We start from the raw sequence: 57,105 nt of genomic DNA on the forward strand, positions 1-57,105 counted from the left end.
CGGGGTCTCCTCGGTCAGGTCGAATCCCCGGTCGGCCTCGGCGGCCAGCGCGGTGTCGAGCTGGTCGGAGAAGACGGAGACCGTCCTGAGGTCCGGCGCCGCGGCGGCGGCGTCCAGGACGCGCGGCGCCGGCACCCCGTCCTGCTCGGGGATCACGGTCCGCAGCACCTCGTGGCGTTCCACGAGATCGGCCAGGGCCGCCCGCAGGGCGTCCGCGTCGAGCCTGCCGGTGAACCGGAAGGCCATGGCGCTGTTGTACGAGCCGTCGGCGCGGCCCTGGCGCCGGTTGAGGAACCACTGGCGCTGCTGGCTGAAGGAGAGCGGGCGCTCCCCTCCCGGGGCGGCCGGTGCCAGCGCGGGCCGGGCCTGCGCGGCCCGGCCGACCTCCGTGGCGAGGGCCACCACGGACCGCGCCTCGAACAGGGCGCGGATGGGGAGTTCGACGCGCAGGGTGCTGCGGACGCGGCTGACGAGGCGGGTGGCGAGCAGGGAGTGCCCGCCGATCTCGAAGAAGTCGTCGTCGATGGAGACCTGCTCCAGGCCGAGGACGTCCGCGAACAGGCCGCACAGGACACCCTCCAGGGGGGTCCGGGGGGCCCGGCCGCGGGAGGCGGCGCCCAGGTCCGGGTCGGGCAGGGCCTTGCGGTCCAGCTTGCCCTGGGCGGTGAGCGGCAGCTCCTCCAGCGCCACCACGGCCGAGGGGACCATGTAGTCGGGGAGCTCCGCGGCGAGCCGCTCGCGCAGGACGGCGGTGTCCTCGGGGGCGGCGGCCGAACCGGCGACGACGTAGGCGACCAGACGGCGTTCGCCGGCCTCGTCCTCGCGCATGACCACGACGGCCTGTTCGACTCCGGGCTGTGCGAGCAGGGCGGCGGATATCTCGCCGAGCTCGATGCGGATTCCGCGCAGCTGGACCTGGTCGTCGACGCGGTCCAGGTAGTCGAGGTCGCCGTCGGGCAGCCAGGTCACGAGGTCTCCGGTGCGGTACATCCGGGATCCGGCAGGGCCGTACGGGTCGGCGACGAACCGGGACGCGGTCAGCCCGGGCCGCGCCAGGTAGCCGCGGGCGAGGCCGCCCGCGACGTACAGCTCGCCGGTGACCCCGGGGGCGACGGGCCGCAGGTTGCGGTCGAGCACGTACACCCGGTGGGCGTTGGTGGGCTTCCCGATCGGGGGCCGGCCGGCCCGGGGGGCCAGCGGGCCGGCGACGGTGCAGCCGACGACGGCCTCGGTGGGACCGTAGCCGTTGAACAGCCGGACGGAGCCGCCCCAGCGTTCGACGACCCCGGCCGGGACCGCCTCGCCGGTGACCACCAGCCGCAGGTCGCTGGGGAGGGTGGCGTCGGCCGGCAGCCCCCCGACGACGACGGGCGGCAGCGCGACCAGGTTGATCCGGGCGTCGTTGATCAGGTCGACGAGCGGCCGGCCCGGTGTACGGGCCTCCTCGTCGGCGATGACCAGGGTGCCGCCGTTGAGCAGCGCCAGCATGATGCCGAAGACCGAGGCGTCGAAGCTGAACGAGGCGAACTGCAGGACCCGCACGTCATGGTCGAGCCAGAACCGGTCGGACAGGCTGGAGACCATCGACATCAGTCCGGTGTGCGCCACGGTGACGCCCTTGGGGCGGCCGGTGGAGCCGGACGTGTAGATGATGTAGGCCGTGTTCTCCGGGTGCAGCGGTGCCACGCGTTCCGCGTCGGTGAGGTCGTGTCCGCCGAGCGCCGCGAGCCGGGCGGCCGTCTCGGGCGCGTCCAGCAGCACCGGGGTGACCCCGAGCGCGGCCAGGTCGGGCAGGCCCGCCGGGCGGGACCGCGTCGCCGTGTCGGTCAGCAGGACCGGCGGCCGGGCGTCCTCCAGCATGTAGCCGATGCGGTCGGCCGGATAGTCGGCGTCCACGGGCAGGAACACCGCGCCGGCCTTGAGGGCGGCGAGCGCCGCGACGACCAGCTCCGGGGAGCGCGGCAGCATCACGGCGACCGGCTGCTCCGGTCCGGCGCCCCGCTCGGCCAGCAGCCGGGCCAGCCGGTTCGCGCGGTCGTTCAGCGTGGCGTAGTCGAGCTCCTCGGCGCCCAGCGAGACGGCCGGCTTGGCGGGCGAGAGCCCGGCCCACCGCTCGAAGACCGTGGTGGCGAGGGTGGCGACGGCCGGGCGGGCCGCGGCCGCCCCCGACCAGGTGCCGAGGACCTGCTCCCGCTCGTCGGCGGTGAGCGCGTCGATCCGGCCCAGCGGGGTGTCCGGGGCCGCGGCGAGCTGCTCCAGCACACGGGCGAACCGGCTGACGAAGACCTCGGTCCGGGCGGCGTCGAAGACGTCCGGCCGGTACTGGGCCTCCACGCGCAGGCCCTGCCCCCCGGTGGGGAACACGCCCACCGCGAGCGGGTACTCGGCGATGACCCGGGCCTTCCAGTCCAGCATCGAGAGGCCGGGCACGTAGGAGCCGATCGCGTCCAGCGCGCCCGCCGGGTAGTTGTGGAAGCTGACCACGGTGTCGAAGAGCTCACCGATGCCGACGCCCTGCTGCACCTCGGCCAGGCCCAGGTGGTGGTGCTCCTCCAGGCCGAGCTGGCGGTCCTGGAGGCCGGCCAGCATCTCCTCGAACGGCACGGCCGGGTCCAGGTGGGCCCGTACCGGCAGGGTGTGCAGGAACGCGCCGACCATCTGCTCGACCCCGGGCAGGTCCGCGGGCCGGCCGGAGACGACCGCGCCGAAGGTGACGTCGCCGCGGCCGGTGAGGCTGCCCAGTACGACGGCCCAGGCGCCCTGGACGACGGTGTTCATCGTCAGGCCGCGCCGGTGCGCCCAGGGGGTGAGGGCCGCGGTCAGCCGCTCGGGCAGCTCCACGGTGTACGTCTCGGGCAGTACGGAGACCCGCGCCCGGTCGGCGGGGCCGAGCCGGGTGGCCTCCTCGATGCCGCCGAGCTCCTGCTCCCACGCCTTGCGGGCGGCCGGCTTGTCCTGGGCGGCGGACCACTCCAGGTAGGCGCGGCCGGGTGCGACGGGGCGCAGGGCGCTGAGGTCGGCGCCGTTGCCCCAGAGGGTGACGAGCTCCTCGGCGAGGACGGCGGACAGCGACCAGCCGTCCACCAGGATGTGGTGGGTGGTCCATACGACGCGGTGGCGCTCGGCGCCCAGCCGGTAGACGGTGAACCGGGTCAGCGGGCCACCGGTCACGTCGAACCGGTCCAGCCACTCCTCGTCGGTGCGGCGGACGGCCTCGGCGCCGGGGTCGGCGGCCGACGTCAGGTCGTGTTCGCTCCACGGCAGCTCGACGGCCGCTGGGATCAGCTGTACCGGATCGCCCTGCTCGCGTTCGCGGAACCGGGCGCGCAGCGCCGGGTTGCGGTCCAGCAGCGCGGTGGCCGCGGCGCGCAGCGCGGCCACGTCCAGCTCGCCGCCGATGTCCATGACGACCTGGAGGGTGTAGGCGTCCATGCCCTGGCGGTCGAACTCGGCCTGGAAGAACAGGCCGCGCTGGAGCGGGGAGAGCGGCAGGACGTCGGTGAGCCCGTCGAGCTCCTGCTCCCAAGCGTCGATCTCCCGCTGCTCGACGTCGACGAGGGGGAACTCGGCGGCGATCCGCCCGCCGGATCCGGGTGCACCGGAGTGCGCGGCGAGGGCGCCGAGCGCGGCGAACCACGCCTCGGCCGTCTCGCGTACGACGGCCTCGTCGACGGCTCCGGACGGCCAGGTCCACTCGGCCACGAGCACCGGTCCCCCGGGGCGGTCCTCGGTCAGCGCGACGACGTCGAGGGGCTGGCGCAGCGGGGTGGTGGGGGAGGCGGTGAGTCCGGCGCCCCCGGGCTCGATGGCCCAGGCGCCGTCGCCGGCCGCGAACCGGCCCAGGTAGTTGAAGCCGATCTGGGGTACGGCGGCGCGGCCGAGGACGAGCGCCGTCTGGGGGTTGAGGTGGCGCAGCAGGCCGTAGCCGATGCCGTGGTCGGGCAGGGCGCGCAGGGCGGCCTTGACCCGCTTCAGGGCGGTGGCGACGGCGGGGCCGCCGGCCGCGATCTCGGTCCGGTCCAGTTCGCCGACGTCCAGCCCGACGGGGAAGGCGCTGGTGAACCAGCCGACCGTACGGGAGGTGTCGAGGCCGTCGCCGATCTGTTCGCGGCCGTGGCCCTCCAGCTCGACGACGGTACGGGTGCCCCCGGCCCCGGAGCGGCTGGTGACGGCCAGCGCGAGGCCGGTGAGCAGCACCTCGTTGATCTCGGCGTGCAGGGCGGCGGGCACCCGGGTCAGGACGTCGGCGGTGAGCGCGGCGGGGAGCTCCAGGCGGAGCCGGCCCGCGGTGGCCCAGGTGTCGGCGGACGGGTCCAGCGGCCGGTCGGTGAAGGTCTCGGCCGCTCCGGCCGACTGGGCGTCCCACAGCGGGAGTTCGGCCACCCGGCGGGAGGTGCGGGCCTCGGCGGACAGGGCCTTGGCCCAGCTCCGGAAGGAGGTCGGGACGGGGTCGAGGGCAGGGGTGCGGCCCTCGGTCACGGCCTGCCGGGCGGATTCCAGGTCGGGCAGCAGGACGCGCCAGGACACGCCGTCCACGGCGAGGTGGTGGACGACGAGCAGCAGACGGCCGCCCGCGCCGGGGGTCTCCTCCAGCAGCACCGCCTGGACGACCAGGCCGGTCTCGGGGCGCAGTCGGGCCCGGGCGGCGGCGGTCTGCTCGGCGAGCACGGCCGCGCGGTCGGCGCCGGCGGGCACGGTGACCCGGGTGACCACGTCGGCGGCGGCGACGGAGCCCGCCGGGAGGACCTCCTGCGCCCACAGGCCCGGTACCGGGGAGGTGAGCTTCAGGCGCAGCGTGTCGTGGTGGTCCAGGACGGCCTGGAGGGCGGGCTCCAGGACGGCGGGGGTGAGCCCGGCGGGGGCATTGACGGCCACGTACTGGGCGAACTCACGTGTCGCTTCCGGGAGTTCGGAGATCTGCTCGCGCAGCCGGTCGAAGATGGGGGTCGGTTCGACCTCGCCCGTGCCGTCGTCCCGGGCGTCCGCCGGGGCGCCCGCGCCGGTCGCGGCGTCCGTGGGCACGGGACGGGCCGCAGCGGCGATGGCCGCCGGGGTCCGGTGCTTGAAGACGTCGCGGGCGGTGACGATCAGTCCCGCCCTGCGGGCCCGCCCGACGACCTGGATGGAGCTGATGCTGTCGCCGCCGAGGGCGAAGAAGCTGTCGTCGACGGCCACTTCGGGCAGGCCCAGCACCTCGGCCAGCACCGCGCAGATGATGCCCTCCGCAGGGGTGCGGGCGGCCCGTGCGGCGGTCCGGGGGCCGGCCGGGTCGGGCGTGGGCAGTGCCTTGCGGTCCACCTTGCCGTGCGGGGTCAGCGGCAGTGCGTCCAGGATGATCAGTACGGTCGGTACGAGGGCCTCGGGCAGCCGGCCGGCGAGCAGGGTCCGCAGCTCGCCGGTGTCGGGTGCGGCGCCGGTCTCCGGTTCCAGGTAGCCGACCAGGCGCTTGTGCCCGGACGGGTCGGTGACGGCGGCGGCGACCGCGTCGGCGACGCCCGGCAGGGCGCGCAGCGCCGTCTCGACCTCGCCGAGCTCGATGCGCTGGCCGCGGATCTTGACCTGGTGGTCGCGGCGGCCGACGAAGGCGAGCTGCCCGTCGGGGCGCAGTTCGACGAGGTCGCCGGTGCGGTACATGCGCGAGCCGTCGGCCGCGAAGGGGTCGGGCAGGAAGGTGACGGCGGTGCGGCGGGGGTCGCCGAGGTAGCCGCGGCCCACGCCGTCGCCGGCGATGTAGAGCTCGCCGCGCACACCGTGCGGGACGGGCCTGAGGTCGTCGCCCAGGATGTGCAGGCGGGTGTTGCGCAGCGGCCGGCCGATGGGGACGATCGCGGCGCCCATCGCGTCGAGCGCCCCGAGGTCCCGGGCGTAGGCGTGGGTGACGTCGTCCGAGCACTCGGTGGGGCCGTACAGGTTGGCCAGCGCGATGGCGGGGTAGCGGGCGAACCAGCGGCTGCACAGCTCGGCCGGCAGGGCCTCCCCGTTGGAGATCATCCAGCGCAGGGCGGGCAGTGCGGGGGCGTCGCCGGCCGCGTCCCACACGTCGAGGGTGGCGCGCAGCAGGGAGGGGACGACCTCCAGCACGGTGAGGCCCTCGGCGCCGATGGCCGTGAACAGGGCGTCGGGGTCGGACGCCTCGGCGCGGCTGAAGGCACGGACCCGGCCGCCGACGAGCAGCGTCGTCAGGGTCTGCCAGACGGTGACGTCGAAGGTGACCGGGGCGTTGTGGACGAGTGCGTCACCGCGGTCCAGGGACAGTTCCTCGATCTTGGCGAGCAGGTGGTTGACCATGCCGCCGCGCTGCACCATCGCGCCCTTGGGCCTGCCGGTGGAGCCGGAGGTGTAGATGACGTACGCGAGGTCCTGCGGCCCGCCGAGCACGGGGGGCAGCGCGTCCGCGGGGTCCTGCTCGGTGCCGATCTCGCGGACGGGCAGCGGCGCGCCGTCGCCGGCGGCCGAGGCGGCCCGCTCGGCGAGGTCCCGGTGGGCGGCGTCGGTGAGGACGAAGCCGGCCCCGCTGTCGCGCAGCAGCGCGGTCAGGCGGGGCAGCGGCGCCCCGGGATCGAGCGGTACGAAGGCCCGCCCGGCGCCGAGGACGGCCACCTCCGCGGTGACGAAGTCCCGGCCGGGCTCGCTGAGGATGGCGACGGGGCCGCCGGAGGCGGTCAGGCGGCGGGAGAGTGCGCCGGCGCGGCCGACGAGCCCGGCGTAGTCGAGGGTGCCGGTGTCGTCGGTGACGGCCGGGGCGTCGGGGGTGGCCAGGGCGTGGGCCCGTATCCGCTCGACGACGCCCAGGTAAGGGGTCGGGCGGACGGGGCCGGTCAGCGCGGCGGCCACGTCGGCGGCCTCGCCGGGGGAGAGGAGGTCCAGGGCGGCCAGCGGCTCGTCCGCGCCGGAGGCCAGGAACCGGTCGAGGTAGGAGACGAAGCGGTCGAGGTGGGCACGGACCTCGGCGCGCGTGTAGCGGGCCTCGTTGCCGTTCAGGTCGATGCCGATGCCGGCGTCGCCCTTGTCGGCGACGGTGAACTCCAGGTCGTCGACCAGTCCGGTGGAGGGGCTGTGGATGGTGGCCGCGCACGGGCCGATGGCCAGCTTCTCCACCTGCGGCATCATGTTGAGGAACGGCCCGAACGGGCGGCGGTCGTCGCTCGGCAGGCCCATGGAGCGGCGGATGCTGCTGACGCGGTGGCGCTGGTGCTTGAGTGCCTGCGAGAAGGCCCGGTAGGAACCGGCGAGCAGGTCGGTACGGGTGGTGGCGGTGTCCACGGAGAGCCGCAGCGGCAGGTAGTTGACCACCATGCCGGGGACCTTCTGGGTGTCGCCGCCGACGCGGGCGGTGACGGGCACGGACAGCAGCACGTCCTCGGTGCCGGCCATCCGCCCGGTGTAGGCGCCCAGGGCCGCGACCAGCACGGTCTGCCAGGTGACGCGGGACTCCCAGGCGGTGGCGCGCAGCCGCTCGGCGACGGCGTCGGGAAGGACGCCCTGCTCCTGGAGGAAGGTCTGGGCGGGTTCCGCGTCCCCGGTGGAGAGGCTGATCAGCTCGGGCCGGTCGGTGAAACGCTGCGCCCAGTAGGCCCGGTCGCGCTCGGCGCGGGCCGAGCCGGCGTAGGCGGCCTCGGCGTCGAGCAGGGTGGTCAGGGCGGGGAAGCGGCCCTCGTCGAGGTCGGAGCCGGCCAGCAGGGCCTCGTAGATCGCGCCGAGGCGCTGCCAGTAGATGACGTAGCTGAAGCCGTCGGAGACCAGGTGGTGGTTCAGGAGGCAGAAGAAGGTGCGGTCGGGGCCGAGGGTGAAGACGCTCAGCCGGAAGAGCGGCTCGAACGCGTCGCCGTCGGTGGCGCCGGTGCCGGGGGTGTCACCGGCGGCCGCGCGGTCCTCGGCGGTGAGGGCGAACGGTACGCGCAGGTCGGCGCGGATCGCCGCGTGCGCGGCAGCGGCCGGGTCGGCGGCGCCGCTCACGTCGGTCTCGGTCAGCGGGAGCGTCGTCAGCGGTTCGATGAACTGCCTCGGCTCGCCGTCCACTTCGGTGAATCTGGTCCGCAGGCACTCGGACTCCTCGACCAGCCGCTCCAGCGCGGTGCGCAAGAGGTCCCGGTCGAGCGGCCCGTTGATGTCCCAGTAGATGGCGGTGTTGTAGGTGGCTCCCCCGCCAGAGAGTTTCGCGTCGAACCAGATGTCCTTCTGGCCGGCGGTGAGCGGAAGGCCGCCGACCGTCTGAACATGCGTCATGGCTATCCCCTAGCGAAGGTTTCCGTATGCGGCCCTGTCACGGGCCCGATCGTTGCCGCAGGCACTGACGGCGGACTGAAAGCGGACTGACGGCGCCCCGAGGAGCCCGGCCGGATCCGGACGGGGCGGTTCAGCCGCAGCCGCCCGCGTGCGCGTCGTCGGTCGCGCGGCCCATGCCGATCGCCGCCAGCGGCTCCGGGACGGAGGCGGCCGGTACCTCCCGGTCGCGCAGGTGGGCGATGAAGTCGTCGAGCCGGTCGATGCCCCAGAACCGGCTGAAGCCGTGGACGAAGAAGGGCACGCCGAACACCCCGTCCCGGCACACGTCGAGCAGCATGCGGATGCCCTCGGCGCGGACCTCCGGCACGGTGCTGGCCCGGGCCAGTTCGCGCGGGTCGAGCCCGATCTCGAAGGCGATGTCCTCGATGGTGGCCGGATCGCAGATGTCCCGGCCGCGCCCGAACCGGGCCCGGTACACGGCATCGATGAAGGCATGGCCGCGTCCGTACCGGGCCGCGACCAGATAGGCCAGGTGCGGGACCTCCCACACCGGGTCGCGGTCCACGGGCCAGGTGACGGTCAGCCCGCGCGCCTTGGTGAGGCGGCCGACGTCCTGGAGCACGTACCGGTTCTTCTCGCGGGACATGTCCGAGTACGGGAAGCGGCCGCCCTGTTCCTCCAGCAGCCGGGCGCTCAGTTCGTCGGGTTCGAAGAACGGCACCCACTCCAGGCTCTCGGCGAGGTCCGGGTGGAAGGTCATGATCTCGCGGTAGGCCAGCCAGGAGTACGGGCTGCGCAGCGAGAAGTAGAAGCGGGGCGTCTTGTTCTTGGGCATGGTGAACCCTTCGGTCGGTCGGTGGTGTCCCGGCGCGGGCGGGGGTGCGTGTCAGACGACGAGGCCGCCGTCGATCCCGAAGACCTGTCCGGTGATGTACGAGGCGCGGTCGGAGGCGAGGAAGGAGACCAGGTCGGCGACCTCCTCGGGGCGGCCGAACCGCCCGAGCGGGATGCGCTCGGTCATCTTCTTCACGTGCTCCGGGGCGAGCCCGGAGAGCATGTCGGTCTCGATGAAGCCGGGGGCGACGGCGTTGGCGCGGATGCCGTAGCGGCCGCTCTCCTTGGCGAGCGCCTTGGTGAAGCCGATGATCCCGGCCTTGGTCGCGGAGTAGTTGGTCTGGGTGGCGTTGCCGTACACGCCCGCCACCGAGGAGAGGGTGATCACGGAGCCCGCGCGGCGCTTCATCATGGCGAAGACGGCGGCCTTGCAGAGGTTGTAGGTGCCGTCCAGGTTGACCCGCAGGACCGCGTCCCAGTCGTCGGGCGCCAGCATCACGAGCGGGTTGTCGCGGACGATGCCCGCGCAGGACACGACGGTGTGCAGCGGGCCGAGTTCCTTCTCGGCGGCGCGGACGAAGTCCCGTACGGCGTCGTGGTCGCGGACGTCGGTGCGCGCGGTGTGGACGCGGGCGCCGGCCGCGGTGGCCTCGGCGGCCACCGTGTCGGCGGCCTCCTTGTCGGACTGGTAGCAGAAGGCGACGTCGTAGCCGTCGCGCGCGAGGCGGGACACGACGTGCCGCCCGATTCCCCGGGAGCCTCCGGTCACCAGTGCGACACGGCGTTCAGTTGCGGACATGTGCGTGCTTCTCCTCGGTGAGGGCGGATGCCGGGGCCTGCGGGGGCGTGCAGGGCGTGCAGGACCGGTGGGAGGGAAGGGGAGGGGCCGGCGGCCGGCCGGACACGGGGGCATGGTCCGGCCGGCCGCCGGGGTGTGGGGGGTCAGCCGCCGGTGAGGACCGCGCAGCCGACCAGACCGTCCCGTTCGATGCCGGTGATCAGTGCGGCCTCCCCGGGGGCCAGGCCGCCCTCGCCGGCGGCGGCGAGCACCCCGGCCATCTGGAGCGCGGCCGAGGCCGCGGAGGTGTCGCCGACCAGCGGCCGGATACGGATCCACCGCGGGTCCGCGTCGTCGCCGAGCACGTCGGCGACGGCGGCCTCCTCCTGTGCGACGAGCGGGCCGCCGGCGCCGAGCGGCGCCACCGTCCGTACGTCGCGAGGCGCGACCCCGGCCTTGGCCAGGGCGTCGCGCACGCAGGACGCGAGCGCCTCGCGGGCACCGTCCGGTTCGTGGAAGGCCCGGAAGCCGGTGGAGCCGATCCGGGCCAGCGCACCGCGCCCGGCCGACGCCGCGTCGTCCGCGGTCTCCAGCAGGAAGACGGCGCTGCCCTCGCCGAGCGGGGTGTCCCTCTCGGCGTCGGCGCGGCCGTGCCATTCCAGCCAGGAGCGCTGGGTGGAGTACTCCTCGGCCGCGCCCACCAGCACCCGGGAGCAGTGGCCGCCGCGGTGCAGCCGCAGCGCGTAGCCCAGGGCGAGCAGGCCGGTCAGGGAGCCGCCCGCGACAGTGGTGTTGGGGCCCTTGATGCCGTGCCAGATGGCGCTCTGCCCGGCGGCCCGGTTCATCACGGTGTTCGGGAAGCGGGCCGGGTCCACGTGGTACGGGCGCTCCCCGGCCAGCGCGTCCCGGGTGAAGTCCATGATGCTCTGCACGCTGCCGGAGCCGGTGCCGAGGACCAGCGCGGTCTGCTCGGGGCGGGCGGTCAGCTCGTCGCGGAATCCGTCGATCAGCCCGCCGACCGCGGTGACCGCGATGGCGGTGACCCGGTCCATGGTCCGGGTCCCCTTCTTGCCGACGTACTTGGCGGCGGTGAAGTCGGGGACGACGGCGCCTTCGGCGAACGGGCCGGGGAAGGTCTCGCGGTCGACGGCGCCGACCGCCGTGCGGCCGGCGCGGATTCCGCCGCGGAAGGCTTCGCTGCCGACGCCGAACGGCGAGACGGCCGACCAGCCCGAGACGACCAGGGGGGTCGGGGACATCAGACGGCCTCCTCGTACCGGCCCAGGATCAGCACGGCGTTGTTGCCCGCGAAGGCCAGAGCGTTGTTCTGCACGACGTTCAGCCGGGCGGGGCGGGCCTCGTTGGGCACGCAGTCCAGGCCGCACTCGGGGTCGGTCTCGCGGTGGTTGATGGTGGGCGGGATGAAGTCCTCGGTGATGGCCAGCGCACAGGCGGCGGAGGCCAGCGCGCTCGCCGCCCCCATGGAGTGGCCGATCATGGACTTGATGGAGACGGTCGGCGGCGGAACGTCGAAGACCTGGCGGATGGCGCCGGCCTCCGTCACGTCGTTGGCGTGGGTGCCGGTGCCGTGGGCCGAGATGAAGTCGATGTCCCGGGCCTTCACCCCGGCGTTGGCGTGCGCCACCTCGATGCACCGGGCCAGGCCGTCCTGGTCGGGGGCGACGGGGTGGTGGGCGTCGCAGCTGAGGCCGTAGCCGAGGACCTCGGCGTAGATCCGGGCGCCGCGGGCCAGCGCCGACTCCAGGCTCTCCATGAGGAGGATTCCGGCGCCCTCGCCGGTGAGGATGCCCTTGCGGTCCTTGTCGAACGGCTGGCAGACCTCGGGGGCGATGGTGCCGAGCCGGTAGAAGCCGGTGAAGGTCTTGCGGCAGACCGCGTCGGCTCCGCCGCACAGTGCGGCCTCGACGTCTCCGTCGCGGATGGCGTCGAAGCCGCTGCCGATGGCGTAGTTCCCGGCCGCGCAGGCCGTCGGGATGGTGAGGGCCTCCACGTCGACGAGGCCGAGCTCGCGGACGATGCCGCTGGAGAGCCGTCCGGCCTGGGCGCGGCGCACCACGCGCGGGTCGAACTGCTCGGGGCCGTCCTCCAGCTGCTGTGCGACGAGCAGGTCGAGATCCCGGGACTCGGCGTCGGTGGTACCGACCGAGATCAGGACCTTGCGCTCCCGGAGGTCCTCCGGGGTCAGGCCGGCGTCCTCGACGGCCATCCGGGCTGCGGCGATCGAGAACTGGGTGGCCCGGCCCAGTTCGGCCGGGTCGGTGCGGTGGATCCAGTCCGCGGGGTCGAAGTCGTCCACCTCGCAGCCGTTGGCGTGGGCGAAGCCCGTCGTGTCGAATGCGGTGATCGGCTTGACCCCGCTGCGTCCGGACCGCAGTCCGTCCAGGAAGGCCGTGACCCCGAGGCCGATGCTGGTGACCGTGCCGAGGCCCGTGATCACCACGCGGCGCGGCGCCCGCTCGTCGTCGTACACCCTGCGCTCCCGTCGTCGTGTGCGCCGTGGCCTAGTTGGCCGGGTCGGACTTGGCGGCTATGGCTTCCTCGACGACCGTCACGACGGCGGCGAGGTTGACCATGCGGGAGAGTTCGGCCTGGTCGATGTCGGTGCCGAAGACGCGCTCCAGCTGCGAGAGGATCTCGATGGCGCCCATGGAGTCCGCCTCGTGGTCCTCCTTGAAGCGGCTCGTGTCGGTCATCTCCTCGGGCTCGATCTCGAGGATGTCGCAGATGATCTCCTTGATCCGGTCGCGGGCTTCGATGTCGAGGTGGTTCGCTGCGGTTGTCATGCCGCTGATGCTGGCGGACGCCCCTGACGCCCCCCTGACCTGAAGCTGACCGGTGCCTGAGCCCCTGCTGACCCGCCGCTGACCGGGCACTGACCCGCCGCTGACGATCCGCTGACCGCGTCCTGAAGGGCGGCTGAGGCCGGGCGGGGCTCAGGCTGCGACGGGCGAGGGGAGGTGGCGACGCAGCTCCGGGAACTCGGCGGGGTGGCGCCGCATCCAGGTCCAGTAGGCGGGCCGCGAGCGGGCGTACGCGCAGTAGTACGCGCGCAGGGCGTCGACCAGCGCGTGCAGGGTCTCGTGGGAGACGGCGCTGCCCCGCCACCTGAGCACCAGCTCGACCCGTGCGGTTCCGGTCACCGGTACGAGGGCCACACCGGGCAGCGCCCCGGACGGCGTGGTCAGCGCGGCCACGCCCTGGTCGCGCACCCAGTGCATGGCCTCCTGGTGGCTGTCGACGTGGTGCAGCACGCGGTCGGGGCCGCGGCCGCCGGCCTCGAGCACGCGCCGCTCGACGGTGTGGAACCAGTGGTCCGGGGAGGAGCGCACCCAGGCCAGCCCGCAGCGGTCGGCGAGCTCCACGAGCCCGGCCGGGTCCACCGGTCCGCCGGTGGTGAGGGGATGGCCGTGCGGGACGGCGAGCCAGACCGGTTCGCGGACGATCAGGCTCCGCGCGAGGGCGGGTTCGTCGTCGCCCCCGCCGTCGCCGAGGGCGCCGCCGAAGGCCGGCCCGGGCACCTGCGGCACCAGGGCCGCGGCGAGCGTGCCGCGTCGTACGGCGTCCAGGGCGGCCGCGGGGTTCAGCGTGCGGGTCTGCACGACGGCGTCCGGCAGCGCGGCCTGGAGGGCTTCGCGCAGGGTCGGCGGTGTCCATTCGGTGCTGCCCAGACGCAGCGGGCCGGCGGAGCCGGCCAGCGCCTCGGCCATCACCTCGTCCGCCTGCCGGACCAGGTCGGCCAGGCGCGGTACGAGCCGCGCGCCCAGCTCGGTCGGGGTGACCCCGGACCGGGAGCGCACGAAGAGGTCTCCGCCGACGGCTCTTTCGATACGGCGCAGTTGTGCGGTGAGGCTCGGTTGTGGAAGCCCCAGTTCCTGGGCTCCGGCGGAAATGCTGCCGGAGTTGCTGATCGTGACGACAATACGAGCGTGACGCAATTCGAGTTCCATGTCCTGCCCCTGTCGGCGGTTCCGGAAATGGCAATTCCGTCCGCGTGGTCCGGGCCGGCCGGACGGTCCGTTCCGGATTTCCCGGAACGGGCCGTCCGGGCAGCGGGGGCTGCGCGGACGGAACCCGTTCTTTCACGGTATAGGCGTTCCGCTTCGGGGCAAGGGAATTCAGCGGAACGTCAGCGGGAGGACAGTGGCGCATCAGCGGGACGACAGCGGGAACGCGCCCCGCCGCCGGGGTCAGTTCCGCCCGGCGTAGACGAGGGCCTGGCGGGGCTCCCCCAGCACGTCGTCCTGTTCGAGGATCGCCTGGTACGCCCGGTTCAGGGCGCGGCCGGGCTCCAGCCCGAGGTCGCCCGCGAGCCGGCGGCGCGCGCCGTGGAAGACCTCCAGCGCCTCGGCCTGCCTGCCCTCCCGGTACAGGGCCAGCATCAGCAGTTCGCTCAGCCGCTCCCGCTCGGGGTGCTCCTGGGCGAGCTGGCGCAGCTCCGGCACCGAGATGCGGTGGGCGGCGACGGTGAGCATGGCCGTGATGAGGTCCTCGTAGGCGGTGATCCGGCGTTCTTCCAGGTGGGAGGCGGCGAGCCGGATGCGTACCCCGTCCACCGAATCCATCAGGGCCGGCCCGCGCCACAGTGCGAGCGCCCGTTCCAGCTCGAGGATGGCGTGCGCCGGGTCGTCGTGGACCAGGGCGGCGCCGGTCTCGGCCTGCCGCAGGAAGCGGTGGGCGTCGACGCGTTCGGGAGCCAGGTCGAGCAGGTAGCCGCTGCCGACGGTGCGGATCAGCTCCGTCCCCTTGATCCCGGTCAGGGCTTCCAGGTACTTGCGCAGCCGGAGCACGTTGGCCTGGAGGGCGTTGCGTGCGTTCGTCATCCGCTGATGGCCCCAGAGCTCGTCCTCGATCTGGTCGGACGAGACCGTGGTGCGCGGTGAGAGGGCGAGGAACGTCAGGAGCGAGGTGACCCGCTTCGAGGCCATGGCATAGGTGCGGTCTCCCCAGGAAAGGGAGACGGAACCGAGTATGTTGATTTCCATTTCTGTAAACCCCCGTTGTCGTCGGCAGGCCCTCATGCTGTACCGGGGGGGCCGGGCGGGGGAAATACCATCCGGGCAGCCAAAAAGCGGCCACGTGGTATGGCCGGTCCGGTGCTCTTGTGGCGGTGGTGTCCTGTCGGCATACTGCCCGCCTCGCCTGACATTGCGCTGACGGTTCGAAGGCTGTCCGGAATTCGCCCCCCGCCAGCGACATTAGCCGAGCACTTAAAGGTCTGTGCCGGCCCGCTCCCCGTTCCTAGGCTCCGATCATCCGCGATCGGCAATCGAATGGGAGTCAACGGCATGCTCAACAAGATCGTGATTGTGGGCGGCGGCACCGCCGGCTGGATGACGGCCTCGTACTTCAAGGCCGCGTTCGGGGACCGCATCGACATCACGCTGGTCGAGTCCGGTCACGTCGGCGCGGTCGGCGTGGGCGAGGCGACGTTCAGCGACATCCGCCACTTCTTCGAGTTCCTCGGACTCAAGGAGAAGGACTGGATGCCCGCCTGCAACGCCACGTACAAACTCGCCGTCAAGTTCGAGAACTGGCGGGAGGAGGGCCACTACTTCTACCACCCGTTCGAGCAGATGCGGTCGGTCAACGGCTTCCCGCTCACGGACTGGTGGCTGAACAACGGTCCGACGGACCGCTTCGACAAGGACTGCTTCGTCATGGCCTCGGTCATCGACGCCGGCCTCAGCCCGCGCCAGGAGGACGGCACGCTCATCGACTCGCCGTTCGTCGAGGGCGCGGACGAGATGGCCGGACTGACGATGGTCGAGCACCAGGGCAAGACGCAGTTCCCCTACGCCTACCAGTTCGAGGCCGCACTGCTGGCCAAATACCTCACGAAGTACTCGGTCGAGCGCGGGGTCAAGCACATCGTCGACCACGTCGAGGAGGTCAAGCTCGACGAGCGCGGCTGGATCTCCGGGGTCACCACCACCGACCACGGCGACATCACCGGCGACCTGTACATCGACTGCACCGGCTTCCGCGGCCTGCTCCTCAACAAGGCCCTGGAGACTCCGTTCATCTCCTACAAGGACACGCTGCCCAACGACAGTGCCGTCGCCCTCCAGGTCCCGATGGACATGGAGCGCCGGGGCATCCTGCCGTGCACCACGGCCACCGCCCAGGACGCCGGCTGGATCTGGACGATCCCGCTGATGGGCCGCGTCGGCACGGGCTACGTCTACGCCAAGGACTACATCTCCCCGGAGGAGGCCGAGCGGACGCTGCGCGAGTTCGTCGGCCCGGCCGCCGCGGACGTTCCCGCCAACCACATCAACATGCGGATCGGCCGCAGCGAGAACTCCTGGGTCAAGAACTGCGTCGGCATCGGCCTGTCCAGCGGCTTCGTCGAGCCCCTGGAGTCCACCGGCATCTTCTTCATCCACCACGCGATCGAGCAGCTCGCCAAGAACTTCCCCGGGGACGACTGGAACCCGGTCCAGCGCGAGCTCTACAACGACTCCATAGCCCATGTCATGGACGGGGTGCGCGAGTTCCTCGTACTCCACTACGTCGCGGCCAAGCGCAACGACACCCAGTACTGGCGCGACGCGAAGACCCGCGCGATCCCCGAGTCGCTGGCCGCCCGCATCGAGAAGTGGAAGACGCAGCTCCCGGACTCCGAGACGGTCTTCCCCTACTACCACGGCCTGCCGCCGTACTCCTACATGTGCATCCTCCTGGGCATGGGCGGCATCGAGCTGAAGCCCTCCCCGGCCCTGGCCCTGTCCGACCCGGGCGCCGCCGAGCGCGAGTTCGAGGCGATCCGCGAGAAGACCCGCCAGCTCACCGAGGTCCTGCCCAAGGCCTACGACTACTTCGCCAGGATGCGCGCCTGAAGGCCGTCCCGCGGCCGGAAAGGGCTCTGAAGCCATGGAAGTTATCGACATCCTGACCCGCACCGCCCACGTCCTGGCCGTTCTCGCCGCGATCCTGCTGCTGGCCTGGGCGGGGCGGGCGGCAGCCCGTCTGCTGCGTCAGCCGGAGGTGATCGGCGAGATCACCACGGGCCTGCTGGCCGGTCCGGCCGCCCTCTACCTGATGGGCCCCGCGTCCTTCGACGCCGTGCTCCCCGTTCCGGTCCTGGACACCCTGAGGCTCATCTCCAAGGCGGCGCTCGCGCTGTTCCTGGTCGGCCTGGCCCACAAGCTGCAGACCGGCCCGGGGAAGCAGCCGCGCCGCACCACCGCCTGGGTCGCGGCGGGCTCGCTGGTCCCGCCGCTGGTCAGCGGCCTGCTCCTGGCGGCTCTGATCGTGGTGACCGACGACGCCGCAGCCCGCGGCGACGCCCCGTTCGCCGCCTTCGTGCTGATGATCGCCGTGAGCATGTCCATCACCGCGGTACCCGTGATGGCCCGCATCCTCACCGACCGGGGCATGAGCGAGTCCTCCGCGGGCCGGGTCGCGCTCGGCGCGGCCATCACGGTGGACGCCGTCGGCTGGCTCCTGTGCATGCTCGCCATCAGCCTCGGCGAGGGCAGCCTCGCCGGCTTCCTCCGCTCGACGCTGGCCCTGGCGGCCGGCGCCGCCTGCGCGCTGGCGATCCGCTTCGCGCTGCGCACCCCCCTCGCCCGGAAGGCGTACGGGAGGACCCCGCGCACGGTGGCCGTCGTCCTGGCGGTGGCCACCCTCGCGGTGGCGATCGCCATGGAGAAGATGGGCATGACCGCCATCGTCGGGGCCGCCCTGGTGGGCTTCGCGATCCCCCGCGACGAGCACGCCCCGTGGGCGCCCGCCGTCGACGGCATCGCCCGCTCCGGGCGTCTCCTGGTGCCCGCCTTCTTCGTGGTCACCGGCATCACGGTGCTGAACGGCAGCTTCTCGCAGGCGTCCTGGCTGCTGATCGCGGCCACGTTCCTGCTGGCCTGCGCGGGCAAGGGCGTCGGCGGATACCTCGGCGCCCGGCTCGGGGGCCGGCCGCCGGCCGACGCCCGGCGCGTGGCCGTCCTCATGAACACCCGCGGACTGACCGAACTGATCGTGCTCCAGGCCGGTTTCAGCGCCGGAATCCTCACGGGGCCCATGGTCCTGGCCCTGGTCGTGATGGCGTTGGCCACCACCGCCCTGACCGGGCCGCTCCTCGGCCTCCTCGACCACCGGGAGCGCCGCGTGCCCGGTCCGGCCGTGCAGGCCGGCTCCGCCGAACCCGAGCTCGCCCTGGCGATGGAAGGCAGCACCAGATGACCACTCAACCCACCACGGCGACCGCAGCCCAGGCGTCGGCCGACGCCTTCCGCTCGCTCATGAGCGAGTTCCCCACGGGAGTCTGCGCCGTCACCGCCCGCGACCTCGACGGCGAGCCGTGGGGCATGACCTGCTCCTCGGTCACCAGCGTCGCGCTCGCCCCGCCGACCCTGCTCGTCAACCTCAGGGTGGGCAGCCCCACCCTGAGATCCCTTCTCAACTCCGGTTCGTTCTCCGTCAACTTCCTGCACGCGGAGGCCCAGGAGACCGCCGAGCTGTTCGCCTCCGGCAATCCGGACCGGTTCGCGCTGACCCCCTGGGAGCAGCCGCCCGGCCCGGGCGGCCCGCACCTGGTCCGCGACGCCCACACCGTCGCGGACTGCGAGGTCGTCCTCACCCAGCGGATGGGCGACCACGTCACGGTCTACGGCGAAGTCCGCCGGATATCCCGGCAGCACAGCCTCCCGCCGCTCCTCTACGGGCAGCGGCAGTTCCGCTCCTGGTCGCAGACCTGACCCGTCCCGACCTGACCCCTCCCCCAAGCCGGCCCGCCCGGGACGGCTTCCAGCAGAAGGAAAAGCCATGACAGGGACACCGGACCCGCAGGGTCGGCACGTCGTCCGCCTGGAATCCGTACGGAAGACCTACGGCGGCTCGAAGAACGAGGTCACCGCTCTCGACAACGTGAGCATCGGCCTGGACCGGGGCACCTTCACCGCGGTGATGGGACCCTCCGGCTCCGGCAAGAGCACCTTCCTGCACTGCGCTGCGGGTCTGGACCGTCCCACCTCCGGCTCCGTGCTGCTGGACGGGGTGGACCTGTCGCGGCTGGGGGAACGGGAGCTCACGCAGTTCCGGCGCCGGCGGATCGGCTTCATCTTCCAGGCGTTCAACCTGCTCCCCGCGCTGTCCGTCCTGGACAACGTGACCCTGCCGCTGCGGCTGGCCGGCAAGCGGCCCCAGAAGGGCGCGGTCGCCGAGGTGCTGGAGCGGGTCGGGCTGGGCGGCCGGGAGAACCGCCGCCCGGGCGAGCTCTCCGGCGGCCAGCAGCAGCGCGTCGCCATCGCCCGGGCACTGATCACCAAGCCGGCGGTCATCTTCGGCGACGAGCCGACCGGCGCCCTGGACACCTACACGGCACGCGAGGTGCTGACCCTGCTCCGCGAGGCGGTCGAGCAGGCCGGCCAGACCATCGTGATGGTCACGCACGACCCGGTCGCCGCCTCCCACGCCGACCGGGTGCTGTTCCTCGCGGACGGCCGGATCGTGGATCACCTCGACCGGCCCACCGCCGACCAGGTCGCCGAGCGCATGACGCACCTGGGTGCCTGGGGCACCCGCCCGTCGGCCGTGGCCGCGGCGGCACAGGGGACCCTGCTGTGATCAGGATCGCGCTGCGCACCCTGCGCCACCACAAGGGCGGATTCATCGCCTCGTTCATCGCGCTGTTCTTCGGCGCGACCATCGTCGTGGCCTGCGGCGGTCTGCTGGAGACGGGCATCCACAACGCCGCCCCGCCCCAGCGGCTGGCCGCGGCCCCCGTCGTCGTGACCGGGGAGCAGCGCTACCTCGGGACCTCCAGCGAGATGGTCTTCCCCGAGAGGGTCCGCTTCGACGCGGCTCTCGCCGCGAAGATCGAGGCGGTCCCCGGGGTGGAGCGCACCGCCGCCGACGTCTCCTTCCCCGCCTCCCTGGCACCGGCCGGCGGCAAGGGCCCGGCCGCACAGGTCACCGGCCACGGCTGGGCCTCCGCCGCCCTCACCCCGTACCGCATCACCCAGGGCTCCGCGCCCGCGGACACCGGTCACGTCGTCCTGGACACCCGGCTCGCGCAGCGGGCGGGCCTGACCCCCGGCTCCCGGGTCGAGATCCGCTCCGGCGGCGCTTCCCGGACGTACGAGGTATCCGGCCTGGCGGAGGGCGACGGCGAGGCCGGCGGGGTCTTCCTGTCCGATGCCGCCGCCCTCGCCGCACGGGCCGCCGCCGGACTGCCCGGCACCGTCGACAACATCGGCGTCTTCCCGGCCTCCGGCGCGGACACGGCCGCGGTGGCCGACGCCGTCCGCAAGGCGGTCGCCGGAGCGCAGGTGTCGGTACTGACCGGTGACGAGCGGGGCCGCGCCGAGAACCCGGGCGTGATCGACGACGGCAGCGACCTGATCCCGCTGGCCGCCGCGTTCGGCGGACTGTCCGCCATGGTCACCGTCTTCGTCGCCTCCTCCACCCTCGGCCTGTCCATCCAGCAGCGGCAGCGCGAGATGGCCCTGCTGCGGGCCATCGGCACCACCCCCGGCCAGCTGCGCCGGCTGATCCTGGGCGAGACCGTCCTGCTGGCGGCCATCGCCACGGCGCTGGCGTGCATTCCCGGGCCACGCGTCGGACGCTGGCTGCTGAGCGCCTTCGCCGACGCGGGCGTGGTCCCCGAGACGATCGTCTTCCGCGCCGGATCCGTCCCGCTGATCGTCGGCGTGGGCACCGCGTTCGTCACCGCCGTCGGCGCCGCGTTCATCGCGGCCAACAGCGCGGCCCGGACCCGGCCCACCGAGGCGCTCGCCGAAGCGGGCCTCCAGCGCCGGTGGTTCAGCGGCTTCCGCTCGGTCCTGGGGCTGTTCTGCCTGATCGGCGGAGCCGCCCTGGCCGTCGGCACGGCCGGTACGGACGGCCCGGACGCCGGGAGCGTCGCCACCCCGGCGGCGATGGTGTGGACGATCGGCTTCGGTCTCCTCGGCCCGGTCCTGGCCCGGGGCATCACGGCCTCGCTGCGCCGCCCGGTGCGCGCGCTGTCCGGGCTCTCCGGACACCTCGCCACCCGCAACGCCAAGGCCCGTACGGCCCGGCTCGCGGCGGCGGTGATGCCGGTGATGCTCGCCACCGGTCTGGCCGTCGGCCTGATCTACATGCAGACCACTCAGGCCGACGGCGCCGACCGGGCGTTCGACGAGAGCCTGCGGGCCGACGCGGTGGTGACCTCCGTGTCCGGCGGCATGCCGCTGGAGACCGTGGACGCGATCCGCGGCCTGCCCGGGGTCGAGGCGGCCTCCGCCCAGGTCCCCAGCCTCGGCTTCATCGAGCCCGACGTACCGGTCGACCCGACCGCGAACGGCGGTGACGGGGAGTCGAGCGCCCCGCAGCCCACCGAGGTGTCGATGCAGGGCGTCACCCCCGAGGGGGTCGCGCGGACGACCTCCTTCCGGGCCGCCTCCGGCAGCCTGGACCGGCTGCGCGGTGACACCGTCGCCCTGCCGGCCCGGTACGCCGGCGACCGGAAGATCGGCGACACCGTGCCGATGCGCCTGGGCGACGGCACTCGCGTGGACCTCGAACTGGTCGCCACCGTCGACGGCAAGCGCGGCTACGAGACCGCCCTGGTCCCGGCATCCGTACTGGTGGGGCACACCGACGCGGGACTCGTCCCGCAGATCATGGTGAGCGCCGCGCCGGGCACCGACCGGGCCGCCCTGGAGGCGTCGCTGCGCACCCTCGCCGACCGGCAGCCCGGCCTGCGGGTCACCGACCGGCAGGCGCTGACGGCGGTCGCCGCGGACAACAGCGACACCCAGTCCTGGATGGCCTACCTGGTCCTGGCCGTGGTCGTCGGCTACGCGGCGATCGCCCTGGTCAACACCCAGGTGCTGGCCACCACCGAGCGCCGGCGCGAGTTCATGCTCCAGCGGCTGATCGGCGCCACCCGCCGGCAGGTGATGCAGATGATGGCGATGGAGGCGGTCCTGGTCTCCGTGGCGGGCATCGTCCTCGGCCTGCTGGTGGCGCTGCTGACCCTGGTGCCCTTCAGCATGAGCGTGCTGGGCACGACGCTCCCGACGGGCTCCCCGTGGATCCTCGTCACGGTGGTCGGCGGCGCCCTGGGCCTGACCCTGGCCACGACCCTGCTGTCGGCGGGCGCGGTTCTGCGCGGCAGGCCCGGCGACCTGGCGGGCATCAAGGAGTGACCCCGCGCGTACGAACGGCCGCCCCCCGCACGGAGATTCCGTGCGGGGGGCGGCCGTGTGCGCCGGGCGCGAGCGCTGCCGTCCGCGTACGTCAGGACGCGTGCTGCAGGACGCCGGCGGGCGGGAGAACCGCGGCCGGCGGCCTGTGCCGGCTTCCTGCGGCGGACTGCACGGCCATGCCCTTGAGCAGAGCGGCGCCGAGTGGGGTCAGGGTGTGCAGCACGGTGTTGCGTACGCGGCGCGTCGTGATCAGGCCCGTCCGGCGCAGCACGGCCGTGTGCTGGCTGGCGCCGGCTGCCGAGATGCCGAGCCGGTCGGCGAGCTGGGTCGTGGTGCAGCTGGCCCGCAGCACGTGCAGCGCGGCCGCCCGGGTCTGGCCGACCAGGGCGCCCAGCGACTGCCCGCTGTCGTCCGGCTTGTCCCACAGCGCGGTCGCCTGGTGGCTGTCCGGCGGCGCGGCGAACGCCAGCACCACCGGCGCGGACGGGTCCAGGCTGCGGGTGACGCGGCCGGCCCGGTGGGCCAGGAACACCGATGGCGCCAGCACCAGGCCGCGTCCGTCCAGGTGGATGTCCGTGTCGGGCCCGTCGTGGATCTCCAGCACCGGCGCCCGCCAGGTGATGCGGGAGTGCAGCGTGGTCAGCAGCAGTTCGGCCCCGCCGCCCATCAGCACCCGGCCCCGGGCCTCGCACTCGACCTCCAGGAACGCCAGCAGGTGGTCCCAGTACGGGGCCACCGCGGTCTGCCACACCCGGGTGAGGTCGCCCCCCGCCGCGCCCTGCTCGATGATCCGCAGCAGGGCGCCGAGGGCGGCCTCGCCGTCCGTACCGGGGCCGGCCGGAGCGGCGGGGCCGCCGGCCAGGGGCCGGAGCCGGTCCCCGACCTGGCTGCGCCAGCGCGCGAACGGGGCGCTGACGCCCCGTCCGAGGAGTCCGTGGGCGAAGGCCGACTCGACCAGCGGTCCCGCCGTGATCTTCAGGCGGGTGCGGGCGACGTCAGCAGCGGTGAAATGGATCCTTTGCACAGTGAAGCCCCCGTGGTACCGCTAGGTGTCGTCGAAAATGGGGCGGCCGGGCACCCGCGTCCGCGGACGGGCCCGTTGCCGGGCCGCGGTCCGCCGCGCGTGTGCCCGGCCGGGTCAGGCCGGAGTACCGGTGAGCGTGACGAAGACGTCGTCGAGGGTGGGCCTGCGGAGGGCGAAGTCACTGACCTCCACACCCTCCAGCCGCAGGGTCCCCGCGGCCGACGCGATCGTGCCCAGGCCGTCGCCGACCGGGATGGAGACCACGCCGCGCACGGCGTCCACGGACGGTTCCGCCGCCGTGATCCGGCGCAGCGCGGTCACCGCGTCCTGCAGGCGGTCCGGCACGGCCACGGTCACCTCCAGCCGCTCCTCGCCGACCTTGCGCTTGAGTTCGTCCGGGGTGCCCTCCGCGATGACGCGGCCGGAGTCGATGACCGCGATGCGGTCGGCGAGGAAGTCGGCCTCCTCCAGGTACTGGGTGGTCAGCAGCACGGTGACCCCGTCCTCGACCAGGTCCCGTACGACCGTCCACAGGCCCATCCGGCTCACCGGGTCCAGCCCCGTGGTCGGCTCGTCCAGGAACAGCACCGACGGAGTCGCGACCAGGGAGGCCGCCAGGTCCAGCCGGCGGCGCATACCGCCCGAGTAGGTGCGGGCCAGCCGGTCTCCGGCCGCGGTCAGGTCGAAGCGCTCCAGCAGCTCCTGGGCCCGCACGCGGGTGGCGGCGCGTCCCAGATGGACGAGCGTGCCGATGAGTTCGAGGTTCTCGCGGCCGGTGAGCATCTCGTCGACGGCCGCGTACTGGCCGGCCAGGCCGATCCGGCGGCGCACCTCGTGCGGCTCGCGCACGATGTCGTAGCCGGCGACCGTGGCGTGGCCGCCGTCCGGTTCGAGCAGCGTCGCGAGCATGCGTACGGTGGTGGTCTTGCCCGCACCGTTGGGGCCGAGCAGGCCCAGTACCGTGCCGGCGGGGACCTCCAGGTCCACACCGCCGAGCGCCTCGTGGCTGTCGTAGCTCTTGCGCAGTCCCTCCGCGCGAATGGCCATGTCCACGTCCACAGTTGTCTCCTCCGCCCCGGACCCGTGCCCGATCAGGCGGACGACTCGGCGCCGGCGGCCGCACGGAGCCCCGCCGGACGCATGTCCGTCCAGGTCTCCTCCACGTAGGCGAGGGCCGCGTCGCGCGGGCCCTCGCCCAGGGCGACGGTCCAGCCCTCGGGGCGCGGGGCGAAGGCGGGCCAGAGGGAGTGCTGGCCCTCGTCGTTCAGCAGCACCAGAAAGGTTCCGTCTTGGTCGTCAAAGGGGTTCGACACGTCGCTCACTCCGTCATCCGGGTCGTCAGGGACGGGCCGTGGCCCGCCCTGTGAGAATCCTGGACGGCGCTGACGGGTCGCTGAGCTGCGTCTGACGACTGCGGGTGATTTGCTAACCCCTCCGGTATGAAGCGTTCCGGTGAGAGGCCGGTGCGACCGAGGTGCGATCCCGGTGCGAGGCGTTCCGGCTATCCGCGGTCCGCCCGCGCCCGGGTCGCGGCGATGTCCGTCTTGCCGTTGGCGTTCACCACGATCTCGTCCACCAGGTGCACCGCACCCGGTACGAGCGCCGAGGGGAGCGCGGCGGCCAGGGTCCCCCGCACCACCTTCGAGAACTCCTCCGCGCCCGGCCGCGGACCCCGGCCGCCGAGCCGGACGTACAGCTCCAGGGTGTCCACCGGCCCGCGCACGATGTCGAAGGCGGCGTCCGCCACCCCCGGGACGCCCAGGACGTGGTGGCGCAGCTCGCCCAGCTCCACCCGGTGGCCGTTGACCTTCAACTGGTCGTCACCCCGGCCGAGATAGAGCAGCTCGCCGTCCGCGAGCAGTTCCACGGTGTCCCCGGTGCGGTAGGCGCGTCCCGGGCCCGGTCCGCCCAGTTCGCCCTCGTCGAGGAACTTCCCGGAGTCCGCGCCGCCGAGGTACCCGGCGGCGACCGCCCGCCCGGCGATGACCAGCTCGCCGGGCGTGCCCGGCGCCACGGGACGCAGACCCTCGTCGACCACGTACGCCCGGGTGTTCCAGGCGGGCCGGCCGATCGGCACGGTGGGGGTCGAGGGAACGCTGTCGCGGTCGAAGCGGTAGGCGCAGCACCCGATGGTGGTCTCCGTCGGGCCGTAGTGGTTGACGAGCAGCACGCCGTCCAGCCGGGACCGGAGCGAGGCGATGAGGGCGGGGTCCAGGCCCTCGCCGCCGAACATCAGCAGGCGCGTGACGCGGTCGTAGCGCGGCGGCTCGGCCAGCACGTCGAAGAAGCGGGCGTGCGACGGGGTCATCTTCACGAAGGTGTACGGGTCCCCGCCCTCCCCGAACAGGGTCTCCTGGTCCCAGATCCCGGCGACGGTGGTGACGGTGCGACCCTGCGCGAGGGGCACCCACAGGGAGGTCATCGCCAGGTCGAAGCCGAGGCTGCCGAAGAGCGGGCTGCCGCTTCCGCTGTCCGCTCCGCCCACGAGATCGCCGCACCAGGCGACGTAGTTGGTGAGCGAACCGTGCGGGACCATGACGCCCTTGGGGGTGCCGGTGGAGCCGGAGGTGAACACCACGTACGCGATGTCGTGCGGCCCCGGGAGCGCCGGTTCCGGCAGCCCGGCGGCCTCGGGCAGCTCCCGTACGTCGATGACGGGCACGCTCAGGGCGGGCAGCGTCCCGCCGCCCCGGGCGCCGTCGTGGAGCAGGGCCGTCGGGGCCGCTCCCGCCAGGACGGACGCGGTCCGCTCGCCGGGGTGGGTCGGGTCGATCGGCACGTAGGCCGCGCCGAGGGCCATCACCCCGAGCGCCCCGGCCACCGTGCCGGCGGTGCGGTCGGCCCATACTGCGACGCGGTCACCGGGGCCGGTACCGGCCTCGCGGAGGGCGGCTGCGACGGCGAGGGAGCGCTGCCACACCTGCCGGTAGGTGATGCGCTCCCGGCCCGAGCGGATGGCGACGGCGTCCGGGCGGGTCCGGGCGTGCCCGCGCACCAGGTGCACGAACGACTCGGCCGTGACGGGCCGGACCTCGCCGGCGATCGAGCTGGGGTGGGGTGCTGAGAGCATCGCTCCTCCTGTGTTCGCCCGGGCGGCCCTCCGCGGTACGGGGCGGGCTCGGTGCAGCCTGTCCCGTGCGGGCCGCTGCGGGACAGGCTGTTAAGCGCCTGCCAAATGTCCGCCCGCGGGCCCGCGTCCGGGCCCGCCCGTCACGTGGCGGGCGGGCACCGCCACGACCGCGAGCAGCAGCCCGTTCCCCGCGGCCCAGCGGCCGCCCAGCAGCTCTTCGGACCCGTGCCGGATCCGTGCGCGGAACCGGCCGTCCGCGGGCGGCCCGCAGAAGGCCACCTCCACGTCGCGGAACCCGAGCCGGACCCGGGCCTGCGGGAACCAGGCCTTGTACGCCGCCTCCTTGGCGCAGAACAGCAGCCGGTCCCAGCACACGCCCGCGCCGGAAGGCCCCGGCAGCGCGGCCCGCTCGGCGGGCAGGGCGATCGTCTCCAGGACCCCCGCGCGCAGCGGCCGGTCCGGTTCCGCGTCGATGCCGAGCCGGGCCACGTCCGCGGCCAGGGCGACGGCCGCGGCCCGGTACCCCCGGGTGTGGGTCAGGCTCCCCACCACCCCGGCGGGCCAGCGGGGCACCCCGTCCCCGTCCGGGAGCAGCGCCACCGGGGCGGCCGGCCGGCCGCTGCCGCCGAGCTCCCGCAGGGCCCGTCGGGCGCAGTGCCGCACGGTGGCGAACTCGCGCCGGCGGCCCGCCGCGACGTCGGCCACCACGGCCTCCTCGGCCGGCAGCAGCACCCCCTCGGGGGCGTCGCCGAAGGCGTCGGCGCCGGTGGCGCGGCCGGGCAGCAGGGCCCGGATCACCTCCGGATCACCTCTGGAACCGGGCGGCCCGGGCGACGGCCGCGCCGAGCACGGTGTCCGGCCGTCCGAGGTCGAAGGGCAGGTCGAAGTGGTGCCGTCCGGCCACCACCAGCTCGTTCACGTCCGCGGCCGGGCCCACGGCCGCCCGTACGGCCCCGGCGAACGCCGCCTGCTGCCGGCCGAAGGCATCCGTCTCGTGCATCCCGCGGGCGATGACCAGCGGCGGCAGCGCTCCCGGCCCCGGCACCGGCCCCGGCTCCGACCCGGCCCCGGCGGTCAGGCGGTGCAGCGGACTCACCTCGCGGGCCTCCTGCGCGTCCATGCCGAGCGCGTCGTTGACGTATGTACGGGTAAGCGGCTCCAGCTCGTAGACGCCGCTGATCAGCGTCGCGGACGCGATCTCGGCCGCCGCGTCCGTCCCGGCGGCCCGCCAGCCGGCGGTGTCCAGGAGTGCCGATGCCACCAGGTGGGCGCCGGCGGAGTGCCCGGCGAGGTGCACGGCCGAGGGCGCGCCGGGCAGTTCGGCCCGGCCCGCGCAGATCCGGCGTACGGAGTCGGCGGCCATGGCGGTGATCGCGCGCATCCGGTACCGGGGCGCCAGGCCGTAGCCGAGCGCCGCGAAGGAGATGCCCGCCGCCACGAAGTCCGCTGCCGCGAAGGCAGCTTCGGACCTGCTGAGTTCCTGCCAGTAGCCGCCGTGCACGAAGACCATCAGCGGCGCTCCCGGCTCGGCGGCGGGAAACAGGTCGAGCCGCTGCTCCGGCAGCGGCCCGCACGGCAGGCCGCGGTGCACCCGCAGGGTGTCGCGGGCCCGCGCGCTGTCGTCCGCGTAGCGCGCCAGGTACCGGTCGAGGTCGGCTACGAGCGAGCTGGGGGAATAGTCGAGGTCGAGTGCGGTCGTGGTCACGCCAGTTCCGCCCACACCTCGGGCAGTACCCGTCGGCGGGCCGCCGTCCACAGGTACGAGGCCCCGTCGGAGCCGGCCGTACCGGTGCTGCCGCCCAGGAACCGCTCGGCGAGGACGGCGTGCCGGGCCCGCCACATCGCCATCGCCTCGTCGAAGTCGAGCAGCGTCCGCCGCACCGCGTCGGCGGCCTCGCGGTCCGGGCCGCCGGCCGTGTAGTCGTGGTACGCCTCCTGGACGGACCGCTCCTCCAGCCTGGCGCGCAGCCGCTGCCGCTCGGTCGGGCTGAACCCGGCGGTGTTCAGGAAGCGGGTGTCGCGCAGCCCGCAGAGGTACTCGATCTCACGGAACTGCGCGGACTGGAAGCCGCTGGCCTCGCCCAGGGCGGTGCGGATCACCTCGAAGGCCGCCGGGGTGAGGGTGGCGAGCGCGTCGAACTGGCCCACGAGCGTGCGGAAGACGTGGGGGAGCGGAGCCGCGCGGCGGGCCGCGAGGAAGCCGTCGCCCGCGTCCAGGGCGGCGCGCACGTCCTCGAGGTGGCGCAGCGCGACGGCGAAGGAGATCTCGCAGCACTGGTGGGTGGCCAGGAACAGCACCCGCTCCACGTCGTCCTCGCGGACGCAGGCGGCCTCCAGGAGCTCTTCGAGCCGCAGGATCCGGCCGTACGGCGGGGCCTCGGGGGTGGCGTTCACGTGGACCTTCTTCCTCGCAGGGGCGAGCGCCGCTGCGGGTGCGGGGAAAGGGAGACGGGGAGGAGGCGGGAAGGGCCCCAACGGGAATGTGAGCGTAGTGAGGGGGGCCGCGGGCAACAGCGTCTTCAAGTGCTCGCTTAAAGGTCGCGGGGCCATGTGAGATCTTCATCTCACGGTGGTGAGCCCGGCACTGTCAGTGCTCAGCGGTTCCTCGCAGAATCATCAACGAACGGACAGGTACCGCTCGACTTCGAACAGAGGGAACCCACCCGCCATGACCAGCATTTCGGCCGGCACCAACGCCTTCTCGGGCGAATCCGCCGCTGCGCCCGCCCGCTCCTTCCGCCGCGGCCTGGTGATCCAGAACCTGGAGGCGGTGCCCGAGAACGCGTTGGCCGACTCGTGCATCATCTTCTGCACATCGGGTGTCCCCTGGGGCGTCCAGGCCGCGGCCTCCGGGCGGCTGGCGGCATGATCGATGCATGGAGCGCGCGCGTCGCTGCGCCGCTTACGGGGGATGACGTACTGGTGGGTTTCAAGACCCACTTGTGGCCGACGGTCGTACCGGACGACGCGGCCTACCTGGTGTCCCGGCGCGGGGTGACCGCGCTGCACGGCATCGAGGCCGAGGTGCTGGTCCCGCTGCTGGACGGCACCCGCACCGTGGCCGCCGTCCGCCGGGAGGCGGGGCGGACCCTGGACGCCGAGGACGTGGAGGCGGCCCTGTCGGCGCTGGCCGACGCCGGGCTGATCCGCTTCACGGCCGAGCCGCCCGCCGCACACCCGCCCGCCGCGCGGCAGGCGTCGGCCGCACCGCAGGCGTCCGCCCGGCTCGGCCGGGTGCCGGCGCAACGCGGACGCGGGACCGAAGCCGAGGCGTACTGGGACCTGGCCGGGCTGGACGGGCGCCGCTCGGCCGCCGAACTGGCCGCGGCCAGCGTCGCGATCGAGGCGCTGCCCGGCACCGACCCGGAGTCCGTCGCCGAGGCCTGCCGCGCCTCCGGCATCACCGTGGCCGACGATCCGCGCGCCGCCGCGCTGACGCTCGTACTGTGCGACGACTACCTCGCGCCCGGGCTGGCCGCCGTGGACGCGGCCCACCGCGCCGACGGCCGGCCGTGGCTGCTGGTCAAGACGTGCGGTACGGACCCCTGGATCGGCCCGTTCATGCGCCCCGGCGACGGACCCTGCTGGCACTGCCTGGCCGTACGGGTGCGCGGGCACCGCCATTCGGAGCTGCCGCTGCGCCGCGCCCTCGGTCTGGACGGTCCCGTGCCGCGGCCCCCGGCCGGGCTGGCCGCCGGCCGCGCGCTGGCGGCGCACCTCGCCGTCCTGGAAGCCGCGAAATGGCTCGCCGGGATGCGCACCGCCGAGCAGGACAGCATCCAGACCCTCGACACACTGCGGCTGCGCACCGCCGCGCATCCGGTCACCCGGCTCCCGCAGTGCGCGGGTTGCGGGGATCCGGGCCTGGTGGCCCGCCGGGTGCTGGCGCCGTTCGTACCGGCTCCGCGGCCGAAGGCCGTCGGGGCCGGCGGTGGCGACCGGGCGCTGACCCCCGCTCAGATGCTCAGCGCCTACGGACACCTGGTGGACCCCGTGACCGGGGTGGTGAAGGAGATCCGGCGGATCCCGGGCACCCCCGACTTCGTCCACTCGTACGTCTCCGGGCAGAACCTGGCCATGCGGGCGGCCACCTTCGCCGGGGTGAGCTCCGGGCTGCGCGCGCTCAACGGCGGCAAGGGCCGCACGGAGGAAGAGGCGCGCACCAGCGCGCTGTGCGAGGCGGTGGAGCGCTACAGCGGTACGCGGCACGGGGACGAGCCGGTGGTCCGGGACACCCTGCGCGGCCTGGGCACCGCCGCCCTGCACCCCAACTCCGTCCAGCTGTACGACCGGCGCCAGTACACGGAGCGGGAGTACTGGAACGCGCAGCACTCGCGCTTCCACTACGTCTCGGCCCCGTTCGAGGAGGACCGGCCGACGGAGTGGACCCCGGTGTGGTCGCTCACCGGTGGTGTCCAGCGGCTGCTGCCCACCTCGATGCTGTACTTCGGCCTCGGGGAGGACGGTCAGGCGGCCCGGGCGGGGTCCGCGACCCGGTCGGTGGCCGGAGCCGGAGCCGGAGCCGGGGCCGCGGCCGCGGCCGGGGACGGTCTGTGGGCCGACTCCAACGGCAACGCGGCGGGCAGCAGTCCCGAGGACGCGCTGGTGCAGGGGTTCCTGGAACTGGTGGAGCGGGACGCGGTGGCCCTGTGGTGGTACAACCGCACCCGTCAGCCGGAGGTGGACCTCGATGCCTTCGACGAGGAGTGGGTCGGCCGGGTCCGGGACGGGTACCGCCGGGCGCACCGCGAGCTGTGGGTGCTCGACCTGACCTCGGACATGGGAATACCGGTGATGGCGGCGCTCTCCCGCCGGACCGACAAGCCCGAACAGGACGTGATCTTCGGATTCGGAGCGCATTTCGATCCCCGCGTCGCGCTGCGCAGGGCGCTCTCGGAGATGGGCCAACTGCTGCCGGCGGTTTCCGGTGTACGGCCGGACGGTACGGGATACCGGGTCACCGATCCGGAGCCGCTCTCCTGGTGGCATCTGGCGACCGTCGGAAATCAGCCATACCTCATTCCTGATCCGGCCATTCCGGCTCGAACTCCCGGGTGCTGGCCGCATTACCGCACCGGCGACCTGCTCGAAGATGTTCACAATATTGTCGAGCTGGTGGGGAACAAGGGGATGGAACTCCTGGTCCTGGACCAGACGCGGCCGGATTTGGGTCTTCCAGTTGTGAAAGTAATCGTTCCGGGGCTGCGGCACTTCTGGGCCAGATATGCGCCGGGCCGCCTATTCGACGTACCGGTCGCCCTGGGCAGACTGGTCGAACCCACTCCATATGACCAGCTCAATCCCATTCCGTTGTTCGTCTGAGCCCCCTTCCCGTCCTTCTCCGCCTTCACTCGCCTATGCTCGCGAAGCAATTGCATCGGGACGGTCGAAGGGGGATCGACATGGCACTCCGCCACAGCTCAGAGGGTGAAGTGGCGGAGGCGGTGAGGGCGGAGGGGATTCTGCGCCGCAGCAGGGACCTGCCCCCGCCGCGGATGGCGCAGGTGATCCTCATCGTGGCGATCAGCTGCTACGTCGGCATCACCATGATCAACATCCTGCGGGCCGGTGTCGCCGGCCTGGACCTCGTCCTCGCGATGGGCTCGCTGGCGGCGATCTTCGCCCTCCAGCTCCTCCACTCGCGGCCGGGCGCCGGGCGCAAGCCCGTCGCGCGCAAGGTGCTGACGCTCGGGGTCCAGGCCGCCCTCACCTACCTGCCGCTCATCATGCTCAAGACCCAGTGGGGGGCGATGGCCGGCTTCCTCGCCGGGTCCGTGCTCCTGCTCCTGCCCCCGCGGCTGGGCTGGACGCTGTACGGGCTGGTGGGCGTCACCATGCTCGTCCCCCCGGTGCTGGAAGGCTGGCCGTTGATCGACTGTGTCTACGTCGTCCAGTCCACCCTGCTCACCGGGCTGGTCACCTTCGGGCTGACCCGCCTGTCGGAGCTGGTGCAGGTGCTCCACGAGAGCCGGGACGAGCTGACCCGGGCGGCCGTCACCCGGGAACGACTGCGGTTCGCCCGGGACCTGCACGACCTGCTCGGCTACAGCCTCTCCGCGATCACCCTCAAGGGAGAGCTGATCCACCGTCTGATCCCGGTCCAGCCGGCCAGGGCCAAGGAGGAGATCGAGGACGTCCTCGCCATCTCCCGGCAGTCGCTGGCCGACGTACGGCGGGTGGCCAGCGGCTACCGGGACATGTCCCTGGAGGAGGAGATCCGTTCGGCCGAATCGGTGTTGAGCGCCGCCGAGGTCGAGGCCGTGAGCGACATCCGGATGGGTCCGGTCAGTTCACCGGTGGACACGGTCCTGGCGACCGTGCTGAGGGAGGCCGTCACCAACGTGCTGCGCCACAGCCAGGCCGCACAGTGCGAGATCAAGGCCGTCGAGGAGGATGGCTTGATGACGCTGTCGGTCACCAACGACGGTGTCACCAAGGGGTATCGGGACAGCTCCCCGCACAGTGGCAGCGGTCTGGGCAATCTGGAACTCCGACTCCGCGCGGTGGGCGGGGAGCTGGAGGTGGACCGCGGCTCCGGCGACGTGTTCCGGCTGGTCGCGCGGGTGCCCGCACAGGGCGGGCCCGCCCGCGACCCCGAGGGAGCGACGGAGGACGAAGGTGCCGGGTTCGCCGCCTGAGTTGGCCCCTCTTTCCTGTCCGGAGCTGCCTTAAACCGGCCACGTTGATATGATCGACGTCACAAGATCGGCCGCGCGGACGGGGGAGCTCGCAAAGGTGATCAGAATCCTGCTGGCCGAAGACATGAACATGGTGCGCGGGGCGCTCGTGGCCCTGCTCAACCTGGAGGACGACCTGGAGGTCGTCAGCGAGCTGGAGCGCGGTGACGAGATCCTCGCCGCAGCCCTCGAGGTCAAGCCGGACATCGCGGTCATCGACATCGACCTGCCGGGTCTCGACGGGCTGAGCGCCGCCGTACAGATCCACGAGCACCTGCCCGAGTGCCGGACGCTGATGCTCACCAGCCTCGGCCGCCCGGGGACCCTGCGCCGGGCCCTGGCGGCCCAGGTCTCCGGCTACCTGCTCAAGGACGACTCACCGAAGGAACTGGCCAGCGCCATCCGCCGGGTGGTGGCCGGCCAGCGCGTCATCGACTCCAAGCTGGCCCTGGCCGCGTGGAGCGGGCTCGAAAGCCCGCTGACGGACCGCGAGACCGAGGTCCTGCGGATGGCCGCGCAGGGAGCCGAGGCATCGGAGATCGCCGGGGAACTGCACCTGTCCATCGGGACGGTGCGCAACTACCTGACGACCGTGGTGGCGAAGCTGAACGCCCGCAACCGCGTCGACGCCATCCGCATTGCCCGCGACGCGGGCTGGCTGGTCTAGGGGGTGTGCTGGGTCCTGTCGTCAAAGTCCCGCCCGGCCGGAGCTACTTTGACGACAGGACCTAGGCCGACTCGTCGGCGGGCGCGACCATCCCGGCGGCGCACAGGTAGCCGAAGATGTCCTTGGTCACGTTCCGCGGCAGCGGCAGCGCCGCCGAGGCCGCGGCCAGGGTGGTCGGCCAGGCCAGCATCATCGCCACCCAGGCCGCCTCGGGCCGGTGCAGTACCACCCGGTGCGGTGAGTCGACGGACTCCAGCACGCACTCGGCCCCCGATTCCGGCACGCTGAACGCCACGTGCCGGGGAAGCCGTACGCGGCGCTCGCCGGGCTGGCGGATCAGGACGAACGGGGCCACCGGCGACAGCGGGAAGACCGACAGCAGCGGCCCCTTGAGGTCCTCCACGCCGAGCGTGCGCACCACGAGGTGCGAGAGCTGCCGGAGCGCCGGCAGGGTGACGAGGGACAGGTCCTCCGACCCGCTCACGGCATTGCCCAGCAGCACCGGCCCGAGTTCCATCCGGCGGAGCGCCTCGCGCACCGCGGGACTGGGCCGGTCGAGCCGGTCCTCGCCCCAGCGGCTCGTGAGCAGCAGCGCGTCGCCGCCCGTGCCCTGGTCGACGACCACGTCCTCGGACAGCGACCAGAGATGGACGGTTGGGGCATCCCCAGTCGTGCGCCGCATATCGCACCTCTCTTGCCGGGCGGCGGGATTCGTCGAGTATGGCGCCGGGCCCAGGCCTCGGGACAGCCACTGAGTCATGTGGTGACCGTGAAGATTTCACGTCGTCCTTACACCGCGATCAGGTCCGCAACCGGCGGGTCCAGGGTCGGATCGCAGCCCAGTACCGCCCGGTGCAGTTCCTGCAGCCGCCGCGACGGCTCGATCCCCAGCTCGCTGACGTACGTCGAGCGCAGCCGCCGGAAGACCTCCAGTGCCCGCGAGGCCCTGCCGCTGCGGTACAGCGCGAGGATCAGCTGCGCGTGCAGGTTCTCCTGCAACGGATACAGCGAGGTCAGCGCCGTCAGCTCGCTCACCAGCCGGGTGTGCGCGCCGAGCCGCAGCTCCGCCCCGATCCGGGCCTCCAGCGCGGCCAGCCGGACCTCGTCCAGCCGCAGCGCCTCGGCCCGCAGCACGCCGCCCTGCTGGACGTCGCACAGGGCGGGGCCCCGCCACGCGGCGAGCCCGGAGGCCAGCAGGCCGGCACCCCGCTCGTCGTCCCCGGCCGCCAGCGCCCGGTTGGCCTCCGCCACGGTCGCCTCGAACTCCCGGGTGTCGACGCGGGCCGCGGCCGACCCGAGCCGGTAGCCCCCGTAGCCGGTGGCCACGATCTCCTTGGGGTCGGTGCCGGTGACGCCCGCGATCCGCTGGCGCAGGTGCTTCACGTACGTCTGCACGGCGGCGGTCGGCCCGCTGGGCGGGCAGCCGCCCCACAGCTCCTCGACGATCGTCCCCATGCTCACCTCGCGCCCCAGGTTCACGGCCAGCAGCGTGAGCAGCCTGCGCTGCTTCGCGGCGCTGGGTACGACGGACCTGCCGCCGACCGTGACGACGAGGGGTCCCAGCAATCCGATCTCCACGCGTTCCATGCCCGCTCCCTTCGGTGAGGCCCTCAGGCTCGCACCCGCACCCCTGGCCGGGACAGTTACCCAGACACCACTTGGCTGTGAACCGCCGCCTCCCGCCGTATGAGAACTTCACACTCCGGGCGCGGTGACGACTTTCGTCGTACGGGGCGCGACGAAAGAGGGCGGACGGGGTGGCGTGCGGGTGTTTAGGGTCGGGCGGGTGGATGCGAAGGCGAAGACGCGTGCCGGCTGGGACTGGCTGAAGGGCCCGGAGCCGTGGACCCGGCGGATGCTGGCGGGGGACCTGGCGGTTGCCGTGGTGCTGGGCATCCTCGGCCTGGGCGTCGCGGAGCTCGACCGCGTTTCCTGGCAGCGCATGCTGGGCGGCGGCGTGGCGGTGATCGCGCTGACGCTGCTGCGCCGCAGGCTGCCGGGAACCACCCTCGTGCTCGGCTCGGCCGCGATCACGGCCCTGCCGGGGGCGTTCTTCGTCCTGCCGCTGATGGGCTGGTCGGCAGGGCGGCGGATCGTCGGGGTGGGCCGCGCGCTGGCCGCCTTCACGCTGGCCTTCGTGGCGGCGGTCGGCGTCAGCGTGCTGGACGAAGGGTCGCAGATACGACCGCTCCTGGTGATCGTGTTCTCCACGCTGATGTTCCTGGCGATGACCGTGATGCCCGGCCTGGCCAGCCGGTACTGGTCGCAGCGCCGCACCCTGCTGCGCGCGCTCCATGAGCGCAACGGGCAGCTGCTGCGCGAGCGGGCCATGGTCGCCGGGCAGGCGAGGCTGCGCGAGCGCCAGCGCATCGCCCAGGACATGCACGACAGCCTGGGCCACCAGCTGGCCCTGATCTCCGTGCACACAGGGGCGCTTGAGGTGGATCCGAAACTCACCGACCGTCAGCGCGAGGCGGTGGGTGTGCTGCGACAGGCCTCGGTGGCCGCGATGCACGAGCTGCGCGAGGTCGTCGGCATCCTGCGCGACGGGGTGGAGGCGCCCGCGCCCGTGGAGGAGGCCCAGCCCGCGGCCCGCGGGGTGGCCGGTATCGCGGGGGTCGTGGAGGCGGCGCGGGGCTCGGGGACCGATGTCCGGATGACCACGACGGGGCAGCCGCGGCCGCTGGTCGCGGCGTGCGACCACGCCGCGTACAGGATCGTGCAGGAGGCGATGACGAACGCGTACAAGCACGCTCCGGGGGCGCCGATCACGGTGGAGCTGCGGTTCGAGGACGACTCGCTGGTGGTGGAGATCGCCAATGGGCCGGCGGCGGGAGCCGCGGCGGACGAGGTGGTCTCGGGCGGGCAGGGCCTGACGGGACTGCGCGAGCGGGCCCGGCTGGTCGGCGGGATGGTGCACGCGGGCCCCGCCGAGGGCGGCGGGTTCCGGGTGGCGGGTGTCCTGCCGTACGGGGCCGAGCCGGCCGGCGTGGAGGACGTGGCCGACGACTTCGGACAGCGGGCCCAGGCCCGGACGATGGCGCAGGCGTATGCGGGCGGCCGGGCGCGTGGGCGCAACGGCGAACAGCCGATGGACTGGGACGCGGTGGACCGGGAGCTGGCCGTGCGCGTGCCCAGCCGCACCAGCGCCGTCGCGGTGGGCTGCGGGATCGCGTTCGCCGCGGTGGTGCTGCTGGTGATCGTGTTCGGCGCCGGAGCGCTGCTGCTGATGGACTCGGCCAGTGACGCGATGATCGGCCGGGACGAGTTCGACGCCGTGCACGTGGGCGAGGGGGAGCAGTCCGTCCGGGACCGGCTGCCGAGCGGGGAGAACTTCATGACCGCCGGGGCCGCCCGGAAGGGACCGCCCAGGCCACCGGGTTCGGAGTGTCTGGCCCTGCTGGCCGAGAACCAGCCGAGCACCCTGGGAACGGACCTGATCTTCCGGTTCTGCTTCCAGGACGGCAAGCTCGTGGAAAAGCAGGAGTACGAGGTCAAGCAGTAGGAGCGCGGGGTGACAGCCGAAGTGATCAGAGTGGTGATCGCCGACGACGAACCACTGATCCGGGCCGGGATCAGGATGATCCTGACCTCGGCGCCGGACATCGAGGTCGTCGCGGAAGGGGCCAACGGCAGGGAGGCGGTGGAGCTGGCCCGCTCGCACGCGCCCGACGTGGTGCTGCTGGACATCCAGATGCCGGTGATGGACGGCCTGACCGCGCTGGGGGAGCTGCGGCGGGCCGTGCCGGAGGTGCGGGCGCTGATCCTGACCACTTTCGGGGAGAAGGAGAACGTGCTGCGGGCGCTGGGCGAGGGCGGTGCGGGCTTCCTGCTCAAGGACTCGGCTCCGGGCGAGCTGATCGGGGCGGTCCGGGCGGCCGCGGCCGGGGACGCCTACCTCTCGCCCGGGGCGACCCGGCACGTGGTGGACCAGCTGGCCTCGGGGAAGGCCGCCGTGCGCGGTGAGGTGGCCCGGCGTCAGGTGGCGGAGCTCAGCGAGCGCGAGCGCGGTGTGCTGGCGCTGCTGGGCGAGGGGCTGTCCAACGCGGACGCGGGCCGCCGGCTGCACATGAGCGAGGCGACCGTGAAGACGTACGTGAGCCGGATCCTGGCGAAGCTGGGCTGCGAGAACCGCGTGCAGGCCGCACTGCTGGCCAGGGACGCCGGGCTCTAGGTACGGTCAGCCCGTTCTGGAAGCGATCAGTGAAGTGAACGGGTGGGGGCGGCGTCGATGGCGGCTGTAGCGGGTCAGCGGATTCCGGACGTGGCGGGGTTCGCACCGAGGGTGGCGCCGGACTCTCCCAAGGAGGCGGGCAAGGCGCTGCGCACCCGCGTGCCGCGGTCGGCGCACGCCGCCTTCGTCGCGCCGGCCGGGAGGCCGGACGCGGTGCGCGCGGTGGAGGAGTCCAACGCCGGGCGGGTCCCCGAGCTGACTCCGATACGGGTGGGCCGGATGGCCGCGAACCCCTTCGCGTTCCTGCGCGGGGCGGCCGGGCTGATGGCTCACGACCTGTCCGGCGGTCCGGTGACCGGGGTCGGCGCGCAGATCTGCGGCGACGCGCACGCGGCGAACTTCGGTCTGTACGGGGACCCGCGCGGCCGGCTCGTCATCGACCTCAACGACTTCGACGAGACCGTGTTCGGTCCGTGGGAATGGGACCTGAAGCGGCTGGCGGCCTCGCTGGTGCTGGCCGGGCGGGTGGCCGGCGCGGACGAGGACACCTGCCGGGCGGCCGCCCTGGACGCGGTGGGCGCGTACCGGCGCACCATGCGGCTCCTGGCGAAGCTGCCCGCTCTCGACGCGTGGAACGCCATCGCGGACGAGGAGCTGGTCTCGCACGCAGACGCCCGCGATCTGCTGGGCACGCTGGAGCGGGTCTCCGAGAAGGCCCGCAACAACACCTCCGCCCGGTTCGCCGCCCGGTCGACGCGGACGGAGCCCGACGGCGGGCGCCGCTTCGTTGACGCGCTGCCCGTACTGCGCCGGGTCGGGGACGGGGAGGCGGCGGCCGTCGCGGCCTCGCTCGGCCCCTACCTCCAGACGCTCCAGGGCGACCGGCTGCCGCTGCTGGCCCGGTACGCGATCCACGACGTGGCCTTCCGCGTGGTGGGCACCGGGAGCGTCGGCACGCGCTCGTACGTGGTCCTGCTGCTGGACCACCGGGGCGAACCGCTGGTGCTCCAGGTCAAGGAGGCGCGGCCCTCGGTGCTGCTGCCGCACCTGCCCGGGCTGGGCTTCGCCTCCGAGCCGGAGGAGCACGAGGGCCGCCGGGTGGTGGCCGGGCAGAAGCGGATGCAGGTGGTCTCCGACATCATGCTCGGCTGGACCACGGTGGAGGGCCGCCCCTTCCAGGTGCGGCAGTTCCGCAACCGCAAGGGCAGCGTGGATCCGGCGGCGCTGGCCGTCGACCAGATCGACGATTACGGGCGGATGACCGGCGCCCTGCTGGCCCGGGCGCACGCGCACAGCGTCGATCCGCGCCTGCTGGCCGGGTACTGCGGGAAGAACGACGAGCTGGACGAGGCGATGGCGTCCTTCGCCGTGGCCTACGCCGACCGCACGGAGGCCGATCACTGCGACCTGGTGGCGGCGGTGCGGGCCGGCCGGATCGCGGCGGAGACCGGCGTCTGATCACGGCCGGAGTCGGGCCGGACCGCCCGCGCCCGGCCCGACCAGGGCGTGACGTGTGCCTGACCTGGGCGTGAGCCGGGTTGGACCGGTTCGGCCGGGGTGGCCGAGGGCCGTGTCACGGCGGGCGGTGTTTCACGTGAAACATCGCCCGCGCGGACGGGCCGTAGGCTGGCCGGGTGAGCGAGCAGACCGAGCAGCCTGAGCAGACAGTCCCCGGTGATTCCGGCGACTCCTCCGTCACCGGCGAGGAGCGCCCCGAGGCGCGCCTGGAGCGGGCCGTGCGGGCCGCCGAGCAGGCGCTGATCGAGTTCGAGATCGCGGTGGAGACCTTCCGGGTGGAGGTGGAGAACTTCTCCCGCCTGCACCACCAGAAGCTGGGCCCCATGTACACGAGGCTCGACGAACTGGACGCGCTGATCGCCGAGGCGAAGGCCTCCCGCAGCGGTGATCCCGAGGACCTGCGACGGGCGAAGGAAGCGCGCTCGCTGGTCATGCCGATGCCCGGGGTGGAGGAGCTGTTCCACGACTGGCTGGGATCGGACGGGATCTCCGACGACGCCTCCGCGATGCTGACCGACCGCCCCGTGCGGCCGCCGGAGCGGGTGCGGCCCTCGGAGGAGGTGCGCCGGCTCTACCGCGAGCTGGTCCGCCAGGCCCACCCCGACCTCGCCCAGGAGGAGGCCGAGCGGGAACGGCGCGACGCGTTCATCGCGCGGGTCAACGCGGCCTACGGGCGGGGCGACGAGCGGCTGCTGCGCGAACTGGCCGAGGAGTGGGCGGCCGGACCGGCGCCCGAGGCGGCCGTGCCGGGCGAGAGCGAGGAGCTGTATGCCCGGCTGGAGTGGCTGGCGCGCCGCAAGGAGCTGCTGTCTCTCGTGGCCAAGGAGCTGGAGGAGAGCGCGATCGGGTCGATGCTGAGGATGGCGCCCGAGGACCCGGACCGGCTGCTGGAGGAGATCGCGGAGCAGCTGCTCGCGGAGGTTTCCCAGCGCGAGGCCGAGCTCGAGGCGGCGCTCGCCGCCGAGTGAGCCCGGCCGGCCGGCGCTGCGCCGCTGCCGGGCCGCATCGGCCGGGCGGGACGGCGGGCAGCGTCGGCTAGGTTGGAGTCACTATCTGCGATGAGAGAAGGCGACGTATGAACTTCGGACCGCTTCCCTCGGTGGACGCCGCCGCGGTGCCCTCCGAAGGCTTTGTCCTCGACGTCCGTGAGGACGACGAATGGGCGGCCGGCCACGTCGAGGGTGCTCTGCACATCCCGATGAGCGACTTCGTGGCCCGCTTCGGTGAGCTGACCGAAGCCGTCGACGACGGCCGCCGTGTGTACGTGATGTGCCGGGTCGGCGGGCGTTCCGCGCAGGTCACCCAGTACCTGGTGCGCCAGGAGATCGACGCCGTGAACGTCGACGGCGGGATGCAGGCCTGGGACGGTGCCGGGCGCCCGATGGTGACGGACAACGGGAACCCGGCCTTCGTCCTCTGACGTCCTCCCGCTCCAGTCCGGACTCCGGCTCCAGTCCGGACTCCGGCTCAGGCGAGGGGGTGGGCGGCCAGCAGGTCGCCCAGGGCCTCCTCGTGCGCCGCGGCCGGGCCGAGCTGGAGCTCCAGCTGCTTGGCCCAGGCGTGGTAGCGGTGCAGCGGGTAGTCGGTGTCGGCGCCGAAGCCGCCGTGCAGGTGCTGGGCGGTCTGCACGACCCGGCGCACGCCCTCCGAGGCCCAGATCTTGGCCACCGCGACGTCACCGGAGCTCGGCAGCGGACCGCCGGCGCCACCGGTCGCGGCGTCGAGCCGCCAGGCGGCCTGCCACAGGGTGACCTCCATGGCGCGCAGGTCGATGTACCGGTCGGCGGCCTGGACGGCGACGGCCTGGAAGGTGGCCACCGGGAAGCCGAACTGCTCACGCTTGCCGGTGTACTCGCTGGTCATCGTGAGGACGTTCTCCCCGAGTCCCAGCGCCAGTGCGCAGGTCCCGGTGGCGAGGAGCTGGCGGAGCCGCTCCCAGGCACCCGGGGTTTCGATGAGGTGCGTCCCGTCCACCCGTACGCCGTCGAGGGCGAGTTCGGCGAGCCGTTCGCCGCTGGTGGAGACCTGTTCGGCCAGGGCGAGTCCCTCGGCGGTGCGCGCGACGAGCGCGAGGACAGCCTCGCCCTCGCCGGTGTGGGCGGGTACGGCGATCCAGTCCGCGCCGTGCGCCCAGGGGACGGCGGTCTGCGTGCCCTCCAGGATCCAGGACTCCCCGTCGCGGCGGGCGATGACGGCCAGTTCGGCCGGGTCGTGGCCGGAGCGCCCGTGGGCGGCGGCGGTGAGCACCAGCGTCCCGCGCCCTGCGCCGGGCAGCAGGGCGGCGGCCAGTTCGGGGCTGCCGTGGGCCTGCACGGCCATGGCCGTGGCGCAGTGCTCCAGCAGCGGGACCCGGGCCAGCACCCTGGCGGCCTCGCGCAGCACCAGGCACAGGGCGACTGTGTCCAGGCCCGCTCCCCCGTGCTCCTCGGCGAGGACCAGGCTCAGCAGGTCGGACCCGGCGAGCTTGGCCCACAGCGGGCGGTCGAAGTCGTCGGCGACGGCCCCCGGGGTCAGCGCGGGGCTGGGCACGCCGTCGGCCGCGACATCCGCGAAGACGGCCCTGGCCGCCTCGACGGCGGCCTGCTGCTCCTCGGTGAAGGTGAAGTCCACTGCCTGTCCTCCCGCGTTCGGGTCTGACGGTGCCGCGTCCGACGGTCTCGCGCCTGACGGTGCGTCAAGATAGAACAGGTTCTTGAAAATGGACAGGCCCCCGTCGTCGACAGGGGCCTGACCGGGTGCCGTCCGCTCGGCGGTCGCTCAGCGGTCGAAGTCGATCTCCACTTCCTCCGTCACCGGGTGCGACTGGCAGGCCAGGACGAAGCCGGCCTCCGTCTCCTCGGCCTCCAGCGCGAAGTTGCGGTCCATCCGGACCTCGCCCGAGACCACGAACGCCCGGCAGGTGCCGCAGACCCCGCCCTTGCAGGCGTACGGGGCGTCCGCGCGGTTGCGGAGCACCGCGTCCAGCAGGGACTCCCCGTCCTGGACCGGCCAGGTGCCCGAGCGGCCGTCGAGCCGGGCGGTGACCCGCCCGTGCGCGGCGGCCGTCCCGGAGGCGGCGCGGGCCGTCGGGGCGGTGTCCTCGACGTGGAAGATCTCCTCGTGCACCCGGGTCCGGGCGACACCGAGCGCGGCCAGGGTCCGCTCCGCGCCCTGCACCAGGCCGTACGGCCCGCACAGGAACCAGCCCGTGACCTCGGCCACCGGCAGCAGCGCGGGCAGCAGGGCCGCCAGCCGCTCCTCGTCCAGCCGCCCCGAGGGCAGCCCGGACTCCTGCTCCTCCCGGGAGAGGACCGTCACCAGCTGGAACCGCGCCGGATAGCGGTCCTTGAGGTCGGCGACCTCCTCCAGGAACATCGTCGAGGCCGCCGTACGGTCGCTGCGCACGAGGCAGAACCGGGCGTCGGGCCGGGCGGCCAGCAGGCTCGCCGCGATCGACAGGACGGGCGTGATGCCGCTGCCGCCCACGATCGCGGCGTAGTGCCCGGTGGCCGGTGCGGCGGCGGGCTCCAGCACGAAGCGCCCCGCCGGGACCATGACGTCCAGCACGTCCCCGGCGGCGATCTCCTTGTGCGCGAACGTGGAGAACTCGCCGCCCTCCACCAGCCGCACCCCGACCCGCAGCTGCGCGGGCCCCGGGCCGTCCGGCGCCGGGGCGGCGGAGCAGATCGAGTAGGTGCGGCGGACCTCCGCGCCACCCTCGGGGGCGGCGCGGCGCAGCGTCAGGTGCTGGCCCGGGGCGTGCCGGTAGTCCTCGCGCAGTTCGGCGGGAACCCGCAGGGTCAGTGCAACCGAGTCGTCGGTGAGCCGGTCGACTGCCGCCACCGTCAGCGGGTGAAACGCGCCGTGGCGGGGGGCGGCCATCTAGAGCTCCTTGAAGTGGTCGAACGGTTCGCGGCAGGCGGTGCAGCGACGCAGCGCCTTGCATGCGGTGGAGGAGAACCGGCTGAGCAGTTCGGTGTCCGTCGATCCGCAGTTGGGGCAGCGGACCGACAGGGTCAGCGGGACCGGCCCGCCGGCCGCGTGCGGCCGGGGCGGGGCGATGCCGAACTCGGCGAGCTTGCGGCGGCCCTCGGCGCTGATGTCGTCGGTGGACCAGGCGGGGGCCAGCACGGTCGTCACCCGCACGTCGGGGATGCCGTGGCCGGTCAGGGCCCGTTCGATGTCGGCGGACATGGCCTCGATCGCCGGGCAGCCCGTGTAGGTGGGCGTGAGGGTGACCTCCGCGTGGCCGTCCTCGTGCATCCGCACCCCGCGGACCACGCCGAGCTCGCCGAGGGTGAGCACGGGCAGCTCCGGGTCCGGGACGGAGCCGGCCAGCTCGGCCAGTTCCGCCTCCAGGCGGGTCGTTCCGGCGTCGGCGGTCACCACGATGCCCCCGGGTGGCTGCGGTGCAGGTGCTGCATCTCGGCGAGCATCCGGCCGAAGGACTCGGTGTGCAGTCCCTGCCGTCCGGCCCCGGCCGCCCAGGCGCCGGTGCGCGGTCCCTGGGGCAGGTCGAGACCGGCCTGCTCCAGTACGCCGGTCAGCGCGGCCAGCCAGCGCCCCTCCACGGCGGTCAGGTCGAGCCCGTCGAGTCCGTCCACCGGCTGGAACATCTCGCCGGTGTACTTCCAGAGCGCGTCGAGGGCGGCCCGCATACGGCTGCGGCTCTCCTCGGTGCCGTCGCCGAGCCGCAGGGTCCACTGCTCGGCGTGGTCGCGGTGGTACGCGGTCTCCTTGACGGCCTTGGCCGCCAGGGGCGCGAACGGGCCGTCCCCGCGGGCGAGCTCCCCGTAGACCTCGTGCTGGTAGAGGGAGAAGTAGAGCTGCCGGGCGATGGTGTGGGCGAAGTCGCCGTTCGGCTGCTCGACCAGCTGGAGGTTGCGGAAGGACCGCTCCTCGCGCAGGTACGCCAGCTCGTCCTCGTCGCCGGCCAGGGACAGCAGGATCCGGGCCTGGCCGAGCAGGTCGAGGGCAATGTTGGCGAGCGCGACCTCCTCCTCCAGGACGGGGGCGTGTCCGGCCCATTCGCCGAGGCGGTGGGAGAGGATCAGCGCGTCGTCGCCGAGCGCCAGCGCCGCCGTGGCTTCGGCGCCGGTGAGACGGGTGGTGTCGGTGCCGGTCACAGGTGGCTCACCCCCTCCGGGATGTCGTAGAAGGTCGGGTGCCGGTAGGGCTTGTCGGCGGACGGCGCGAAGAACGGGTCCCGCTCGTCCGGCGAGGAGGCGGTGATCTCGGTGGAGGGCACCACCCAGATCGAGATGCCTTCACCGCGCCGGGTGTAGAGGTCGCGGGCGTTGCGCAGGGCCATCTCCGCGTCGGGGGCGTGCAGGCTTCCCGCGTGCGTGTGCGAGAGGCCGCGGCGCGAGCGCACGAACACCTCCCACAGGGGCCAGTTCTGCGTCATACCCGTGCCTCCTCGTTCTGTCCGGCGGGCTTCGCCGCCTGTTGTGCCACCTGCTGTGCCGTCTGCTTCCGGGCGTACGCCGCGGCCGCGTCGCGCACCCAGGCGCCTTCCTCGTGGGCCCTGCGCCGCTGGTCGATCCGCTGCTCGTTGCAGGGGCCGTTGCCCTTGAGCACGTTCCAGAACTCCGCCCAGTCGATGGCGCCGAAGTCGTGGTGCCCGCGCTCCTCGTTCCACTTCAGGTCCGGGTCGGGCAGGGTCAGGCCGAGGGACTCGGCCTGAGGGACGGCGATGTCCACGAACCGCTGGCGCAGTTCGTCGTTGGAGTGCCGCTTGATGCGCCAGGCCATCGACTGCGCCGAGTGCGCCGACTCGTCGTCCGGCGGGCCGAACATCATCAGCGACGGCCACCACCAGCGGTCGACGGCGTCCTGGGCCATCGCGTGCTGGGCCTCCGTGCCCTGCGAGAGGGCGAGGAGCAGCTCGTACCCCTGGCGCTGGTGGAAGGACTCCTCCTTGCAGATCCGGACCATGGCGCGGGCGTACGGCCCGTAGGAGCAACGGCAGATCGGCACCTGGTTGGTGATCGCCGCGCCGTCCACGAGCCAGCCGATGGCGCCGACGTCCGCCCAGGTCAGGGTGGGGTAGTTGAAGATCGAGGAGTACTTCTGCTTGCCCGAGTGGAGCTTGTCGAGCAGCTCGTCGCGGCTGGTACCGAGGGTCTCTGCCGCGCTGTAGAGGTACAGCCCGTGGCCGGCCTCGTCCTGGACCTTGGCCATCAGGATCGCCTTGCGGCGCAGCGAGGGCGCACGAGTGATCCAGTTGGCCTCGGGCTGCATGCCGATGATCTCGGAATGGGCGTGCTGGGCCATCTGGCGCACCAGGGAGGCGCGGTATTCGTCCGGCATCCAGTCGCGCGGTTCCACGCGCTCGTCGGCCGCCACCGCCGCGTCGAATGCCGCCGCGAGCTGCGCGCCCAGGTCAGCAGTCATGCCTGTCCCGTCCGTCCCGTCTGTCCCGGGGGCCGTGTCCGGCCCCGTTTCCGGGGTCACTGCCACCATTCCGGCTCCCTGTGAGAGTCCGCCGTCCGCCCGACCGACCGATCGTTCGGTTCATCCGCTTCAATGGTGAGACGACGGCCCGTAGGGTGTCAACCTCTGAGGTCAACCCTGTGGAAGCCGGACGATCGGGTGGGGATGGATTCGAACGAGCACGAGCCCGCCGAAGGGGCCGCTCCGCCACCCCCGCGGGCGCCCGGAATAGCCGGTCTGTCCACCCCGTACCGGGTCGTGACCGCCCTGGCCCTGGGGGTGATCGCCGTGGCCGCCTGTACGCACCTCGCGCTCGTCTTCCTGCACGTGGCCCCGGCCAACACCCTGAGCAAGCAGCACGCGCAGACGATCGACGGCTGGATCTACCCCGAGTTCGAACAGAACTGGAAGCTCTTCGCGCCCAACCCGCTGCAGCAGAACATCGCGGTCGAGGCGCGCGCCGAGGTACGGACCGCCGACGGCGGCATCACCGGCACGCCCTGGCACGACCTGAGCGCCGAGGACGGCGAGGCCATCCGGCACAGCCTGCTGCCGAGCCACACGCGGCAGAACGAGCTCCGCCGGGCCTGGGACTTCTTCACCGGGTCCCACGACGAGGAGAACAGGCCGAACGGCGAGCGCGGCAAGCTGTCCGAGGAGTACCTCCAGCGGATCGCGGTGAACCGGCTCGCCCCCCACGCCCGCGGCGCGGAGATCGTGCGGATCCAGCTGCGCTCGGCGACCACGGCGGTGCCCGCGCCGAAGTGGAGCACCGAGACCACCGACACCCAGACCTACTACCGGGAGCTGCCGTGGTGGACGGTGTGAGGCGTGCCCGCGAGACGGCTGGCCGGCTGGCCGCGCAGATCACCGGGCGGGCGCTGGGCCCGTACCAGAGCGCCGTGGTCCGCATCGGCTTCGCCGCGACCTGGCTCTTCTTCCTGCTGCGCGAGTTCCCTCACCGCGCCGAGCTGTACGGACCGGACGGGCCGTGGAGCTGGCGCCTGGCCGAGCGGCTGATCGATTCCAACCACGCCTTCTCGGTGCTGATGTGGTCGGACTCGACGCTGTGGTTCGAGATCGTGTACGCGGTGTCCGTGCTGGCGAGCGCGGGGCTGCTGCTGGGCTGGCGGACGCGGGCGACCTCCGTGGTGTTCATGATCGGAGTGCTGTCGCTGCAGAACCGCAGCGTGTTCATGGGCGACGGCGGGGACAACGTCATCCACCTGATGGCGATCTACCTGGTGCTGACCCGGTGCGCGCAGGTGTGGTCGCTGGATGCGCGCAGGGCCCGTACGCGCGGCTCGGCGACGGCCGGGGCCGCGGGGCCCGTGCTGTGGGGCGTGCTGGGCGCGGTGTTCGCCTTCGGCGCGGCGACGGGCCGGTTCGGCTACGGCTGGCTGGCGGCGTTCGCGGCGGTGTGGGTGGCCTGCGGGCTGTGGTGGATGGTGGACCGCTACGAGCCGGAGGGCGAGGGGCGGGCGGTCCTGGACGTCCTGGCCAACCTGCTGCACAACGCGGCCATGATGGTGATCATGGCGGAGGTCTGCCTGATCTACGCGACGGCGGGCTGGTACAAGATCCAGGGCTCCCGGTGGCAGGACGGGACGGCCCTGTACTACCCGCTGGGGCTCGACTACTTCTCCCCGTGGCCTGGGCTGTCGGCGCTGGTGGCCGGGAGCGGGACGCTGGTGATGCTGCTGTCGTACGGGACGGTGGCGGTGCAGGTGGCCTTTCCGTTCACCCTGTTCAACCGGCGGATCAAGAACGTCCTGCTGGTGCTGATGATGCTGGAGCACGCGGGGATCGCGGTGCTGCTGGGGCTGCCGTTCTTCTCCCTGGCGATGATCGCCGCGGACGCGGTGTTCCTGCCGACCGGGTTCCTGCTCTGGGCGGGGGTACGGGTCTCCATGGTGCGGTGGCGTCGGCGGCGGGCGGTGGAGCCCGAGCCGGCCGCCGGCGAGCCGGTGCCGGTGCCCGTGCCGTTGCCGGGGCCGCGCTGACGGTGCCGGGGCCGCGCTGACGGTGCCGTGCGGCGCCGCTGCCGGGGCGCCGCCCCGGACCCCGCGCCCCGTCGCCGACGGGGCTGAACCCGGTCGGGAGGGCGTCCGCGCGGACCGTAGGGTCGGGGTATGGACGAGACGGTGCGGGAGTGGCGGGAGGCCGAGCAGGCGGGAGGTCTCGTGCTGCTCGACGGGTTCCACGCGGTGAAGCACGCCCTGCGGTTCGGGGCCGATGTGCGGATGGTCATCGCCGAGGATCCCGGCGCGGTACGGGCGCTCGCCCGTGAGCTGGCTCCGGACGTCGAGGACGCCGTGGCGCGGCTGGTGCGGCGGGCCGCCCTCGAGGAGGTCCTGCCCCGGGTGCATCCCACCGGCGTCGCGGCCCTCGCGGTACGGCCCGACCGGGCGGCGGGCATCGCGGGGCTCGGGCGGCTGCCGCGGCCCGCGCCCGTCGTCGTCCTCGACAACCCCCGCAACCTCGGCAACGTCGGAGCCGTCGTCCGGCTCGCCGCCGGTTTCGGTGCCACCGGCGTGGTGACCCGCGGTGACCTCGACCCCTGGCACCCGAACGTGGTCCGGGCCGGGGCCGGGCTGCACTACGCCACCACCGTCGAGCGCCTGGCCCTGGACGAGCTGCCCCCCGGCCCTCTCTACGCGCTCGACCCGGAGGGCGAGGACATCCGCGCCCTCACCCTCCCGGACGACGCCCTGCTCGCCTTCGGATCGGAACGCCACGGGATCTCACCCGAGCTGCGCGCCCGGGCCGACCACCTGGTCTCCCTGCCGATGCGCTCACAGGTCTCCAGCTACAACCTGGCCACCAGCGTGGCCATGACCCTCTTCCACTGGGGCGGTCCCCCGGCCGAAGAGGGCGCCGAGCCGGCCTAGCCTGCGGCCACGCCGGGCGATGGCCCGTCGGGCGCCCGGCGGGCGCCCGACGTCCGCGGCCTATGCCTGGCGGCGGACCTCCACCACGCGGAAGCGGTTCGCGACGAAGGCGCCGTCGCAGAGGGCCGCGTTGGCCGCCGGGTTGCCGCCGGAGCCGTGGAAGTCCGAGAACGCGGCGGTCTGGTTGACGAAGACCCCGCCGGTCAGGTTCAGCGAGAGCTGCGCGGACTCCTCCAGGCAGACCTCCTCGATCGCCCGCTCGGTGTCCGCCGACGTCGTGTACGCGCCCACCGTCATGGCGCCCTTCTCCCGCACCGTACGGCGCAGCAGGTCGAGGGCGTCGGCGGTGGTGTCCACGGCGACCGCGAAGGAGACCGGGCCGAAGCACTCGGAGAGGTAGGGGGCGTCCGCGTCGGGCTTGGCCGCGTCCAGCTTGACCATGACCGGGGTGCGGACCACCGCGTCCGGGAACTCGGGGTTCACGACCTCGCGGGAGGCCAGCGCGACCTCGCCCAGCGCGGCGGCGGCCTCCAGCCGGGTCCTGACGTCCGGGTTCACCAGCGCGCCGAGCAGCGCGTTGGCCCGGGCGTCGTCGCCCAGCAGGCCGCCGACCGAGGCGGCGAGGTCGGCGACGACCTCGTCGTAGGTCTTGTGGCCGGCGTCCGTCGCGATGCCCTCGCGCGGGATCAGCAGGTTCTGCGGGGTGGTGCACATCTGGCCGCTGTACAGGGACAGCGAGAACGCCAGGTTGGACAGCATGCCCTTGTAGTTGTCGGTGGAGTCCAGGACGACGGTGTTGACGCCGGCCTTCTCCGTGTAGACCTGCGCCTGACGGGCGTTGGTCTCCAGCCAGTCGCCGAACTCGGTGGACCCGGTGTAGTCGATCAGCTTGATCTCGGGGCGGACCGCGAGGGTCTTGGCGATGCCCTCGCCCGGGTGCTCGACCGCGAGCGCCACCAGGTTCGGGTCGAAGCCCGCCTCGGCGAGGACCTCGCGCGCCACCTGGACGGTCAGCGCGAGCGGCAGCACGGCCCGCGGGTGCGGCTTGACCAGGACGGCGTTGCCGGTGGCCAGGGAGGCGAACAGGCCCGGGTAGCCGTTCCAGGTCGGGAAGGTGTTGCAGCCGATCATGAGGGCGATGCCGCGCGGGACGGCGGTGAAGCTCTTGCCGAGCTCCAGCGGGTCCTTCTTGCCCTGCGGCTTCGACCAGTCGGCCTGACCCGGGACCCGGGTCTGCTCCTCGTACGCGTACGCCACGGCCTCCAGGCCGCGGTCCTGCGCGTGCGGGCCGCCGGCCTGGAACGCCATCATGAAGGCCTGGCCGCTGGTGTGCATGACCGCGTGCGCGAACTCGTGGGTCCGGGCGGAGATGCGGGCCAGGATCTCGATACAGACCAGGGCGCGGGCCTCGGGTCCCGCGTCGCGCCAGGCACCCATGCCGGCCTTCATCGCGGGCAGCAGCACGTCCGGGTCCACGTGCGGGTACTCGATGCCCAGCTCCGGGCCGAAGGGGGACACCTCGGCGCCCGCCCAGCCGTCGGTGCCGGGCTGGCCGAGGTCCAGCCGCGTGCCGCGGACGGCCTCGAACGCGGCCAGCCCGTCGGCGGGCGCGGTCTCGCCGTAGGCCTTGGGATGCTCGGGATGCGGGGACCAGTAGGCACGGCTGCGGATCGCCGACAGGGCCTGGTCCAGGGTGGGCCGGTGCTTGGCGGACAGCTGGGGGACGGTGAGCTCGGCGGCCATCAGGGACCAACTCCTCGTTGAGCCGGGCGAAGAACAGCAGACTGGAGTTAGAGTAACCGAACGATCGGTCGGGACAAGAGGGCCCGGCGGACCTGTGGACAAGTGTGTGCGGGAGGATCAGGACATGACAGCAATCGAGCGGTCCCGCACTGTGGCGGTCGTCGGCGCGGGCACCATGGGCCAGGGCATCGCCCAGGTCGCCCTTCTCGCAGGTCACCGCGTGCTGATCTACGACATCAACGCCTCCCTCGCCGCCGACGGCGTCGGCTTCGTCCAGGACCGGGTCGAGCGGATGGCGGCCAAGGGCCGCCTGGACCGCGCCGAGGCCGAGGAGGCGATCGGCCGGATCGCTCCGGCCGGAGACCTCGCGGACCTCGCAGAGGCGGGCCTCGTCATCGAGGCCGTCGTCGAGAACGTCACCGTCAAGCAGTCGCTCTTCGCCGCGCTCGAAGAGGTGGTCGCGCCGGACGCGCTGCTGGCCACGAACACCTCCTCGCTCTCCGTCACCGAGCTCGCCGCCGGGCTCGCGCACCCCGGCCGCTTCCTCGGCCTGCACTTCTTCAACCCGGCCCCGCTGCTCCCGCTCGTCGAGGTGGTCAGCGGGTTCGCGACCGACCCGGCCGCCGCCGAGCGCGCGTACCGCACCGTCCTCGGCTGGGGGAAGACGCCGGTCCGCTGCGCCGACACCCCCGGGTTCATCGTCAACCGGATCGCCCGCCCCTTCTACGCCGAGGCCTTCGCGGTGTACGAGGAGCGGGGCGCGGACGCGGCCACCATCGACGCCGTGCTGCGCGAGAGCGGCGGCTTCAAGATGGGCCCCTTCCAGCTGACCGACCTGATCGGCCAGGACGTGAACGAGGCCGTGACCCGCTCGGTGTGGGAGTCCTTCTTCCGCAGCCCGAAGTTCACCCCCTCCCTCGCCCAGCGCCGGCTCGTCCAGTCGGGCCGCCTCGGACGCAAGTCCGGGCACGGCTGGTACCCGTACGGCCCCGGCGCCGAGCCCGCGCTCCCGCACACCGCGGCGCCCGAGGAGGCCCCGGCGAAGGTCACCGTCGTCGGTGACCTCGGCCCGGCGGCCGGCCTGGTGGAGCTGCTGGAGGAGGCCGGGATCGCGGTCGCGGCCACCGAGCAGGGGGGCCCGTACATCCAGCTTCCCGGCGAGGGCCAGCTGGTCCTCGCCGACGGCAAGACCTCCGTGGAGTTCGCGGACGTCGTCTACTTCGACCTCGCGCTCGACTACCGCGGCGCCACCCGCATCGCGCTCTCCGCGAGCGGGGACACCAGCGAGCGGACCCTGGCCGAGGCGATCGGCCTCTTCCAGAAGCTCGGCAAGCAGGTCTCCGTGATCGGCGACGTCCCCGGCATGATCGTCGCGCGGACCGTCGCGATGCTGATCGACCTGACGGCCGACGCGGTCGCCCGGGGGGTCGCCTCCGCCGAGGACATCGACACGGCGATGCGGCTCGGCGTCAACTACCCGCTGGGCCCGGCCGAATGGCACGACCGGATCGGCCGCGACTGGGCCTACGACCTGCTGCACAACCTCGACGAGCGCGTCCCCGGCGGCCGCTACGCGCCCTCCCTCGCCCTGTTCAAACTGGGCTACGAGGACGGCGACGACGAGGGCGACCGCGAGGGCGACCGGGACGACACGGGGGAGAACGCATGACCACGGCCAAACGGGACACGTACACCCCCGAGACCCTGCTGTCCGTTGCCGTCCAGGTCTTCAACGAGCGCGGCTACGACGGCACCTCGATGGAGCACCTCTCCAAGGCCGCGGGCATCTCGAAGTCCTCGATCTACCACCACGTCGCGGGCAAGGAGGAGCTGCTGCGGCGCGCCGTCAGCCGCGCCCTCGACGGGCTCTTCGCGATCCTGGAAGAGCCCGGAGCGATACGCGGCCGGGCGGTCGAGCGCGTTGAATACGTCACGCGCCGCACGGTCGAGGTACTGGTCGGCGAACTGCCCTACGTGACGCTGCTGCTGCGCGTACGCGGCAACACCCGCACCGAGCGGTGGGCGCTGGAACGCCGCCGCGACTTCGACCACCAGGTCGCCGACCTGCTCAAGGCCGCCGCGGCCGACGGCGACCTCCGGGCGGACGTGGACATCCGCCTCGCCACCCGCCTGCTCTTCGGCATGGTGAACTCCCTGGTCGAGTGGTACCGCCCGCACTCGGGCACGGGACCCGACCAGCTCGCGGACGCGGTCGTCCACATGGCCTTCGACGGCCTGCGCACCGCCCGCTGACCCGCGCAGGACCCACAGCGCCCCCCGGAACGGCCGCAACGGCCCCGGGGGGCGTCTGCCGTCCCCCGGACGGGCCAGGGGGGTGTCCTGCCGATCGGGCGGGGCCCGGGGGCCTACTCCTCCGAGATCGTCGGGCCGCTCCCCGGGCGCGGGCCCGTGTCCAGGAGGTCGGTCTCCTCGAAGACCAGCAGGGTCCGCGTCGAGAGGACCTCCGGGATGGCCTGGAGGCGGGTGAGGACCAGCTCGCGCAGGGTCCGGTTGTCCGGGGTGTGCACCAGCAGCAGGACATCGAAATCACCGCTGACCAGCGCGATGTGCGCGGCGCCCGGGAGCTCGCGCAGCTGCTCGCGGACCGTGCGCCAGGAGTTCTGGACGATCTTCAGGGTGATATAGGCGGATGCGCCCTGGCCTGCACGTTCGTGGTTGACGCGGGCCGTGAACCCGCGGATCACGCCGTCGTCCATGAGCCGGTTGATCCGGGCGTAGGCGTTCGCCCGCGAGACGTGCACCTGCTCCGCCACCGACCGTATCGACGCGCGGCCGTCCGCCTGGAGCAGCCGCATGATCGACCGGTCGATCGGATCCAGGGGACGGGGCGTGACGGGCGGGACTCCCGAGGTGCCCGGGGCGCCCCCCGGCGCAGCCGGTGCGGAACCCGGTCCGGCCATTTGTTCATCCGGCATTGCCCGATGCCTCCCTCTCCTGGACGTCCTGCATCCATCCCAGGCCCCCGACGCCAGTTTGTCCACAGCCTGGAGTCGCCTGTAGCCAAATTGCGCGGACAACCGAACAATCGGTAGGTGAGGGGCCTCACACCCGGGGCACCCCCTGCCCGCTTCCCACGAGGAGGTGTACGCCGCCATGACGGTCCAAGAGCTGCCCGGTGCCGGTGCGTCCCACCGTTCCACCACGCCGCCCGCCTGGAGGCCCCGTACGGACGCCGCTCCGCTGCTCCCGGACCCCGAGCCCTACCGGGTACTGGGTACCGAGGCGGCGGACCGGCTCGACCCGGAGCTGATGCGACGCTGCTACGCCGAGCTGGTGCGCGGCCGCCGCTACAACGCCCAGGCCACGGCGCTCACCAAGCAGGGCCGGCTCGCCGTCTACCCCTCCACCGTGGGCCAGGAGGCCTGCGAGATCGCGGCCGCCATGGTCCTGGAGGACCAGGACTGGCTGTTCCCGAGCTACCGCGACACCCTGGCGGCCGTGGCGCGCGGCCTGGACCCCGTCCAGGCGCTGACCCTGCTGCGCGGCGACTGGCACACCGGCTACGACCCCCGTGAGCACCGCATAGCCCCGCTCTCGACCCCGCTCGCCACCCAGCTGCCGCACGCGGTGGGCCTGGCGCACGCGGCCCGGCTGCGCGGCGACGACGTCGTCGCCCTCGCCATGGTCGGCGACGGCGGCACCAGCGAGGGCGACTTCCACGAGGCACTGAACTTCGCCGCCGTCTGGCAGGCCCCGGTGGTCTTCCTCGTGCAGAACAACGGCTTCGCGATCTCCGTCCCGCTCGCCAAGCAGACCGCCGCCCCGACGCTGGCCCACAAGGCCGTGGGGTACGGGATGCCCGGCCGGCTGGTCGACGGCAACGACATCGCCGCGATGCACGAGGTGCTGACCGAGGCGGTCCGCCGCGCCCGCGCCGGTGGTGGCCCGACCCTGATCGAGGCCGTCACCTACCGGATGGAAGCCCACACGAACGCCGACGACGCGACCCGCTACCGCGGTGACGCGGAGGTCGAGGCCTGGAAGGCGCACGACCCGATCGATCTGCTGGAGCGCGAGCTGACCGCGCGCGGGATCATCGACGAAGCGGCCGTCAAGGCGGCGCGCGACGACGCCGAGGTGATGGCCGCGGCGCTCCGCGAGGGGATGAACGCGGACCCGGTGGTGGACCCGATGGACCTGTTCGCGCACGTGTACGCGGAGCAGACGGACCGGCTGCGCGAGCAGGCGGCCATGCTCCGTGCAGAGCTGGAAGCCGAGGATCAGGCGTGACGACGGTGGCGGCGAAGTCCGCGAAGACGGGGGCCAAGCCCGCGACGATGGCGCAGGCCCTGACCCGGGCCATGCGCGACGCGATGGCGGAGGACCCGACGGTCCACGTCATGGGCGAGGACGTCGGAACGCTGGGCGGGGTCTTCCGGATCACGGACGGGCTCGCGAAGGAATTCGGCGAGGAGCGCTGCACGGACACCCCGCTCGCCGAGGCGGGCATCCTGGGCGCGGCGGTCGGCATGGCCATGTACGGGCTGCGGCCGGTCGTGGAGATGCAGTTCGACGCCTTCGCGTACCCGGCGTTCGAGCAGCTCATCTCGCACGTGGCGAAGATGCGCAACCGCACCCGCGGTGCGATGCCGCTGCCGATCACCATCCGCGTTCCGTACGGCGGCGGGATCGGCGGCGTGGAGCACCACTGCGACTCTTCCGAGGCGTACTACGTGGCCACGCCCGGCCTCACCGTGGTCACCCCGGCGACGGTCGAGGACGCCTACGGCCTGCTGCGCGCCTCCATCGCCAGCGACGACCCGGTGGTCTTCCTGGAGCCGAAGCGGCTCTACTGGTCGAAGGCCGACTGGCGGCCCGAGGCGCCGGCGGCCGTGCCCGGCATCGGGAAGGCGCTGGTCCGGCGGACCGGCACCAGCGCCACTCTGATCACCTACGGGCCTTCGCTCCCGGTGTGCCTGGAGGCGGCCGAGGCGGCGCGCGAGGAGGGCTGGGACCTGGAGGTCGTGGACCTGCGCTCGCTCGTCCCGTTCGACGAGGACACGGTCGTGGAGTCCGTACGCCGCACCGGGCGCGCGGTGGTGGTCCACGAGGCGAACGGCTTCGGCGGACCCGGCGCGGAGATCGCCGCCCGCATCACGGAGCGGTGCTTCCACCACCTGGAGGCGCCGGTGCTGCGGGTGACGGGCTTCGACATCCCGTATCCGCCGCCGATGCTGGAGAAGCACCACCTGCCGGGAGTGGACCGGATCCTGGACACCGTGGCACGCCTGCAGTGGGAGAACTGATGCCGCAGGTAATGGAATTCAAGCTTCCCGATCTCGGGGAGGGCCTGACCGAGGCCGAGATCGTCCGCTGGCTGGTCGCGGTGGGCGATGTCGTCGCCATCGACCAGCCGGTGGTCGAGGTCGAGACGGCCAAGGCGATGGTGGAGGTTCCGTGCCCCTACGGCGGTGTGGTCACCGCCCGTTTCGGGGAGGAGGGCACGGAACTGCCCGTCGGAGCACCGCTGATCACCGTGGCGGTGGGGGCGTCCTCGCTTCCTGAGGTCCCGGCCGCGCCGGCGGCCGAGGCCGACGGCGGCGGCAATGTGCCCCGGCCTCTGATCGGCTACGGCGAGGACCACTCGCGCCCGGCGCGTCGGCGACGGGTGCGACCCGTCACCGCCGCGGTCTCGGCGCCCGTCGTCGTGGCCCCGGTGGCCCCGGTGGCTCCGGCGCTGCCCGCCGGGCCGGTGCCCGTGATCTCGCCGCTGGTGCGCAAGCTGGCCAAGGACGGCGGGGTCGACCTGCGCGCGCTGAAGGGGTCGGGGCCCGAGGGCCTGATCCTGCGGGCGGACGTCGAGGCGGCGCTGGCCGTGCTGCGGGCGCCCGAGCCGGCCCCGGTCGCCCCCGTGGCGACGGCCGCGGCCCCGGCAGTGGCGGCGCAGGGCGAGCGGATCCCGCTCAAGGGGGTGCGCGGGGCGGTCGCCGAGAAGCTCTCGCGCAGCCGCCGGGAGATCCCGGACGCCACCTGCTGGGTCGACGCGGACGCCACCGAGCTGATGGCCGCCCGGGCCGCGATGAACGCCGTGGGCGGGCCCAAGATCTCGGTGCTCGCGCTGCTGGCCCGGATCTGCACGGCCGCCCTGGCCAAGTACCCGGAGCTCAACTCCACCGTGGACCTCGCGGCCAAGGAGATCGTCCGGCTGCCGTCGGTGCACCTGGGCTTCGCCGCCCAGACCGAGCGGGGCCTGGTGGTCCCGGTGGTCCGCGACGCGCAGCACCGCAACCCGGAGTCCCTGTCGGCGGAGTTCGCCCGGCTGACCGAGCTGGCCCGGTCCGGGAAGCTGACTCCGTCCGATCTGACCGGCGGCACCTTCACCCTGAACAACTACGGGGTGTTCGGGGTCGACGGCTCCACGCCGATCATCAACCACCCCGAAGCGGCGATGCTGGGCGTGGGCCGGATCATCGACAAGCCGTGGGTCCACGAGGGGCAGCTGGCGATCCGCAAGGTCGTCCAGCTGTCGCTGACCTTCGACCACCGGGTCTGCGACGGCGGTACGGCGGGCGGCTTCCTGCGCCACGTCGCCGACTGCGTGGAATCCCCGGCGGTCCTGCTCCGCAGCCTGTAGCCCGGCACGGGCGGGGTCCCGGTGCATGCCGGTGGGGCTGGATCTGCCCGAAGGGCGGATCCAGCCCCACCGGCGTTTGAGGCGCGGGGGTTCGGGGGCGGAGCCCCCGCAGCGGCGCCGCGCCCGGCTCTCAGACGGTGAGCAGCAGCTTGCCCACGTGGGCGCTGGACTCCAGCACGCGGTGGGCCTCGGCCGCGTCCCGCATGGGGAACGCCGCGTGCACCACCGGCCGGATCCGCCCCGCGGCGACCAGCGGCCACACGTGCTCGCGCACGGCGGCGACGATGGCCGCCTTCTCCTCCAGCGGGCGGGCCCGCAGCGAGGTGGCGGTGATCGCCG

The 57,105-nt window shown here is 73.3% G+C and carries 48 protein-coding genes (2 of these 48 running past the window's edge); 22 read left to right on the top strand and 26 right to left on the bottom strand.

Translation table 11 applies throughout. The features are described 5' to 3' along the window. The 8 genes from OG753_RS22250 to OG753_RS22285 form a co-directional block, all read right to left on the bottom strand. Positions 1-8,226, bottom strand: the 5' portion of a protein-coding gene (locus OG753_RS22250; RefSeq protein WP_405789799.1) for an amino acid adenylation domain-containing protein. It extends 2,853 nt beyond the left edge of the window; the window shows 8,226 of its 11,079 coding nt (coding positions 1-8,226); its start codon is at positions 8,224-8,226; its stop codon lies beyond the left edge, outside the window. 130 nt (positions 8,227-8,356) lie between these two features. Next, entirely contained in the window at positions 8,357-9,061 is a 705-nt protein-coding gene (locus tag OG753_RS22255; protein ID WP_327263442.1) for a DsbA family protein, read from the bottom strand. A gap of 51 nt (positions 9,062-9,112) precedes the next feature. Then, positions 9,113-9,859 (bottom strand): 3-oxoacyl-[acyl-carrier-protein] reductase, encoded by a 747-nt coding sequence (fabG, locus tag OG753_RS22260; RefSeq protein ID WP_327263443.1) that lies wholly within the window; start codon positions 9,857-9,859, stop codon positions 9,113-9,115. Between the two features lie 143 nt (positions 9,860-10,002). Beyond that, positions 10,003-11,097 (bottom strand): beta-ketoacyl synthase N-terminal-like domain-containing protein, encoded by a 1,095-nt coding sequence (locus OG753_RS22265; protein ID WP_405789802.1) that lies wholly within the window; start codon positions 11,095-11,097, stop codon positions 10,003-10,005. Further along, positions 11,097-12,329 (bottom strand): beta-ketoacyl-[acyl-carrier-protein] synthase family protein, encoded by a 1,233-nt coding sequence (locus tag OG753_RS22270; RefSeq protein ID WP_405789803.1) that lies wholly within the window; start codon positions 12,327-12,329, stop codon positions 11,097-11,099. Before OG753_RS22270 ends, OG753_RS22265 begins: the two co-directional genes overlap by 1 nt. A gap of 31 nt (positions 12,330-12,360) precedes the next feature. Beyond that, positions 12,361-12,642, bottom strand: coding sequence for an acyl carrier protein (locus OG753_RS22275; protein ID WP_327263446.1), 282 nt, complete (start codon positions 12,640-12,642; stop codon positions 12,361-12,363). A gap of 150 nt (positions 12,643-12,792) precedes the next feature. Then, on the bottom strand, positions 12,793-13,806 hold the full coding sequence (locus OG753_RS22280) for a LysR family transcriptional regulator (protein WP_405789804.1): 1,014 nt from the start codon (positions 13,804-13,806) through the stop codon (positions 12,793-12,795). A 240-nt stretch (positions 13,807-14,046) separates the two neighbouring features. Continuing rightward, the gene (locus OG753_RS22285; protein ID WP_327263448.1) at positions 14,047-14,841 is read right to left on the bottom strand and encodes an AfsR/SARP family transcriptional regulator; all 795 of its coding nucleotides are present in this window, start codon (positions 14,839-14,841) and stop codon (positions 14,047-14,049) included. Between the two features lie 303 nt (positions 14,842-15,144). Here OG753_RS22285 and OG753_RS22290 point away from each other — a divergent pair, with 303 nt between their 5' ends. From OG753_RS22290 to OG753_RS22310, 5 genes are all read left to right on the top strand, one after another. Further along, positions 15,145-16,698 carry a tryptophan halogenase family protein gene (locus OG753_RS22290; protein WP_401277468.1) on the top strand — a complete coding sequence of 518 codons (1,554 nt, stop codon included), beginning with the start codon at positions 15,145-15,147 and terminating at the stop codon, positions 16,696-16,698. Between the two features lie 34 nt (positions 16,699-16,732). Beyond that, positions 16,733-18,043, top strand: a complete 1,311-nt coding sequence (locus OG753_RS22295) for a cation:proton antiporter (protein WP_327263450.1) — start codon at positions 16,733-16,735, stop codon at positions 18,041-18,043. Next, positions 18,040-18,558 (top strand): flavin reductase family protein, encoded by a 519-nt coding sequence (locus OG753_RS22300; protein WP_327263451.1) that lies wholly within the window; start codon positions 18,040-18,042, stop codon positions 18,556-18,558. The genes OG753_RS22295 and OG753_RS22300 overlap by 4 nt, the downstream gene beginning before the upstream one ends. A 67-nt stretch (positions 18,559-18,625) precedes the next feature. Beyond that, positions 18,626-19,426, top strand: coding sequence for an ABC transporter ATP-binding protein (locus tag OG753_RS22305; RefSeq protein WP_327263452.1), 801 nt, complete (start codon positions 18,626-18,628; stop codon positions 19,424-19,426). Further along, on the top strand, positions 19,423-21,993 hold the full coding sequence (locus OG753_RS22310) for an FtsX-like permease family protein (protein ID WP_405789807.1): 2,571 nt from the start codon (positions 19,423-19,425) through the stop codon (positions 21,991-21,993). The genes OG753_RS22305 and OG753_RS22310 overlap by 4 nt, the downstream gene beginning before the upstream one ends. A 91-nt stretch (positions 21,994-22,084) precedes the next feature. On the opposite strand, the gene OG753_RS22315 is transcribed toward OG753_RS22310, so the two are convergent. The 7 genes from OG753_RS22315 to OG753_RS22345 all read right to left on the bottom strand — a co-directional run bounded on the left by OG753_RS22315 (position 22,085) and on the right by OG753_RS22345 (position 28,481). After that, the gene (locus OG753_RS22315) at positions 22,085-23,017 is read right to left on the bottom strand and encodes a winged helix-turn-helix domain-containing protein (protein ID WP_327263454.1); all 933 of its coding nucleotides are present in this window, start codon (positions 23,015-23,017) and stop codon (positions 22,085-22,087) included. A 114-nt stretch (positions 23,018-23,131) separates the two neighbouring features. Further along, positions 23,132-24,070 (bottom strand): ATP-binding cassette domain-containing protein, encoded by a 939-nt coding sequence (locus OG753_RS22320; protein ID WP_405792766.1) that lies wholly within the window; start codon positions 24,068-24,070, stop codon positions 23,132-23,134. Positions 24,071-24,108: 38 nt separating this feature from the next. Further along, the gene (locus OG753_RS22325; RefSeq protein ID WP_327263455.1) at positions 24,109-24,330 is read right to left on the bottom strand and encodes an MbtH family protein; all 222 of its coding nucleotides are present in this window, start codon (positions 24,328-24,330) and stop codon (positions 24,109-24,111) included. Between the two features lie 188 nt (positions 24,331-24,518). Then, positions 24,519-26,087 (bottom strand): amino acid adenylation domain-containing protein, encoded by a 1,569-nt coding sequence (locus tag OG753_RS22330; protein WP_405789810.1) that lies wholly within the window; start codon positions 26,085-26,087, stop codon positions 24,519-24,521. 90 nt (positions 26,088-26,177) lie between these two features. After that, a complete protein-coding gene (locus OG753_RS22335) occupies positions 26,178-26,885 on the bottom strand; it encodes a 4'-phosphopantetheinyl transferase (protein WP_405789812.1) in 708 nt (235 codons plus the stop codon). 7 nt (positions 26,886-26,892) lie between these two features. Further along, positions 26,893-27,792: an alpha/beta hydrolase gene (locus tag OG753_RS22340; protein ID WP_405789814.1), complete on the bottom strand. Its 900-nt coding sequence runs from the start codon at positions 27,790-27,792 to the stop codon at positions 26,893-26,895. Further along, on the bottom strand, positions 27,789-28,481 hold the full coding sequence (locus OG753_RS22345) for a tryptophan 2,3-dioxygenase family protein (protein ID WP_327263459.1): 693 nt from the start codon (positions 28,479-28,481) through the stop codon (positions 27,789-27,791). The genes OG753_RS22340 and OG753_RS22345 overlap by 4 nt, the downstream gene beginning before the upstream one ends. A gap of 274 nt (positions 28,482-28,755) precedes the next feature. Here OG753_RS22345 and OG753_RS22350 point away from each other — a divergent pair, with 274 nt between their 5' ends. The 4 genes from OG753_RS22350 to OG753_RS22365 all read left to right on the top strand — a co-directional run bounded on the left by OG753_RS22350 (position 28,756) and on the right by OG753_RS22365 (position 33,431). Beyond that, complete coding sequence (locus OG753_RS22350; RefSeq protein WP_327263460.1) at positions 28,756-28,956, top strand: hypothetical protein; 201 nt, start codon at positions 28,756-28,758, stop codon at positions 28,954-28,956. Then, on the top strand, positions 28,953-31,409 hold the full coding sequence (locus OG753_RS22355) for a TOMM precursor leader peptide-binding protein (RefSeq protein WP_405789816.1): 2,457 nt from the start codon (positions 28,953-28,955) through the stop codon (positions 31,407-31,409). The genes OG753_RS22350 and OG753_RS22355 overlap by 4 nt, the downstream gene beginning before the upstream one ends. Before the next feature lie 80 nt (positions 31,410-31,489). Then, the gene (locus OG753_RS22360) at positions 31,490-32,725 is read left to right on the top strand and encodes a histidine kinase (RefSeq protein WP_327263462.1); all 1,236 of its coding nucleotides are present in this window, start codon (positions 31,490-31,492) and stop codon (positions 32,723-32,725) included. Positions 32,726-32,774: 49 nt separating this feature from the next. Beyond that, the gene (locus OG753_RS22365; protein ID WP_327263463.1) at positions 32,775-33,431 is read left to right on the top strand and encodes a response regulator transcription factor; all 657 of its coding nucleotides are present in this window, start codon (positions 32,775-32,777) and stop codon (positions 33,429-33,431) included. 61 nt (positions 33,432-33,492) lie between these two features. Here the strand turns inward: OG753_RS22365 and OG753_RS22370 are convergent, their stop codons facing one another. Together OG753_RS22370 and OG753_RS22375 are read right to left on the bottom strand one after the other, a co-directional pair. Next, entirely contained in the window at positions 33,493-34,113 is a 621-nt protein-coding gene (locus OG753_RS22370) for an NADH oxidase (RefSeq protein WP_327263464.1), read from the bottom strand. A gap of 107 nt (positions 34,114-34,220) precedes the next feature. Next, a complete protein-coding gene (locus OG753_RS22375) occupies positions 34,221-35,018 on the bottom strand; it encodes an AfsR/SARP family transcriptional regulator (protein ID WP_327263465.1) in 798 nt (265 codons plus the stop codon). Positions 35,019-35,217: 199 nt separating this feature from the next. On the opposite strand from OG753_RS22375, the gene OG753_RS22380 reads away from it, so the two are divergent. From OG753_RS22380 to OG753_RS22400, 5 genes are all read left to right on the top strand, one after another. Further along, positions 35,218-36,936, top strand: a complete 1,719-nt coding sequence (locus tag OG753_RS22380; protein ID WP_405789819.1) for a sensor histidine kinase — start codon at positions 35,218-35,220, stop codon at positions 36,934-36,936. A 9-nt stretch (positions 36,937-36,945) separates the two neighbouring features. Further along, positions 36,946-37,605, top strand: coding sequence for a response regulator transcription factor (locus OG753_RS22385; protein ID WP_327263467.1), 660 nt, complete (start codon positions 36,946-36,948; stop codon positions 37,603-37,605). A gap of 57 nt (positions 37,606-37,662) precedes the next feature. Continuing rightward, complete coding sequence (locus OG753_RS22390) at positions 37,663-39,063, top strand: DUF2252 domain-containing protein (RefSeq protein WP_405789821.1); 1,401 nt, start codon at positions 37,663-37,665, stop codon at positions 39,061-39,063. 266 nt (positions 39,064-39,329) lie between these two features. Next, complete coding sequence (locus OG753_RS22395) at positions 39,330-40,091, top strand: J domain-containing protein (RefSeq protein ID WP_327266866.1); 762 nt, start codon at positions 39,330-39,332, stop codon at positions 40,089-40,091. A gap of 107 nt (positions 40,092-40,198) precedes the next feature. After that, positions 40,199-40,543, top strand: a complete 345-nt coding sequence (locus OG753_RS22400) for a rhodanese-like domain-containing protein (protein ID WP_327263469.1) — start codon at positions 40,199-40,201, stop codon at positions 40,541-40,543. 47 nt (positions 40,544-40,590) lie between these two features. Here the strand turns inward: OG753_RS22400 and OG753_RS22405 are convergent, their stop codons facing one another. From OG753_RS22405 to paaA, 6 genes are all read right to left on the bottom strand, one after another. After that, the gene (locus OG753_RS22405; RefSeq protein ID WP_405789823.1) at positions 40,591-41,733 is read right to left on the bottom strand and encodes an acyl-CoA dehydrogenase family protein; all 1,143 of its coding nucleotides are present in this window, start codon (positions 41,731-41,733) and stop codon (positions 40,591-40,593) included. A 147-nt stretch (positions 41,734-41,880) separates the two neighbouring features. Next, entirely contained in the window at positions 41,881-42,984 is a 1,104-nt protein-coding gene (locus OG753_RS22410) for a 2Fe-2S iron-sulfur cluster-binding protein (protein WP_327263471.1), read from the bottom strand. Continuing rightward, a complete protein-coding gene (gene paaD / locus OG753_RS22415; protein WP_327263472.1) occupies positions 42,985-43,491 on the bottom strand; it encodes a 1,2-phenylacetyl-CoA epoxidase subunit PaaD in 507 nt (168 codons plus the stop codon). Next, entirely contained in the window at positions 43,485-44,228 is a 744-nt protein-coding gene (gene paaC / locus OG753_RS22420; RefSeq protein WP_327263473.1) for a 1,2-phenylacetyl-CoA epoxidase subunit PaaC, read from the bottom strand. The genes paaD and paaC overlap by 7 nt, the downstream gene beginning before the upstream one ends. Further along, positions 44,225-44,509: a 1,2-phenylacetyl-CoA epoxidase subunit PaaB gene (paaB, locus tag OG753_RS22425; RefSeq protein WP_030009045.1), complete on the bottom strand. Its 285-nt coding sequence runs from the start codon at positions 44,507-44,509 to the stop codon at positions 44,225-44,227. Before paaB ends, paaC begins: the two co-directional genes overlap by 4 nt. Continuing rightward, on the bottom strand, positions 44,506-45,567 hold the full coding sequence (gene paaA, locus OG753_RS22430) for a 1,2-phenylacetyl-CoA epoxidase subunit PaaA (RefSeq protein ID WP_383194619.1): 1,062 nt from the start codon (positions 45,565-45,567) through the stop codon (positions 44,506-44,508). The genes paaB and paaA overlap by 4 nt, the downstream gene beginning before the upstream one ends. Positions 45,568-45,702: 135 nt before the next feature. On the opposite strand from paaA, the gene OG753_RS22435 reads away from it, so the two are divergent. The 3 genes from OG753_RS22435 (at position 45,703) to OG753_RS22445 (ending at position 48,428) form a co-directional block, all read left to right on the top strand. Then, a complete protein-coding gene (locus OG753_RS22435; protein WP_327263475.1) occupies positions 45,703-46,365 on the top strand; it encodes a DUF5819 family protein in 663 nt (220 codons plus the stop codon). After that, positions 46,350-47,540, top strand: a complete 1,191-nt coding sequence (locus OG753_RS22440) for an HTTM domain-containing protein (RefSeq protein ID WP_405789827.1) — start codon at positions 46,350-46,352, stop codon at positions 47,538-47,540. The genes OG753_RS22435 and OG753_RS22440 overlap by 16 nt, the downstream gene beginning before the upstream one ends. Before the next feature lie 129 nt (positions 47,541-47,669). Then, complete coding sequence (locus OG753_RS22445; protein WP_327263477.1) at positions 47,670-48,428, top strand: RNA methyltransferase; 759 nt, start codon at positions 47,670-47,672, stop codon at positions 48,426-48,428. Between the two features lie 60 nt (positions 48,429-48,488). Here OG753_RS22445 and paaN read toward each other — a convergent pair whose 3' ends face one another. Then, the gene (gene paaN, locus OG753_RS22450) at positions 48,489-50,171 is read right to left on the bottom strand and encodes a phenylacetic acid degradation protein PaaN (RefSeq protein WP_327263478.1); all 1,683 of its coding nucleotides are present in this window, start codon (positions 50,169-50,171) and stop codon (positions 48,489-48,491) included. Between the two features lie 124 nt (positions 50,172-50,295). On the opposite strand from paaN, the gene OG753_RS22455 reads away from it, so the two are divergent. After that, a complete protein-coding gene (locus OG753_RS22455) occupies positions 50,296-51,840 on the top strand; it encodes a 3-hydroxyacyl-CoA dehydrogenase (RefSeq protein ID WP_327263479.1) in 1,545 nt (514 codons plus the stop codon). Continuing rightward, the gene (locus OG753_RS22460; protein WP_327263480.1) at positions 51,837-52,424 is read left to right on the top strand and encodes a TetR/AcrR family transcriptional regulator; all 588 of its coding nucleotides are present in this window, start codon (positions 51,837-51,839) and stop codon (positions 52,422-52,424) included. The genes OG753_RS22455 and OG753_RS22460 overlap by 4 nt, the downstream gene beginning before the upstream one ends. Positions 52,425-52,537: 113 nt before the next feature. On the opposite strand, the gene OG753_RS22465 is transcribed toward OG753_RS22460, so the two are convergent. Further along, complete coding sequence (locus tag OG753_RS22465; protein ID WP_327263481.1) at positions 52,538-53,107, bottom strand: Lrp/AsnC family transcriptional regulator; 570 nt, start codon at positions 53,105-53,107, stop codon at positions 52,538-52,540. Positions 53,108-53,285: 178 nt separating this feature from the next. Between OG753_RS22465 and pdhA the strand changes: the two genes are divergently transcribed. The 3 genes from pdhA to OG753_RS22480 are packed head-to-tail and all read left to right on the top strand — an operon-like array spanning position 53,286 to position 56,766. Then, positions 53,286-54,422, top strand: coding sequence for a pyruvate dehydrogenase (acetyl-transferring) E1 component subunit alpha (pdhA, locus tag OG753_RS22470; protein WP_327263482.1), 1,137 nt, complete (start codon positions 53,286-53,288; stop codon positions 54,420-54,422). A 47-nt stretch (positions 54,423-54,469) separates the two neighbouring features. Beyond that, on the top strand, positions 54,470-55,438 hold the full coding sequence (locus OG753_RS22475; protein WP_327266867.1) for an alpha-ketoacid dehydrogenase subunit beta: 969 nt from the start codon (positions 54,470-54,472) through the stop codon (positions 55,436-55,438). Beyond that, positions 55,438-56,766 (top strand): dihydrolipoamide acetyltransferase family protein, encoded by a 1,329-nt coding sequence (locus OG753_RS22480; RefSeq protein ID WP_405789830.1) that lies wholly within the window; start codon positions 55,438-55,440, stop codon positions 56,764-56,766. The genes OG753_RS22475 and OG753_RS22480 overlap by 1 nt, the downstream gene beginning before the upstream one ends. Before the next feature lie 130 nt (positions 56,767-56,896). Here the strand turns inward: OG753_RS22480 and OG753_RS22485 are convergent, their stop codons facing one another. Further along, positions 56,897-57,105, bottom strand: partial view of an NAD(P)H-quinone oxidoreductase gene (locus OG753_RS22485; RefSeq protein WP_405789832.1) — the final stretch only. The gene runs 769 nt beyond the window's last position; only the last 209 of its 978 coding nucleotides appear in the window; its start codon lies beyond the right edge, outside the window; its stop codon occupies positions 56,897-56,899.

Source organism: Streptomyces sp. NBC_00029, from assembly GCF_045160505.1.
Classification (GTDB): Bacteria; Actinomycetota; Actinomycetes; order Streptomycetales; family Streptomycetaceae; genus Streptomyces.

What these genes read in the sequence shown, in the direction of transcription:
- OG753_RS22255 (WP_327263442.1), bottom strand. Translation starts at nt 9,061, where the DNA reads ATGCCCAAGAACAAGACGCCCCGCTTCTACTTCTCGCTGCGCAGCCCG.
- fabG (WP_327263443.1), bottom strand. Translation starts at nt 9,859, where the DNA reads ATGTCCGCAACTGAACGCCGTGTCGCACTGGTGACCGGAGGCTCCCGG.
- OG753_RS22265 (WP_405789802.1), bottom strand. Translation starts at nt 11,097, where the DNA reads ATGTCCCCGACCCCCCTGGTCGTCTCGGGCTGGTCGGCCGTCTCGCCG.
- OG753_RS22275 (WP_327263446.1), bottom strand. Translation starts at nt 12,642, where the DNA reads ATGACAACCGCAGCGAACCACCTCGACATCGAAGCCCGCGACCGGATC.
- OG753_RS22280 (WP_405789804.1), bottom strand. Translation starts at nt 13,806, where the DNA reads ATGGAACTCGAATTGCGTCACGCTCGTATTGTCGTCACGATCAGCAAC.
- OG753_RS22285 (WP_327263448.1), bottom strand. Translation starts at nt 14,841, where the DNA reads ATGGAAATCAACATACTCGGTTCCGTCTCCCTTTCCTGGGGAGACCGC.
- OG753_RS22290 (WP_401277468.1), top strand. Translation starts at nt 15,145, where the DNA reads ATGCTCAACAAGATCGTGATTGTGGGCGGCGGCACCGCCGGCTGGATG.
- OG753_RS22295 (WP_327263450.1), top strand. Translation starts at nt 16,733, where the DNA reads ATGGAAGTTATCGACATCCTGACCCGCACCGCCCACGTCCTGGCCGTT.
- OG753_RS22300 (WP_327263451.1), top strand. Translation starts at nt 18,040, where the DNA reads ATGACCACTCAACCCACCACGGCGACCGCAGCCCAGGCGTCGGCCGAC.
- OG753_RS22305 (WP_327263452.1), top strand. Translation starts at nt 18,626, where the DNA reads ATGACAGGGACACCGGACCCGCAGGGTCGGCACGTCGTCCGCCTGGAA.
- OG753_RS22330 (WP_405789810.1), bottom strand. Translation starts at nt 26,087, where the DNA reads ATGCTCTCAGCACCCCACCCCAGCTCGATCGCCGGCGAGGTCCGGCCC.
- OG753_RS22350 (WP_327263460.1), top strand. Translation starts at nt 28,756, where the DNA reads ATGACCAGCATTTCGGCCGGCACCAACGCCTTCTCGGGCGAATCCGCC.
- OG753_RS22355 (WP_405789816.1), top strand. Translation starts at nt 28,953, where the DNA reads ATGATCGATGCATGGAGCGCGCGCGTCGCTGCGCCGCTTACGGGGGAT.
- OG753_RS22360 (WP_327263462.1), top strand. Translation starts at nt 31,490, where the DNA reads ATGGCACTCCGCCACAGCTCAGAGGGTGAAGTGGCGGAGGCGGTGAGG.
- OG753_RS22365 (WP_327263463.1), top strand. Translation starts at nt 32,775, where the DNA reads ATGATCGACGTCACAAGATCGGCCGCGCGGACGGGGGAGCTCGCAAAG.
- OG753_RS22370 (WP_327263464.1), bottom strand. Translation starts at nt 34,113, where the DNA reads ATGCGGCGCACGACTGGGGATGCCCCAACCGTCCATCTCTGGTCGCTG.
- OG753_RS22375 (WP_327263465.1), bottom strand. Translation starts at nt 35,018, where the DNA reads ATGGAACGCGTGGAGATCGGATTGCTGGGACCCCTCGTCGTCACGGTC.
- OG753_RS22390 (WP_405789821.1), top strand. Translation starts at nt 37,663, where the DNA reads ATGGCGGCTGTAGCGGGTCAGCGGATTCCGGACGTGGCGGGGTTCGCA.
- OG753_RS22400 (WP_327263469.1), top strand. Translation starts at nt 40,199, where the DNA reads ATGAACTTCGGACCGCTTCCCTCGGTGGACGCCGCCGCGGTGCCCTCC.
- OG753_RS22410 (WP_327263471.1), bottom strand. Translation starts at nt 42,984, where the DNA reads ATGGCCGCCCCCCGCCACGGCGCGTTTCACCCGCTGACGGTGGCGGCA.
- paaB (WP_030009045.1), bottom strand. Translation starts at nt 44,509, where the DNA reads ATGACGCAGAACTGGCCCCTGTGGGAGGTGTTCGTGCGCTCGCGCCGC.
- paaA (WP_383194619.1), bottom strand. Translation starts at nt 45,567, where the DNA reads ATGGTGGCAGTGACCCCGGAAACGGGGCCGGACACGGCCCCCGGGACA.
- OG753_RS22435 (WP_327263475.1), top strand. Translation starts at nt 45,703, where the DNA reads ATGGATTCGAACGAGCACGAGCCCGCCGAAGGGGCCGCTCCGCCACCC.
- OG753_RS22445 (WP_327263477.1), top strand. Translation starts at nt 47,670, where the DNA reads ATGGACGAGACGGTGCGGGAGTGGCGGGAGGCCGAGCAGGCGGGAGGT.
- paaN (WP_327263478.1), bottom strand. Translation starts at nt 50,171, where the DNA reads ATGGCCGCCGAGCTCACCGTCCCCCAGCTGTCCGCCAAGCACCGGCCC.
- OG753_RS22455 (WP_327263479.1), top strand. Translation starts at nt 50,296, where the DNA reads ATGACAGCAATCGAGCGGTCCCGCACTGTGGCGGTCGTCGGCGCGGGC.
- OG753_RS22460 (WP_327263480.1), top strand. Translation starts at nt 51,837, where the DNA reads ATGACCACGGCCAAACGGGACACGTACACCCCCGAGACCCTGCTGTCC.
- OG753_RS22465 (WP_327263481.1), bottom strand. Translation starts at nt 53,107, where the DNA reads ATGCCGGATGAACAAATGGCCGGACCGGGTTCCGCACCGGCTGCGCCG.
- pdhA (WP_327263482.1), top strand. Translation starts at nt 53,286, where the DNA reads ATGACGGTCCAAGAGCTGCCCGGTGCCGGTGCGTCCCACCGTTCCACC.
- OG753_RS22475 (WP_327266867.1), top strand. Translation starts at nt 54,470, where the DNA reads ATGGCGCAGGCCCTGACCCGGGCCATGCGCGACGCGATGGCGGAGGAC.
- OG753_RS22480 (WP_405789830.1), top strand. Translation starts at nt 55,438, where the DNA reads ATGCCGCAGGTAATGGAATTCAAGCTTCCCGATCTCGGGGAGGGCCTG.